Genomic DNA, 57,671 nt, shown 5'->3' on the forward strand with positions numbered 1-57,671 from the left:
CCCACCTCTTCCCATTCCGAACAGAGAAGTTAAGCCCACTTGCGCCGATGGTACTGCAATGCAATGCGGGAGAGTAGGTAGCCGCCCTTTTTCACGAAGAGCCTTGGTCACGACAGTGACTGAGGCTCTTTTCGTTGGTACATGTGTCATAGTTGGGCAAAGATGATGATAGTTGCCATCCGATAATCAAATTGAACGTAACTTTTTTTGAATAAAAAGGTAAACAGTCTCGACAAAATGGAAAAGGCGGCTTGTTTCGGATGGTTACTTTTTTCTAATGCCGATTTGGGATAAATGATAGTTCTCCGGCGTCCATTCCCGTGTAACCCACCCGTCCACACGCTGCAACCACAACAACGCTACACTCCGCCTTGGGGATAGCTACTGACTAAACGATGCGGGTGGTCAAAATAATTGGTTGGTTCTTGATTTATATCGAAAAAAAATGGTACATTTGCATCATGAATATACCTGAAACAGGCAATATAAAATGGAGCGAGACGGTGATAATCGTCGATGCCGATTTCCTGGACCATGTGGCTTTTGACCTCATAGTCAACTTTGAACGTATGATAGGCCGCCGCATCCCCCAGGCCGATATGGCGCAGTGGGCTGTGTGTGCCGCTCTCGACGGCGGACTGCGCCCCGGAACCCACGAGACCCAGGTGGTGCTGATACACGATGCCGGCTCGCGCAAGATGGCCAACTTTGCGCCGGCAGACTATGAGGCTGAGCTCGACGGCAAAGCCTTTGCCGACGAGCAGTTGGGCGAGTTTGTCTTCAGCCACATCCCCTCGGGCGAGATGGCTGCCAAGCGCGACATCATCCTCGACCTGCTGAGCACGCTGCTCGGCCACGAGGAGGTAAAGCGGCTGGTAATAGTGCCCGACGACCAGGATGCCGAGCTGATGGACATCGTGAGGTCTACGCTGCGCAACGCCGATGATGACAAGCGCATCACCGTGATGGCCATGCAGCCCATGATGGGCGGCAACTTCCGCCAGGAAATCTTGGGCTACTCGTTGATGAAAGCCTTAGGAATAGAATCTAATGAAATAAAATAAAGTGAAATGAGCAGAGTATTGATGATTGGCGCCGGAGGCGTCGCAACGGTAGCGGCATTCAAGATCAACCAGAATGCCGACGTGTTTACTGATTTCATGATTGCCAGCCGTCGCAAGGAAAAGTGTGACAAGATAGTCAAGGCCATAGGCAATCCCAATATCAAGACAGCACAGGTGGATGCTGATGATGTGGAGCAGCTGAAGGCTCTCTTCAACGACTTCAAGCCCGAACTGGTAATCAACCTGGCCCTTCCCTATCAGGACCTCACCATCATGGAGGCCTGTCTGGCTTGTGGCTGCAACTACCTGGACACCGCCAACTATGAGCCCAAGGACGAGGCTCACTTCGAGTACAGCTGGCAGTGGGCTTACAAGGAGAAGTTTGAGCAGGCTGGCCTCACCGCCATCCTCGGTTGTGGTTTCGACCCCGGTGTGAGCGGCATCTATACCGCCTATGCTGCCAAGCACTACTTTGACGAGATACACTATCTGGACATCGTAGACTGCAACGCCGGCAACCACCACAAGGCTTTTGCCACCAACTTCAACCCCGAAATCAACATTCGTGAGATTACCCAGAAGGGTCTCTACTATAAGGACGGTGAGTGGCTCGAGACCGAACCCCTGGCCGTACACCAGCCCATCACCTATCCCAATGTGGGCCCGCGTGAGAGCTATCTGATGCACCATGAAGAGCTGGAGAGCCTGGTCAAGAACTATCCCACCATCAAGCAGGCACGCTTCTGGATGACCTTCGGCCAGCAGTATCTCACCTATCTCGACTGCATCCAGAACCTCGGCATGTCGCGTATCGACGAAATCGAATACGAGGCTCCGCTCGCCGACGGCTCGGGCAAGAACGTGAAGGTGAAGATAGTGCCCCTGCAGTTCCTCAAGGCTGTGCTGCCCAATCCTCAGGACCTGGGCGAGAACTACGACGGCGAGACCTCTATCGGCTGCCGCATACGTGGTATCAAGGACGGCAAGGAGCGCACATACTATGTATACAACAACTGCAAACACCAGGAAGCCTACAAGGAGACTGGCATGCAGGGAGTAAGCTACACCACCGGCGTGCCCGCCATGATTGGTGCCATGATGTTCTTCAAGGGACTCTGGCGCAAGCCCGGCGTGTGGAACGTGGAAGACTTCGACCCAGACCCATTCATGGAGCAGCTCAACAAGCAGGGACTGCCATGGAACGAGGTGTTTGACGGTGACCTGGAACTCTAAAACCTGAATAATCATTATGGCAAAGAAAGAAACAAACGAGGAAATGCAGCTGGCACAGGAGGGCAAACTCAAGGCGCTCCAGGCTGCCATGGCCAAGATAGAGAAGGACTTTGGCAAAGGCTCTATCATGAAACTGGGCGACCAGAACATCGAGAACGTAGAGGTGATTCCCACCGGCTCCATCACGCTCGACATCGCACTGGGCGTGGGCGGCTACCCCAAGGGCCGCATCATCGAAATCTATGGTCCCGAGTCGTCGGGTAAGACCACACTCGCCATCCATGCCATCGCCGAAGCACAGAAGCAGGGCGGCATAGCTGCCTTCATCGACGCCGAACACGCCTTCGACCGCTTCTATGCAGCCAAGCTGGGTGTGGATGTCGACAATCTGTGGATTTCGCAGCCCGACAACGGCGAGCAGGCACTGCAGATAGCCGACCAGCTCATCAGTTCGGCTGCGGTAGACATCGTGGTAATCGACTCGGTGGCAGCTCTTACGCCCAAGTCGGAAATCGAGGGCAGCATGGGCGACAACAAGGTAGGTCTGCAGGCACGCCTCATGAGTCAGGCGCTGCGCAAGCTCACCGCCACCATCTCAAAGACCAACACCACCTGTATCTTCATCAACCAGTTGAGAGAGAAAATCGGCGTGATGTTTGGCAACCCCGAGACCACCACCGGCGGCAACGCGCTGAAGTTTTATGCCTCGGTGCGTCTGGACATCCGCAAGGGCTCGGCCATCAAGGATGGCGACACCGTGATAGGCAACGAGACCCGCGTGAAGATTGTCAAGAACAAGGTGGCACCTCCCTTCCGCAAGGCCGAGTTTGAAATCATGTTTGGCGAAGGCATCTCCAAGACCGGAGAAATCCTGGACCTCGGCGTAGAGTATGACATCATCCAGAAGAGTGGCAGTTGGTTCTCCTACAATGGTGCCAAGCTCGCCCAGGGCCGCGACGCCACCAAGGCGCTGCTGCGCGACAACCCCGAACTGTGTGATGAACTCGAAGCCCTCATCAAGCAGGCTATCGAAGAGAAGAAAGACTAAGACCGCATAGACCATAAGGAAGCTCTCCCCGAGCAGGGAGGGCTTTTTTTGTGCCATTGCGCGCGTGCGCGCACGTACCTTTATATTATATATACCCCTGGGCGGCGCATCTGTGGCAAGGGCGAGGCTGGCGACTGTCACACTTTTGGCAGAAATGACCATCGCGGGAATGACACAACTGACATATTTGGCAGATATTTGGTGCGCAAGTCGTCTCTTGGCACACCTTTTGTATTAAGATGGTTGTAAAAATAATAACGTAGAATAAAAATAAAAAATATACAATTATGGGAAAGATTATTGGAATCGACTTAGGTACAACAAACTCTTGTGTATCTGTATTCGAAGGCTCAGAGCCTGTAGTTATCACCAACAGCGAAGGCAAGCGCACAACTCCTTCGGTAGTAGGTTTCGTCAAGGACGGCGAGCGTAAGGTGGGCGACCCCGCCAAGCGTCAGGCCATCACCAACCCTACCAACACGGTATTCTCTATCAAGCGTTTCATGGGTGAGACCTATGCACAGAGCCAGAAAGAGGCTGAGCGTGTGCCTTTCAACGTAGTCAACGAGAACGGTTATCCTCGTGTAGATATCGAAGGCCGCAAGTATACTCCTCAGGAGATTTCGGCCATCATCCTGCAGAAGATGAAGAAGACTGCCGAAGACTATCTGGGCCAGGAGGTTACCGACGCCGTAATCACCGTTCCTGCATACTTCTCTGACTCTCAGCGTCAGGCTACCAAGGAGGCTGGCCAGATAGCTGGTCTTAACGTGCAGCGTATCGTCAACGAGCCTACCGCAGCCGCTCTGGCTTACGGTGTAGACAAGGCCAACAAGGATATGAAGATTGCCGTATTCGACCTCGGTGGCGGTACATTCGATATCTCCATTCTGGAGTTCGGTGGCGGCGTGTTCGAGGTACTCTCTACCAACGGTGATACCCACCTCGGTGGTGATGACTTCGACCAGGTTATCATCGACTGGCTTGCCAACGGCTTCAAGGCCGACGAAGGCATCGACCTGACCAAGGATCCTATGGCTATGCAGCGTCTGAAGGAAGCTGCCGAGAAGGCTAAGATAGAGTTGTCAAGCTCTACCTCAACCGAAATCAACCTGCCTTACATCAGCGCCGAGGGCGGTGTGCCCAAGCACTTGGTTAAGACCCTCACCCGCTCGCAGTTTGAGCAGTTGGCCCACAACCTGATTCAGGCTTGTCTCGTACCTTGCCAGAACGCTATGCGCGATGCCGGTCTGCAGGCATCTGATATCGACGAGGTCATCCTCGTAGGTGGTTCAAGCCGTATTCCTGCCGTTCAGACTCTGGTAAAGAACTACTTTGGCAAGGAGCCTTCTAAGGGCGTAAACCCCGATGAGGTAGTAGCCATCGGTGCTGCCATCCAGGGTGCCATCCTCAACAAGGAGAGCGGCGTGGGCGACATCGTATTGCTCGACGTAACTCCTCTGACACTGGGTATCGAGACTATGGGTGGCGTAATGACCAAGCTCATCGACGCCAACACCACCATCCCCTGCAAGAAGAGCGAGGTGTTCTCTACCGCCGTTGACAACCAGACCGCTGTGACCATCCACGTACTCCAGGGCGAGCGTCCTATGGCTTCTCAGAACAAGAGCATCGGCCAGTTCAACCTCGAGGGAATCGCTCCCGCACGTCGTGGTGTGCCTCAGATTGAGGTAACCTTCGATATCGACGCCAACGGTATCCTCAACGTAAGTGCCAAGGATAAGGCCACCGGCAAGGAGCAGGCCATCCGTATCGAGGCTTCGTCTGGTCTGAGCCAGGAGGAAATCGACCGCATGAAGGCTGAGGCCGAGCAGAACGCTGCTGCCGACAAGGCTGAACGCGAAAAGGTCGACAAGATGAACCAGGCCGACTCGATGATTTTCACCACCGAGAACTTCCTCAAGGACAACGGTGACAAAATTCCTGCCGACCAGAAACCTGGCATCGAACAGGCTCTGCAGCAGCTCAAAGACGCTCACAAGGCCGCTGATGTAGCCGCTATCGACAGCGCCATCAACAACCTCAACCAGGTAATGCAGGCTGCCAGCGCCCAGATGTATCAGGGTGGAGCTCAGCCCGGCGCAGGTGCTCAGCCCGGCGCAGACCAGCAGACCAACAGCAAGCCAGATGACAACATCCAGGATGCTGACTTCGAGGAGGTGAAGTAATATTGACAACTATCAATAACGATAAATAATGAAATGGGTGTAGCTCAATGAGTTACACCCATTTTTATTTTGGTTAATCTTTGTATAATTACCGATTTCTTCCGATTTTTATCTTATATTTGTACCATATTTGGAACGCGACCTAATTTCTGACAAGGTGCGACTTATCCATACTTATACATACATAATCCCACTTAAAACGGTACAACATGCCATCTGCTAAGTTTGAGATTAAACGGAAGTGCCAGTATTGCGGTAATACATTCATCGCAAAGACACTTGATTCGAAGTACTGCTCTCGACGATGCTCTCAAAGGGCCTATGACCAAAGAGAGGCCGCCAAGAAGAGGATGAGCCAGCTGAATGACATCGTGGAGAATATATCCGAGGCCAGAGATTATATCTCTGTCCACGAAGCGGTAGCCATGTTTGGCATCAGTAGAGATACCATTTATCGGTTGATAAGGAAGGGAAACGTTCCTGCCATCAATATTGGGCAGCGACTTACAAGAATCAGCAAAAGTAAGTTGAGCGAAATGTTTCCGCTTCGCGCAGAACCTATTGACAGAAGTAGAGCATTGCCTAAGTCCTATCACCTTGAGCCAGAAGACTGCTACACCATTGGCGAAATCTCCAAGACTTATGGTATAGACGACAGTACGGTCTATGCCCATATTCGAAAATATTCCATACCAACAAGGCAGATAGGCAACTTCGTCTATGCGCCCAAAGAAGATATTGATCACCTTTATAAAGATGTTGTGAAGTCATGAAGAAACCACTCCCCAACACCAAGTGTACTGTAAAGCTCCGTAAATCGGAGTATCGTGAAGAATGGTATCTCATCATTGAGAGCTACCCAGTGTTTGCCTATCCTGGCGCTAAGCCGTCACGGCACAAAGAGGCGCTGAACCGTACCGTTACTACCCCGGTATGGGATAAGAGTCGACCATCACGGCCTAAAGCCGACGGCTCTGTGTCGTACAAGCCCAAGCGGGACATCAACGGAGTCATTGTATGCCGCTCGGATATGGATAATGAAGCGTGCCGCTATGCCGACAAGGTGAGAGCCTTGAGGCAACGTGAATACGACAATGCCGCACTCTATACGGACAACGAGGCTGAGCAGGCAGCACAAAACGAGCGGTCGATGCAAAACTTTATCCCTTACTTTAAGCAGGTATCGGAGAAGAGGCATAGAAACAGTTCCGATTCGATAATCATCAACTGGGGACGTGTCTATGAGCTACTGAAGATTTATGCCAATGGCGATACGATACTCTTCAGGGATATTGACCTGAGCATGATAGAGAACTTCAAGTTCTTCGTACTGTATGCTCCCAAGGGAGGCAATAAGTCGGGGACTATATCACAAAACACGGCTTCCACCTATTTTGCCATCTTCAAGGCAGGACTGAAGCAGGCTTTTGTGGACGGATACCTCACCGTGGACCTTTCTGCTAAGGTGAAGGGTATTCCCGAAGAGGAAAGTCGGCGCGAACATCTTACCATTGGGGAGCTCAACACCCTTGCACAGACACCTTGCGACTGTCCGGTCATCAAGCGGGCAGCCCTTTTCTCTGCTCTAACCGGTCTTCGTCATGTCGATATAAAACTGATGACGTGGCAGGAAGTGATAGAGGACGGAGAACACTACCGGCTCGATTTTACGCAGCGTAAGACGCATGGCGTGGAATACATGCCAATATCCTCTCAGGCTTATCAGCTATGCGGAGAGCGGTTGGATGGCAAACGACTGGTGTTTGAGGGGTTGCCGGACCCTTCATGGATTTCTAAGCCACTGCAACGGTGGATTCAATCGGCCGGTATCACTAAGCATATCACCTTCCATTGTTTTCGCCATACCTATGCTACGCTACAGTTGGCCAGTGGTACCGACATCTATACTGTGAGCAAGATGCTTGGACATACTAACGTGAGAACGACGCAAGTTTATACCAAGGTGGTCGATAAAAAGAAGGAGGATGCTGCTAATGCAATCAAGATCGACCTGGACTTAACAAAATCATAAAATTTACCGCACATGGCAAATCTTATTGAAGAGATAACCAATCGTCTGCTATTGGTAAACAAAACTATACCTTCCAAGAAAGCACCCGAAGAGATCGTATTCGAGGATGCTTCGGTTCTCGCAGAGTTCTTTGCTGATTTCCAATATACGAACCACCTGATTGATGCTGCGGAGAAACAGGCGCAAGAGAATATACATGCCCTTATCGAATGTAACGGTAAACTGCTGGATGCCATTTTCTCTTTCAAGTCATTGGACCTTCAAATTTGGAAACAGGTGGATTATATTCGTATGGCGAAGAAACATGATGACATCAATCTGAAAGAATTGAGAGTGGTGGAAGAGGCAGCAACTAAGCTTTGGAAACAATATCAGTCAGAGAGCAACCGACTGGGTATGATGCCTTTCGACACACCGGAATTCATCCAGTTGGACAAGAAATGCGATCAGAGTAGAGAAGATTATTACAAGGCTCATGAGTTGGCAGAAAAACAATTTGACATATACAGGAAAGTGATGAACAAGTGTGCCCATGTGTACTACTTTGAAATGCAGTTCCTGGAAATTTTGATTGATAAGATAGCGCACATAGCACAGTCGATTATGGCAGATGCTAAGCGAATGGAAAAGGAGGTTGGCACATGAACAACGAGATTCTCCTCTTGAAGGAAACAGCGAAGTTGAAAGACATCGTTGACTTGGGCGTTTGCGTTGCCATTTATCAAACTTGTAATGGTCGCCAGTTTCGGGACATGCCGGGAAGTGTCTTTGTCAACTTCATGAATTTGCAGGTGTCTAAAGATGTAGTGTGTCCGCTGCCCCGTGAGAATCAAAGAATCTGCTACATGATCTATGCGGTATCCCTCACCATCACTCCCGCCAATTATGCCCGTCATTGGGTCTTGGGAGTGCTGGAAGTATGTGGTATTACTGTCGACTACTATGATAAGCACCACAAGGATTTCCTTAGTGTTACAGCCTCAGAAAAGAACAAAATATACGTTGAACAGATTAAGGAGGCCATAAAGAGGGCCTTATAAGGACAAAAGCCACAGAAAAAAGGCATTCTTCCACAATCCTTACATACATTAACAAATATCGGATGTATTAACTGCTCATTATCAAGTAGTTGTCGCATCCTATATTTTTGTATTCCCACAAAATGCCACACAGAGCCACACGAGGGCTTTGCTAATTTTGCATACAGAGATTTACTAATTAAAAGGATAAAATCATGTTGCAAAACCAGATTACATTTAACGACATACCCCAGCTGATGGTGGATGTGCTTGCGAAGCTCAAGGAGTTAGACGAGAAGATGGACAGACTGGCGCCTTCCGTGAAAGCTGATGAACCACAGTGGTTCAACGTGTCCGCTTTGATAGATTATCTGCCCAACCATCCGGCCGAGCAGACCATCTATGGCTGGACGAGTGCGAAGAAGATTCCTTTCCACAAGAGAGGAAAGAGTATTCTCTTCAACAAAGCCGAGATTGACGAGTGGTTGAACGACAGCACTCATCATAAGTCGGTGCAAGAGTTGGAGCGTGATGCCATGTCTTACATCAGTAGCAAGCGAAATGGAGTCGCAAAGAAAGGAGGTTGGAGATGAACTTAAGAAACTGCATCAATGGACTCTACGACTTGGACAGCAAGCGCTATGTAGAGTATGTAGTTAAGAAGGAAAACGCAGAGTCTTCTTACTCATTAGCATCAAGCCGTGTGAAGATGCTTGGTATCGAGTTGGGGAAAGTCCAGCAGAATGCTGATGGCATACCTTCCAATGTAGGGGTGTTGTCCATCAAGAGTGTCAACCAAGCCATGAGCGAGGCCAGTCTGCGGAGCAACCCAAAGGAGTTGTTCGGACCGTTTTGGTTTGAAGGAGAAATAGGATGTCTCTTTGCCGACTCCAATGCCGGTAAGAGTATTCTTGCTGTGCAGATTGCAGAAGAGATAGCGAAGAGCTATAAGGTCCTCTACTTTGATTTTGAACTTTCCGACAAGCAGTTTCAACTACGCTATACAGACAATCAGGGCAACTTACACCATTTCCCGCCAACGCTGTATCGAGTGTCGCTGGAGCCTGACAATCTCGCTAATCTCGATATACCCTTTGAGGATGCTGTGATCCGAGATATTGAAAAGGCAGCCGTTGCTTGTGAGGCCAACATCATCATTATCGACAACATTTCCATCCTGTGCATGCAGATGGAGAAAGGTGATGACGCTGCCAAACTGGTTCAAAATCTCAGAGCATTGAAGAACAAATATGGCTTCTCCATACTGATTATAGCACACACGCCAAAGCGTGACATGAGCCGTATCATCACGCAGAACGATTTGGCAGGTTCGAAGAAGTTGTTTAACTTCATCGACAGTTGTTTCGCACTTGGTACCAGTGCCCAGGGCAACAGCATCCGTTATCTTAAGCAGATAAAGGTGCGTAATTGTGGAATCAAATTTGGAGCAGACAACGTGAGAGTTTACAGTATAGAGAAGGATGGTGCGCTCCTGCATTTCGTCTACCATCACGACTCGCCTGAGCATGATCATCTCAAAGAGCAGAATCGGGAGGATTTGAAAATGGAGGTGAAAAAGCGTGTCGGAGAAGGACAGACCGTTCGGGATATCAGCCGCGAGCTGGGCATCTCAAAATCAGCTGTTGGACGTATCAGACAGGAGGTTTGTCACAGCACGAATAAAGCTGTCCCAACAAAAGACATGGGACAGCAGGGACAGTCGGGACAGCAAACGACGCAATCGAGACGGGAGTGTCTCGCTAATGGCAACCTTATGTTTGATTCCGTTACGGAAGGAGGTGACGATGTGCCATTCTGATCTGATCCACTATCTTCCCTTCGACTATGTGGTTAGCTCATGGAGCATGGAAAATGATTTCTTCCGTTTCCTTCGTGAGAAGTGCCACGTCTGTACGGCTGAACTCGAACGGTTATTGTGTCGTTATCTTATCGGTTCTACCCGTGATGGAGGTATCATCTATTGGCAACTGGACTTCAACGGCAATGTCCGGACGGGAAAGGTTATGTATTATGACGCAAATAGCGGTCATCGAATCAAGACAGGCATGGCAGTTGATTGGATACATTCCCGATTGAAGCGAAAAGGCTTGTTACCCGAGAATTTTGCGATTACACAGTGTCTTTTTGGTGAACACTTGCTTCATAGTGATGACATTGGAAAGGCTGTTGCTTTGGTGGAATCTGAAAAGACGGCCTTGCTCGGCTCCCTCGTCTTCCCCGACTATATCTGGGTGGCGGTCGGTGGAAAAGCAAACTTCAAGCCTGAGCGTATGGTAGCACTATGCAACCGCACGGTGATTATCTTCCCTGATGTGGATGCCTATGACGAATGGAAGGAAAAGTCAAGAAGATTCTTCTTACCTAAACGCGTAATCGTGTGTGATTTGCTCGAACGCCAGTCTTCAGCAACAGAGCGTGGAGCCAAGATAGATATCGGCGATTGGCTGATAGCAAGTCTCATAGAACGGGCAAATTTCTCCTGAAGGCAAGCTACGAATGTGGTTGTGTAGTCGTTTTTGTTTACAGATAGAGGTCTTTATTCCGCCCTGAGCTTGCTCCACAAGAGCCTTCTTGTAAGGGCGAAAATTCCGTTAATGTAAGTTAACGGTAATTAGGCTTACCGATTTTGCAAACCGGCGGTTGCTTTAGGGCTGAGTCTTGGAAGATGCTACGAGATAAGCAAGCTTATCAGTTGGAAGAATAGTTTACATCAAGAAAGGACAAGGTTCATTACAAGGCCTTGCCTTTTCTAGTTGATTAGCCTGTTCCGTCACAACATCACTGTCCCACATGTCCCAGTCGTCCCCTGTCTCTATATGGGACAGCTCTATCATATATAGCTGTTCGATATCTACTTCCTTCAATAACCAATAAGAATAAACTATCACAATCGAAGACGTTCATCGTATCGAAGATAGAAACGTACAACTTCATGATTTGTAATATGTAAAAAATATTTTTTGTCTGGCGGCTTTGCTTGTAAAGATGTTCTTTATGAGAATTTGCTTCTATGCAACAGCGATTTTTTGAAATCGCTAAGCCTAATTAGCGTTAATATACATTAACGCAAAAATCAGCCTTGCAAATGAAGGCATATGTGGAGCAAGCTCATGGAAAAGATGAGATGTTTTGTAAATAAAAGAGAGAAGGGTGCGTGTACTATTGTAACGTGAGTTCGATGAATTTAGCATAGCCGTCCTCATGGATGTGTATTCCTTCAAGTTGTACATATTCCATAATTTGCCGAATCTCTTTCACATAATCTGGAAAAAAATTGGTGATACCAAATAAAAGTATTACCTTTGCAAAAAATTTATTGCAATCATGTAAGAAACGGAACTATACACATATCAGTAGTTGATGGTCGGAAGTGGTTCGACACATTAAGTATAGTGTATTTATCTATATCGTTTTTCTAACATTTTGGTAATTGCAATAATTATGAGCATTAAAGTTCATGGTTTGTCTTATATACATCCCAATAAAGACATTCTTTTCCAAAACATCAGTTTTTCCGTTTCCGAGGGAGAAAAATGTGCCATTGTTGGCAACAATGGCATAGGCAAATCAACACTTCTGTCAATAATAGCAGGCAACACCTCAGCAGCAACAGGTAGTGTATTATGTAGTACAACTCCTTATATTATACCCCAGCATTTCGGTCAGTTCAATAGCAAGACTGTCGCCGAGGCATTAGGCGTATCAGATAAGTTAAACGCCCTGTCTTCAATTTTAGGAGGGAATGCCTCAATGGATGACTTCACTGTGCTTAATGATGAGTGGGATATTAAAGAGAGACTGCAAGAAGCATTTGCCCGATGGGAAATAGGGTATGTGACCCCCGATATGTTTATGGGTGATCTCAGTGGTGGAGAAAAAACAAAGGTGTTTTTAGCCGGAATGTATTTTTTTCATCCCTCAATTATATTGATGGATGAACCTACCAACCATCTCGATATAAGAGGTCGCGCTTTGTTGAATGAGTTTGTTCGCCATACAAACGATACAGTTTTAATTGTCAGCCATGACAGGGTTTTGTTAAACATATTGTCCTCTATATATGAGTTGTCGCCATCCGGGATACAGTTCTATCCAATGTGCTACAGTGATTACAAAAAAACTGTTGACGCAAGGATAGCTTCAATTGAAGCCCGTGTGCAGAATCAACAGAAGGAATTGGCAAAAGCCGAGAAAGAAGCCCAAAAGGTAATGGAACGACAACAAAAACATGCTTCAAGGGGAGAGAAGCAAAGTTCAAAGAAGTGTCTTGCCCGTATTGCTCAGGGAAACCTGCGAGATAAATCGGAATCATCAACAAGCAGATTAAAGAAGATATATCAAGAAAGACTACAGGCTATGAAACAGAATGTCAATAACCTGCAGACATCAATTTCTAAACATTCTTCGATGCAGGTTGTGATTGGTAATTCACAACTTCCCGAAAACAAACGATTGTTGGAACTGGTAAATGTGACATATCAATATCCCGGCAGGACCATTATGTGGATAAACTCACCATTGAATCTGTCGATATATAGCTGTGAGCGGATTTGGCTTCAGGGAGACAACGGTTGCGGCAAGAGTACATTGCTTAAGCTTATAACGGGAGAATTGCATCCTACGGATGGGAAGATTAAGATGAATATTCCTTTCAACGCGCTTTACCTTGATCAAGAGTATTCTTTCTTGAATGACAATATCACCGTATATGAACAACTTGAATCCTGCAATGGTAAAAAACCGGAACATGAGCTGAAAATGCTATTGAACCGTTTTCAATTTCCAGTGCATACGTGGGATAAGAAATGCTGTAATCTTAGTGGAGGCGAGAGAATGAAATTGGCTCTATGCTGCTTGCTGGTCTACGAAAAGGTTCCCGATATGATTATTCTGGATGAGCCAACGAATAACATAGATATATCAAGTATGGAGATTCTGGCTGATACTTTGAAGAATTACTCCGGAACACTTCTGATTGTCAGTCATGATGAGCAGTTTGTTCAGGATGTAGGAATAACGCGAATAATTAAACTGAAATGAGGATGTCAGCTGAACTGTGTCATAGACTAAGACAATAAAATTAACTATTGTTCAAGTCAGGCAAGCCCCTGTTTGGTAAGGATGGTGCCTTCCATCAAGTATTAGAAGATTTCCTAAACGACGCTCTGGAGGGTGAGATGCAGGGCCATCTTGAGGCAACGAAGCCCGAGAGTGGTAATCGGCGTAATGGTAAGATGCGCAAACAACTTCAGACCGAGTATGGCCCTGTAGAGATAGAGACACCTCGCGACCGCGACGGTCGTTTTGAACCCGAAACGGTAAAGAAGCGTCAGACCATTCTTGCCGAGGGACTTTCTGACAAGATTATCAGCCTTTACGCAAGTGGTCAAAGCCTGCAGCAGATCAGTGACTTCATAAAGGAGAACTATGGCAGCAGGATCTCAATGGAGACTATCAGCAACATCACCGATAAGGTATGGGATTAGATTAAGGCATGGCGCAACCGTCCCTTCGACGAGGTGTATCCAATCGTCTGGCTGGATGCCATTCATTATAACGCAACGACAAGGGTTCTGCTGAGTCGCGTGCTATCTATAATTTACTCATGAGGTTTCCGTAGAGTGAGCAACGGGAATGGACTAAATAACTATTGCATTATCTTGGAATCTATTATGAAAAGCCCCAAGTAAGAGTAAAATTTCCCAGTGTGTGGTGTTACCAAACGTTAACTACTTATTTGCCGTACACCTGTTAGAATCCACCTTATTGATGTTTATCTTTCTCTATTTATTCCTATCTTAGAAGCAATCCATATTTGTCCCAAGTAAAAGTAAGCGTCTGATAAGCAGTATGGTACATTTTCGAGGAGGTTAAGTAATGCCGAAAGGTAAACACATAATAGACTATAAGCAAAAGCGTGCAGCTCAATGAGTTGCACGCTTTTTGCATTTATGGGATTTTGTTACAACCATATCCACAGCAAGAAGAAACTTCTCTTTCCTTTGGTTAGACTGGATTGAACTATTAGACTCTATGGGAGACGCATGGAGAGGCACGTAGCGGGGGCTCTTTTGTTGTATCTGGTATGGGTCACGCATTACGCTCCTAACAACCCGATCCACAGCAGAGAGAGTCTGCTATCCCTTTGGGATGGCTGGGATAGGGCTTCTGGATAAGGCTTCTCATGTGGGCTTGGTGAGCGACTTATGCGCCTTTTCTGCCTTGATTACTGTGATTATTGTGTGTATTGTCGCGTTTTAATATAATTTAACCCACATGACCTTGCTTTTTAACACCTTTGTTGACCTTTTGTCATAAATATGCCGTATTTTTGCAGAAAATTAACGCTGTAATGGTTACTTTACGCTCCATCCACGCTCCATCCATTCCCCGCTCGCTGCTGCGAGTGGTGCGTTGCGTGTCGCTTGGCTGTGCTGAGTGCCATTTCTGTTTACACCTATTTTATATATAACCCATTCAACTACTGATATTCATTAACAATTAAAAACTATAAACATTATGACAAAACATTTACGATTAATCATGCTATCCCTATTCGCAATGATTTGCCTGGGGGGGGTATTCGCAGAGTGAAGTAATTATCTGGCAAGAGGATTGGACTGGTGCTAAAGCAGGCCAAAAGGTCAATAAAATTAATACTAATTATTCTGCCCAAAATGATGGAACTACAATTTATAATGAAAAACTTGCAGGAGGTGTAGCGCCTGAATTGCTCCTCAAAAAATCAGATACATTTGTAGTTACAATAGAGGATTTAAAAGGGTGTAGTGGCGAATTGACTCTTACTTATAAATCCAACAATAAGAATATTACCAGTATTAAGGCTAATGATAAACCTGTTACCTTTACCTTAAACGATAAGGATAGAACTGCAAAAATTACTATTAATGAAGGAACCACTTCTTTGAAGTTAGAGTTTTCTTGTAAGGAGAATACTCGTTTAGATAATTTCAAGTTAGTAGGCAATGCCGCTGGTGAAAGTCAGAAGAAGACATCCCTTTCTTTCCCAGGTGAAGGTGTCACCTTAATTAACGGCAAGTTGGCAAACGGCGACGATTTTAATGGATACACTGCAACTGAGAAGGATAAGGTGGCAGGTGACATCGTTTACGCCGCTTCAGGTGATGGCGTAGCCACAGTAGATAAAACTACTGGTGAAGTTACCGTCGATCCCAATGTATCTGGCACAACGAAAATTACCGCTACATTCACCCCTAACGAAGAAAAAACATACGCTGGGTCTACCGCTTCTTATACTATAACCAATACTAAGGTATACACATCAATTGCCGACCTCAAGAAAGATATTACGACAGTTAAAGAAAAATCTTTCGTTCTTAATCTAACCAATGCAATCGTTACTTATACTAATAGAAACAGTGCCTTTATTCAAGATGAATCTGCGGGTATTTTCATTTATATCAAGGGTGGTCACAAACTCGAAGCAGGAAATACTTTTACAGGTACAGTTAATGTCAAAGCGATGCTTTTCAACGACCTCGCCGAGATTACGAGTTGGACATCTACTGTAACACCTACTCAATCTGAGGTACCAGAACCTGTAGTAGTAACTCTTGCAGAACTCAAAGGTGACAACTATAGTAAATATGAAAGTGTACGTTGTAAGGTAGTGGGAGTTACCGTTACCAAAGGCATGAATGTCCAAGATGGAGAAATATCCCAAAATGGTACTATTATGCCTGTTCGTGGCGGAGTACAAGGCTTAACAATGAATGAAAGTGCGATCCTCGACATGATTGGTTATCCCAGCATTTACGATGGCATTAAGCAATTCCAGGTATGGAAGAATAGCGATATGACAGAGCATCAGACTGTCAAAGAAATCACCCTCTATGAGGATCGCGACAATACTGTAGAGGCGGCTGAGAATGTCAATGTTACCTTGAAGCGTACGCTGGTTGGTGATGGTGACTGGAACACACTGTGTGTGCCATTCTCTCTTACCGAGGCTCAGACCAAGGCTGCTTTCGGTGCCGACGTAGAGTTGCGCGAGCTTGAGAGCGTAGCGGGCAATACCCTTACATTCAAGACAGTCAACAGTGTGACAGCTAATGTTCCCTGTTTGATCAAGGTGACAGCGGCTGGCAATGAATATAAATTTGAAGGTGTTTCTACCACAGCTGTTAAAAATAACAGAGATTATACTCTCTCACTGGTTGAAGGAAATATACTGTTCCTCGGCATATATTCAGCTATGGATGTTGTAGAAGCAGATTTGGCAGGATCATCTACTAATGGCTATTACGCATTCCTCGGCGCTAACAATACGTTCTTCAAGGCCAAAGCAGGTTCTACGATGAAGGCATTCCGTGCATTCTTCTCCGTTCCTAATGATGTTAATACTAAACAGCTCAAGGCAGTCATCGACGGCACAACCACAGGTATCGAAGACCTGGTAATCGACGGCGTTAAGGCCAACGGTCGTGTGTACAACCTCAACGGACAGTATGTAGGCAACAGCCTCAACGGCCTACAGCCAGGCATCTATATCCAGAATGGCAAAAAGATAGTAGTAAAGTAATAAACATCTAAATATATATATGATCATGAAGCAAAAATATATCATGCCCAAAGCAGAGCTAATTGAAGTAAAAGCAAATGCCATCCTCGCAGGATCGAATACTTTCAACGGCAACTCCACAAATTTCAATAATTCCACTATAGTCGAAGGTGGCCAGGACGCAGCCCGCTCAATGCGTTTCGACGTGTGGGAAGACATCGACGAGACCAACGGTTATAAATAATCCATAGCCAAGGGCACGAGGGATATATAAGCCCCAGCCCACAGATAATGACCAAACCAGCCCCCATGCGACGAGCTAATCGCATGGGGGCTAACTGTTTTCAGCCAGAACCCATGGCGGAGCTGGTGGTAACTTAGGACTTTTGCCTGCAATAACCCAAAACGGTCATTAGGCAGTTTAGGTTTATCATTATTTCGTGGTGTGAAATGGCTGTTTCATGGTTTGCAACCATTGTTTCAAACCTTGAATTATGTAATTCATGCTTTGGCTTCAGAATGTTGTTGGACTCCTTGCTTTTGTCTTTTGTGACTATGAGCGCCATGTTGATGGGCTGGCGGTAGTGGATGCTGTCGCCGGGTGTCAGTAGGGTAGTTGAGGTAGTCTTGAGTGCTGCGCTGATGCGTGTCTGTGGTGAAATGTGACCTGTAGTAGTGGCTATTTGTGGTGTTTAGCATTATTTAACATGAGTACTGCATTCTTTCTCTGTGCTTTCTGCCCGATAGTCGTAGATTTGATGTAGCTTTGTAAGGCAAAACAGCGTTGCTGGCGGCGCCTGACTCGCTCTTCGGGATTCGGGACTATAGGCGGGCGGCTCAAGCTGTGGTGCAGGAAATGATATTCTACCATAATACTGAATCTAAAAACTATTAATGAGATGAACAATTATCTACGATGGCTTGTGGCTGTCCTGTTTGCTACGGTCTGCAACTTAGGATATGCGCAGAGCAATGAACCTGAAGTGACGTTGGATTTCACTTTGGCATCCAACCCTTGGCAACTGAAAGAGGGTAGCTATGAGATGAATAAGAAGGCATATACCTACGACGGATATACCATTGAAATCGAAGGTTCACACTATCTGAATAAATCTGAAAGCACTTACTTCCTGCAGTGTCAGGACGAGGCGTATGTAACATTGCCCAAGTTCAATTTCACCGTGTCACGGATAGTTCTGGAGATATATACTCCAGCCAATGCATTGAAGAACAGCGTGTATGTCGGTAACAAGGTTGTGGTCGCCGCTGCTGCAGGCGCGGCCACATGTGACTTTGCTATCCCTGAAGGTAATCAGAGTGCTGGCACTATCTATAAAATTCATAATACTGGCGGCGCAGTCTCAAGAATCAAACAGATAAAAATCTATGGACAGCCTGGCTCTGCCAAGACTCCGACATCAATCTCCTTCGACGGACTGATGGGCGAAGGCATCACGCTGACGGATGGAAAAACGTCGAGCGGCGAAGTTTTTACTGGCTATCAGGCTGTGGAGAAAAACAGCGTGCCTGGCAAGGTGAGCTATGAAACAAGCGGTGACAGAGTGGCTGAGGTCGATGCCTCTACGGGCGCCGTCGTGGTGCATGCCAACGTGTACGGAACGATGACAATCACGGCAACATTCCAGCCCGAGGATAAGGAAAAATATGCCAGTTCGACCGCCCAATATACCATCACCAATAAGCGCGTCGGCACCTATGCCTTCCACGAGTCGTTTGATCAGTGTGACGGCAAGGAGGGATGGTATGGCTTTGCTGCCAAAGGAGAGTGGGATGCCAGTAAGATGGATAATGTGTGGAAGCATACAGGCACTGTCTATCTGGGCAGCGGCTGTATCAGGATAGGTCCAGACCATGGCAGCGTGACCACGCCTGTCATAAGGGTCGATGGCAGCGCCGTGCTGACATTCAAGGCTGCCATGTGGAAAACCCAGAATGAGCAAACCGATGTGGTGGTCACTATCTCTGACGGCTCGCTGACCTATGGTGACAAAGCGCCAGCAAAGAAGGTGTCTGTGACTCCCATCAAGGCGCAATGGACTGACTATGAAATGGTGATAACAGGCACGGGAGAGTTCACGCTGACCTTCGCCAATGTCACCAACTCCAAGAACAAAGAAAACAACCGCTTCTTCCTCGACGAAGTGACAGTCACAGAGAGCGCAGCCCGTGAAATCACCCTCAATGAAGAGAAGGCCAATGTCATTGAGACAGAAGGCAAGGCCAATGTAACCCTCCGTCGCACGCTCTATGACGATGGGTGGAACACGCTCTGTCTGCCTTTCTCTCTCTCCGAGGCCCAGGCTAAGCTGGCTTTTGGCGACGGTGTGGAGCTACGCGAACTCGAGAAGGTTGAGGGCACTACCCTCATCTTCAAGGCGGTCAAGGGCCTGACAGCCGGCGTTCCCTGTCTCATCAGACCGTCGCGCGTGGCAGAAGACAATACCTATACCTTCTCTGGCGTGCAGACAACGGTCGTCACCGCCGACTCAAGGGCGAAGGATGCTGTGGGTGGAGCCATATCTTTCACGGGCATTTACTCTCCCGTCGACGTCACCGGTTGGGCCGATTCTCATAATGAGTATGTGGCTTTTCTCGGTGCTGGCAACAAGTTTTTCCGAGCCTTGTCAGGTAAGCCTATGAAGGCTTTTCGCGCCTTCTTCATAGTCCCTGAGACTACTTCGGTCGCAGCTGTAAAGGCAGTAATCGATGGCACTACCACCGCCATCGGCGAGCTGAACGTCGACGGTGACAAGACCGGCGGCCGTGTGTACAATCTCAATGGCCAGTGCGTGGGTACCAGCCTCGATGGTCTGCAGCCCGGCATCTATATCCGTCATGGCAGGAAAGTGATAATAACCAAGTAATAACCTCATGATACGTATGAAGATGAACAGACTCAGATACACGGCGCCCGTTGCCGAGAGAATATCCATCAGCCACAATGCCCTGTTGACAGGCTCGCTCAGCGACGATGGCACCAATGGCGACCTGTCTGGCAGCAAGGACAATGACTACCTCGACCAGGCCCGCACTCCCAGCAACTTCAACATCAGGGAAGAAATAGACGTGACCAACGGATATCGGTGAGTAGTATCTCTATCGACAATTAGACCTAAATACGAGTCTTGTGATTTCATGGCAACTCGTTGATGTTGGAAGTCAGCAAGAGAGTATGCCAGAAGATGGGTTCCATCCTCGTATAAGACTATGGGTTAGAGAAAGCGATAACCACCTTTCAGAAGAGACTGGTTGGCGGCTCATGAACAAGGCAAGAAGAGCTGCCCCAATCTTCTTCTGTGAAGAATAATATCTTATATTAGAAAAGGTATAGGTTATGAAAATGCTTGCGGACTTTGCCTTGACCATTATCGGCATCCCTTTAGCGATGCAGACGTACCAACCTGGGCGGCTCTGCCTTTTGCGGCTTGGCAAAGACGTTGACTTGCATATTAACCCCAATCGGTCTAATGACCAATTGGGGTTTAATTCGCAATAGCGCGCTATTCCTGCTATGAGTAACGCCTACGGCTAAGCGCAACACTTACAGTATTGCTATGATAGGTTCGGTGTAACCATCCGAAACAAGCCGCCTTTTCCATTTCGTCGAGACAGATTACCTTTGTCCTCAAAAAAAGCTATGTTCAATTTGAATGAGGACAACCGTATTGTTACGGCGCAGCATCATACTGATATGCGCATGGGCGTGAATGGTATGTGTGGGCAGGTCCGGCAAGTGGGTCTGTAACCGGCTAATGGTGACGTGTATATATTTGTGGGCAAGTCTCACACGACAATGAAGTTGCTCCATTGGGAACGTGGAGGAGATGTGATGTACTACAAATGTTTGGAGCAAGGCCGTTTCCACCCTCGCATATTACTTCGTCAGGGCATAGGCTTCAGGTCTATGCGCTGGGATGAGCATGTACTTCTGATGGAAGAAATGTTTGAATCGTACTTTTTGCCGTTCAAAAGAAATAAATTCCACCTTTTGCACTACCCTTTCGTCATTATATTCATAAAAATCATCAAATTATTGTTGATTGTGACGGTTATTTGAAATAAAAGCAGTACCTTTACAACTGATAACATTTTATCTATAAATAATCAACACAGAATACAATGAATAATATATTATCACTTTTAGATAATTTCACGCTTGATAATGCTGATGACATCGCCAAGTCATTGGCTAATGATTTCCGTAAACGTCGCATAGAGAAGAATCTTACTCGTGAGCAGGTTGCTGAGAAGTCGGGCGTTGCTGTAGCAAATATCGTGAGATTCGAGCAGAAAGGACTCATTTCGCTGAAGAACCTCATTGGCATTGCTATGGCTATGGAATACACGTCTGAGGTAAAGAATATATTTTCTGAGCCAAAGTACTCAACAATGGAGGAACTGACTCAGATACGCAAGAACACTGGTAAAACGAGAGCACATAAGCAATGAACAATATAGATAGACTAACTGTAAAATACCACGGTGAGATTGTAGGAGTAATCTCGCTGACCCCTGGCGACAAGTGTCTGGCTTTTGAGTATGATCCTCGCTGGCTTGCAGAGGGATTCAGCATTTCGCCATTGGAACTTCCGCTGAAGACTGGATTGTTTCTTGCAAAGCCAACAAGTCTGTATGGTGACTTCGGCATCTTTGAGGACAGTCTTCCCGATGGCTACGGTCGCTATCTCCTTCACAAGGCTTTGATGCGTGAAGGCATTGATGACAGGAAACTGACTGCCATTGAGCGACTGAGCATCGTAGGCAATAGCGGCATGGGAGCTTTGACATACGAGCCTGAGGCCATCATATCAACAGGAGAAGAGATTACCGACTTCGACTTACTCCAAGAGAAGGCTCTGGAAGTTCTCAAAGAACAGCAGGACACAGACGCTGGACTTCTGCTCTACAACAGCGGTAACAGTGGTGGTTGCCGTCCAAAGGCAGTGTTCTCAGACGCAGAAGGACATTGGCTTGTAAAATTCCGTCACACATACGATCCTAAAGACATGGGACTGCAGGAATACCATTACAATGAGATAGCACGCAAGTGTGGCATCGATGTTCCAGACTTCAAGCTTACCAATGGCAAGTACTTTACAACTAAGCGATTTGACCTTACCGACGATGGCGAGCGCATCCATACAGCTACTGCAGGTGGTTTGCTATGCCTTTCACTGTCTGAGCCTGTACTTGACTACAGCAACTTGCTTGCTTTGACTGGCTACATCACACAGAATCCAAAGTATGTGGAGGAAATATACCGTCGCATGGTATTCAACTACCTTACCGACAACAAGGATGACCACTGCAAGAACTTCAGTTACCAGGTTCGTAAGGATTCAAATGGCAAGTTCATCTGGCATCTTGCTCCTGCATACGACCTTACCCTATGCACAGAAGGCTACAATGGTCAGCACGCTACATCTGTCAACTCTACCGGCTACCCTACTCTTCAGGACTTCATAGCCGTTGGCACAAAGATTAAAATGAGCGAGAAGCGTTGCAGGGAAATCTTTGATGAGGTTTATCAGAAATGCGGTGACCTTCTGCTCAATGACATTACAAAGAAATAACAGGAATGGTATAAACAATTTTTGCCATCCAAAAGAAAGAGAGAACTATCACAATGATGGTTCTCTTTTTTTGCATAGCATTGAAGCAATGGCAAAGCACCTATAGGAGTTGTTGTCACTATGCAACTTCAGTAAATCGCAACCATCCGAAACAAGCCGCCTTTTCCATTTCATTGCTGTCCGCTAAAACTCTAAAGAGCACAACTTCCCCGCCCAAAGTCCTGAAATGGGACTCTGGGCTTGTTTTATAAAAAGTAAGCCCCTCTCTAATCACCTGAACCATTTTTGCCCAGTCTTTTTCTGGTTCCTCAAGAAAAGTATAACAGTTCACATAATACATGAGCATGATTCTTACCATTGATGCCAATCCAGAAAAGCTCCAAGAGCGTTTGATGCGTTTTTTTATGACCATCAGAAGGAGATTGGCTATTAGGGTGACCCAAATCTGTATCTTGATGGCGTTGGCGCTCTCCCCATAGAAGTATTTCAGCGGGAAATTTTGTTTCAACTGCTTGAACAGCAACTCTATTTCCCATCTTTGGCGGTATATGTCGATGATGTCTTCCACCTCCATGGTCATGTCGTTGGTGAGCAACGATATGACCTTCGCCTTTTTCTTCGCAGGATCGACATAGGTGACAATACGGGCCTTGTGTTTGATATTCTCTCCGCCCTTTATATGTTTCCTGAACTCCACGACCTGGACTCTACACTCCATGAGGCCACACGGCAACATGTACATTGTATCAGAAAGAGTATCATATACAAGATTCTTCTTCATCTTTGTCACGTATGTGACGCCACGATTGGTCAGTTCCTCAAACCTGGCATAGTCTATGTAGGCCCTGTCCATGGCAATGATATCTCCATCGTTATAATTCGCGGGCTTCAGCATAAAGCTGTCATTGGTTGCGGCTGACGTGAACTTGATGTCAGACGGCACGAACTCGTTAGCGTGGATATTGGTGTGCACTTTTATGCTACCCTTCTTTTTCCCGGTCTTGGGATGCCTGCCTACGCCTTTGAAAATGAGGTTGGAAAAAAGGCTTATTGTCGTGGAGTCGATAATCTGCAGGCGGTTGAACCATGCGGGCATCCGAAGTTTTTGACACAAAGATAATATAACGCATCTGCCTGCGGGCGCGCCAGCCCAGAGGTTGTATGAAATGGCAGGGGAAATGTATGAAGTGTGATATCCGTTGTGATTGGAGCCAGGGTGGGCCCCATCCCAACCTTCCCCAACGAAGAATGCGACAAAACCACCCCATCTTCAGTTCCATGGATTTGGTTTTGTCGCATCATCTGTCTTCCCGGACGGTTGTCAGGCCGCGCGATGCTTCCTTTTCCACCACAGGTAATAGCCGCTGATGACGCCGGCTGGTGCTGCGCCTTGCCCCTTACTTCTCATAGAGCTCTATGGGCAGACCGTCGGGGTCGCTGAAGAAGAGGAAGGGCTTGTGGGTGTACTCGTCGGTACGGACGGGCTCGTGGGCGATGTGGCGGGCGTCCAGCTCTGCTGCCGCCGCGGCTATGTCGTCGACCTCGAAGGCGAGGTGGCGCAGCCCCGTAGCTTCGGGATAGGAGAGACGCGCGGGTGGAGTGGGGAAGGAGAAGAGCTCTACGACATAGGTGTCGCCGAGGTAGCAGTCGGCCTTCCACGAGTCGCGCTCGCTGCGATAGTGTTCGCTACGGATTTCGAGCCCGAGCACTTCGGTGTAGAAGCGCTTGGACCGACAGTAGTCGCTACAGATTACGGCTACATGGTGTATGTGGTTGAGTTTCATCTCTTATGAGTTTGTATGTTTGCTGACCATGTTGCCCCCGGCCTGTTGTTCCTCTGGGCTGTATCGGTACACCCTGACCATCTGGCTGTCGCCACCGAGCAGTTGGCTGCATCGGTTGAGGCGGCCCGTGTCTACAAATCCGCACTTCTCCATGACCCTCCCCGACGCCGGATTGCCCGTGAAGTGGTCGGCGTAGATGTTGTCGAAGTGCATCACGTTGACGCAGTAGTCGACCATGAGCCGCAGCGCCTCGGTGCAGATGCCCCTGTTCCAGTAGGGGCGCCCCAGCCAGTAGCCCACCTCGCAGTCGTGGGTGCCGATGTCGATGTTGCTCATCGCGTGGGTGTAGTAGCCTATGCAGCCGATGGATTCGCCCGTCTCGCGGAGCACTATCGCCCAGGTCGAGTCGTTGGTGAAGACAGAGCGGATAATCTCCAGGCTCTCTTCGACCGACCGGTGGGCGGGCCAACCGGCTCGCGGCCCCACTTCGGGGTCTGAAGCGTACTTGTAGAGCGCCTCGGCGTCGGTCTCCCGCCATCGGCGGAGTAGTATTGTCGCTGTTTCCATATTGTCGTTGATGTGTGGTGTGGGTGAGGGGGCTCTGGCGCCGCCCTTGGTCATTGTGGCTGTAAAGTTACATAGGAAGATTAACACCGCCAAACTATTTGCCTATTTTCTCATCATCCCCAGCCCTTGCCTCACTGTCATGGTGACCGTGGGAGGCGTGGATAGCGGCTCGTAACGTATGACGCGGAGACTCGTAACGTAAGGCGCGGATGCACGTGTCGAACGATACGGATGCTCGTTTCGGACGATACGCGTCAGCCAAGTGGCCCTCGGTGTCGGTAGTGGTCATGAGAAAAGTTGCCGGGGTCATGAGAAAAGTTGCCAAGGTCATGAGAAAAGTCGCGGAGGTCATGAAATCAGTATTTTAGGTCATGAAAGGAGTGGGCGGGGGCACGAAATATGTGTATGGTGGCATGAAATAAGATATAAAGCCATCAAAAAAGGGCAAAAGCAATCTTGCGGTGGTTGCTTTTGCCCTTTCGGGTTGTTTGCCGATGGCAGGCCTGGTGGGCGCGGGCGCCTTACAGACGGTAGCCCACGCTGAAGGTGAACGAGCGGTTCTTGGAACCGAGGTCCTTGTGCACCTTGGAGAGTCCCAGGTTGTAGCGCGCGTCAAGCACCACGTTCATATACTCGTAGGAGATGCCCACGGGTATGCTGAAGTCGGTCTTGCTGTAGCCGTCCTTGGACTTGTCTTCATTTTTGGTGACCACCTGGCTGTAGGTGCGCACTCCCGTGGTGCGGTTCTGCGTGAAGTCGCATGTGGTGTAGCCGCTCTTGGCCGAGGTGAGCATGCCCACCTGTACGCCAGCCTTGAGCGCCAGTCCCTGAGCCACATATACATGCGCCATGACGGGCACGGCGATGTAGGTAGTCGTGGTAGAGTAGTCGGTGTAGGCAGTGTACTTGATTTCCTCATCGGTCTCTGCCGGCTCTGCGCGCAGCTCGTCGAAGTCGTGATACTTGCTGCCCAGCGAGGTGTAGACTACGCCCGCCGAGAGCGCCACCTGGTCGGTGAGCTGGTAGAAGGCGTCGGCGCCCACGGCAAATCCGGGCTTGGACTTAGACTTGATGGTTCCACCGCGCTCGAGCATCAGGTCGTTGTCGGTGAGGTTGGCGATGGTCACTCCCACGCGTGGCACGAAGGAGAACGAGCCCTGCTTCTGCTGAGCCAGGGCTGCTGTGGCTATGAGTGCGAGCACGAGGCTCGTCATGATTTTTTTCATTTCTTATTGCTTGTTAATGGGTTGTGTAATGTCTTGTCAGTTGGCTACCTCTGAGATGAACTTGATGCGCACCAGGCGTATGTTTTCGTCGGTGTAGTCGCCTCCCAGTTCCTCGACGGCTGTGTCGAGGTCGTCGGTGTCGGCCTCCATGAAGTAGTCGAAGATGTCGTCGATGGCGTCGTCGTCCATCACATCGCGCAGGAAGTAGTCGATGTTGAGTTTGGTGCCGCTGTAGACGATGCTCTCTATCTCGTCGAGCAGCTCGTCGAAGTCGAGTCCCATGGCCGACGCCAGGTCGTCGAGTGCTATCTGGCGGTCTATGCTCTGGATAATCTTGACCTTGACCATGCTGTTCTTGGCTACCGTCTTTACGCGTATGTCCTCGGGTCTCTCGATGCCGTATTCTTCGCAGTGGCGGCGTATAAGGTCACAGAATTCGGCGCCATACTTCTTGGCTTTTCCCGCACCCACGCCCTGTATGTTCTGCAGTTCCTGCAGGGTGACGGGATACATGGTCGCCATCTGCTCAAGCGACTGGTCGAAGAAGATGACGTAGGGTGCGAGCCCCAGGCGCTTGGCCACCTTCTTGCGCAGGCTGACGAGCATCTCGTAGAGCTCGGGGTCGAGCGCTGCCATGGCTCCCTGGGCGTCGTCGTCTTCGTATTCGTCCTTGAACTCGGTGTCCATGACCACCATGAAGGAGTGGGGCGACTTGATGAAGCGCCGTCCTGACGGTGTGACCTTGAGCAGTCCGTAGTTTTCCACATCCTTCTTCATGTAGCCGGCTATCATGGCCTGTCGGATGACGGGGTTCCAGAGCTTCTCGTTGAAGTCCTCGCCCGAGCCGAACTCTTCGAGCTCGTTGTGGTGATGGGATACGATGTCGTCGGTGCCTCGGCCCTTGATGAAGTCGATGACATACTCCTGGCGGAAGTTCTCCTTGAGCGCCAGCACCGCCTCGAGGGCTATCACCAGCTGCTGCTGTGCCTCTATCCGCTCTTTGGGGTGCAGACAGTTGTCGCAGTTGCCGCAGTTGTCCTTGTCATATTCCTCGCCGAAGTAGTGGAGCAGTATGCGTCGGCGGCAAACCGACGACTCGGCATAGGCTGCCGTCTCCTGGAGCAGCTGCCGGCCTATGTCCTGCTCGTTGAGGGGTTTGCCCTCCATGAATTTCTCGAGCTTGTGCAGGTCTTTGTAGGAGTAGAAGGCTATGCAGATGCCTTCGCCTCCATCCCGGCCTGCGCGTCCGGTCTCCTGGTAGTATCCCTCCAGGCTCTTGGGTATGTCGTAGTGGAAGACGAATCTCACGTCGGGCTTGTCGATGCCCATGCCGAAGGCTATGGTGGCCACGATGACATCGATGCGCTCCATGAGGAAGTCGTCCTGGGTCTGCGAGCGCGTGGCGCTGTCGAGGCCGGCATGATAGGGTGCCGCCTTGATGTCGTTGGCCTTGAGCTCGGCCGCCAGTTCTTCTACCGTCTTGCGCGAGAGACAGTAGATGATACCGCTCTTGCCCGGGTGCTTCTTGATAAAGAGCACAATCTGCTTGTTGATCTCCTTGGTCTTGGGCCGCACCTCGTAGTAGAGGTTGGGCCTGTTGAAGGAGCTCTTGTACTCGATGGCGTCCTGTATCTCCAGATTTTTCTTGATATCGCTTCTCACCTTGTCGGTGGCAGTAGCCGTGAGGGCTATCACCGGCGCGTTGCCAATCTTGTTGATGGTAGGTCTGAGGTTGCGGTACTCGGGTCGGAAGTCGTGTCCCCACTCCGAGATGCAGTGGGCTTCATCGATGGCATAGAACGAAATCTTGAACGACTTGAAAAACTCCAGGTTCTCGGGCTTGTTGAGCGACTCGGGAGCCACATAGAGCAGCTTGGTCTGGCCGTTGCGCATGTCATTCATCACCTGTGTGGTCTGCGCCTTGGTGAGCGACGAGTTGAGGTAATGGGCCAGTCCGTTGTGCTCGCTGATGCCATTGACGGCGTCTACCTGGTTTTTCATCAGGGCGATGAGTGGCGACACGACGATGGCAGTGCCCTCCATGAGGAGCGACGGCAGCTGGTAACACAGGCTCTTGCCTCCGCCGGTGGGCATGAGCACAAAGACGTTGTGCCCCGCCATGAGCGAGCGGATAATGGCTTCCTGGTCGCCTTTGAACGAGTCAAAGCCGAAATAGTGCTTTAGTTTTTCCGAAAGATTTATGTTGTCTGTCATATTGATATAAAGCAGTTTTCTTTCTCCAAGGAACTGGGGTGGGGGAGATAGAATTACTGATAATTATATATCTGATGACGGTGGGGCTGCCCGGGGCGGTCCCACCGGGCAGATTACTGGGCTTCCTGCTTCTGGAAATTGGATTTCTCCATCTGTTCCTTGGCGTAGGCGAGGGTGACTTCGAATGTCTTGGTACGCTTGGAGGGCAGCTCGAACATGGCGTCCATCATGATGGCTTCGACGATGGAGCGCAGTCCGCGTGCGCCCAGCTTGTACTCTACCGCCTTGTCGACGATGTAGTTGAGCGCCGCCTGGTCGAAGGTGAGCTCAATGCCGTCGATGGCCATCAGCTTGATGTACTGCTTGACTATCGAGTTCTTGGGCTCTACGAGGATGCGCTCCAGGGCGGGCTTGTCGAGGGGATTGAGGTGGGTGAGCACGGGCAGGCGTCCGATAATCTCGGGGATGAGTCCGAACGACTTGAGGTCCTGCGGCGTGACGTACTGTATGAGGTTGTTCTTGTCAATGCGTGCCACGTTCTGCACCGAGTTGTATCCCACCACGTGGGTGTTCATGCGCTGGGCTATCTTGGTCTCGATGCCGTCGAAGGCTCCACCGCAGATGAACAGGATGTTGCGCGTATCGACATGGATGTAGTCCTGGTCGGGATGCTTGCGGCCTCCCTTGGGCGGCACGTTGACCATAGTGCCTTCGAGGAGCTTGAGCAGACCCTGCTGCACGCCCTCGCCGCTCACGTCGCGGGTGATGCTGGGGTTGTCACTCTTGCGGGCTATCTTGTCTATCTCGTCGATGAAGACGATGCCGCACTCGGCTTTTGCCACATCGTAGTCGGCCACCTGGAGGAGTCGGGAGAGGATGCTCTCGACATCTTCGCCCACGTATCCGGCTTCGGTAAATACGGTGGCATCGACGATGGTGAAGGGCACGTTGAGCAGATGGGCTATGGTGCGCGCCAACAGCGTCTTGCCGGTACCTGTGCTGCCCACCATCATGATGTTGCTCTTCTCGATTTCCACTCCGTCGTCGTCGATGTGCTGCTGCAGGCGCTTATAGTGGTTGTAGACAGCCACGGAGAGGAATCGCTTGGCGTCGTCTTGACCTATGACATACTGGTCGAGGTACTCCTTGATTTTGCGGGGCTTGGGTATCTCCTTGAGGGTGAAGGCGTCGGTGGGTTTCTTGTTGGCGGCTGCGCTGCCATAGGCTCCGGTCGACTCGGCTATCTCGTAGGCTTGCTTGGCGCAGTCGTCGCAGATGAAGCCGTGAAGCCCCGAGATGATGAGGTTGACCTGGCTCTCGTCGCGGCCGCAGAAACTACATACTTTCTTCTTAGCCATTCTTCTTGCGTGTTAATATAGTGTCTATCATGCCATAGTCCTTGGCCTCCTGGGCAGTCATCCAGTAGTTGCGGTCACTGTCCTGCCATACCTTGTCGTAGGGCGTGTGTGAGTGCTCACTGATAATGGTGTAGAGTTCCTTCTTGAACTTCTGAATCTCCTTGGCCTCAATCTCGATGTCGGACGCCTGTCCCTGTACTCCGCCGAGGGGCTGGTGAATCATCACTCGGCTGTGGGTGAGTGCCTGTCGCTTGCCTTCGGTTCCGGCTGTGAGCAGCACGGCAGCCATCGAGGCAGCCATGCCGGTGCAGATGGTGGCTACGTCGCTCGAGATAAACTGCATGGTATCATAGATGCCCAGTCCGGCTGTGACGCTGCCGCCGGGGCTGTTGATGTAGATGGAGATATCCTTCTCTGGGTCGGTAGAGTCGAGGTAGAGCAGCTGGGCCTGCAGGGTATTGGCGGTATAGTCGTCAATCTCGGTACCGAGGAAGATGATGCGTTCCATCATGAGTCGTGAGAATACGTCCATCTGGGTGACATTGAGCTGGCGCTCTTCCAGAATATAGGGATTGATGTACTGTGCCTGCGACTTGATGACATCATCGAGTGCCATGCCGTTAATGCCTAAATGCTGGGTGGCATACTTGCGAAAATCTCTATTCATGATAATAATAATATATGTAATGAATGAAAACAAAGAGAGGTTGCCTACTCTTTTATGCATTGTTCTAAGAACAAAGATACATAAAAAAGTTGACAACCTCCTTATCTTTAAGAAGTTTTTTTTTAATTTCTTTTTATGCGTCGAGTTTGTTGAATTCGTCGAGGGTCACTTCCTTGACGTTGAGCTTGACAACGCCCTTGAGTTTCTCGGTGAGCTTGCGGTCGATGGCGCGCTCTACAAACGACTGGATGTGCTCCTGCTTCTTGAGCATCTCGGTGGCGTAGTTGTCCAGGTACTCGTCGGGCACATTGTTCATGCCGTACTGTGCAAACTGGGCGCGGGCAGCCTCCTTGGCAGTCTCCTTGACGTCGTTGTCGTCAATCTTGATTTCCTGGGCGGCAACCAGCTTCTCTCTGATGAGGTGCCATGTCAGCTCGTTGATGCTGGCTTCGTAGTTCTTCTCTACAAACTCCTCACCCTTGTCCTTGTTGTTGGCGAGCATGATGCGCTTGAGCAGGGCGTCGGGGAACTCGAGCTTGCCGACCTTCTTCTCGCAGTGCTTGCGCACGTCCATGAGGAAGCGGAAGTCGGTGTTGACCTCAAACTGAGCCTTGAGGTTCTCGGCAATCTTGGCGCGGAATGCAGCCTCGTCGGCCACGTTGCCCTCGCCGTATACGCGGTCGAAGAGCTCCTGATTAACCTCGTGCTTGGTAAAGTGGTTGATTTCCTTGACCTGATAGCTGAAGTCGCCGGTGTGCTCGGCTACCTCCTTGCGGTCTATCTTGAGGAGTGAGGAAACCTCGGCGTCGTTCTCGGGATAAGCCTTGCGGGGAGAGAAGGTCACTACATCGCCGGGTTTAACGCCGTCGAAGAGGTTCTTCTGGTCCTCGACCTTGATGTAAGAAGGCATAATTATGGCGTCCTCGACTACGATGCCGCCTTCCTTGGTGTTGCCGGCCTCGTCGAGCTCGCGCAGTTCGCCCTTGAGGGTGTCGTTCTCCTCGTAGTGGTCGCCGGGAGCGTAGCTGCCAGCCTGTGAAGCGAACATATCTACCTGACGGTCGATGAGCTCGTCGTCAACCTTGAGCTGGTAGTAGTCTACCTTGTCGCGGCCTGTGAGTTCGCACTTGAACTCGGGGGCGATGGCGATGTCGAACTTGAAGGTGTAGGGACCGTCCTTCTCGAGGTCCTGGGGCTCCTGTGACTCTGATGCCATGGGCTCGCCCAACATCTGGATGTTATTGTCCTTGATGTACTTCTGCAGCTGCTCGCCTACCAACTTGTTGATGGCGTCCATCTTGACGCTCATACCAAACTGGCGCTTGATGAGGCTTAATGGGGCCTTACCTGGGCGGAAGCCGGGGATATTGGCCTTCTTGCGATAGTCTTCGATTGTCTTATTGACATCCTTCTTGATGTCTGCCTCTTCAACCACGAGGGTGAGCAGACCGCTTACTTTGTCAGGGTTTTCAAATGAAATATTCATCTCTGATACTATTTATAAATTTTTGATTTTCCGAATGAGTCGCAAAATTACTCATTTTTAGCGACATTACCTAATAATCTTGTGGAAAAGTGCATCCGCGGGCGGCTGGCGGCCGTCTGCAGATGGGTTTAGTCGCGGTGCATGGCTGCCGCGGCCGCTGCTGCCTGCTCGTCTTCCTCGGTGGGGGTGAAGCGGGTCAGCTGGAAGTTGTCGGTGAGGTAGTTCTTGCGCACCACGGGGTTTGACGCCAGCTCTTCGGGCTTTCCGCTGAAGAGAATCTTACCCTCGAAGAGCAGGTAGCCACGGTCGATGATGGCCAGGGTATCGCGCACGTTGTGGTCGGTGATGAGTATGCCGATGTTGCGGTACTTCAGTCGCCACACGATGTGCTGGATGTCGGCCACAGCCACGGGGTCTACGCCGGCAAACGGCTCGTCGAGCATCACAAACTTGGGGTTGATGGCGAGGCAACGGGCAATCTCGGTGCGGCGGCGCTCGCCACCCGAGAGTTGGGTTCCCATGTTCTTGCGCACCTTGGTGAGGCGGAACTCCTTGATGAGGCTTTCGAGCTCTCTAAGCTGCTCTTCATGGCTGAGCTGCGTCATCTCGAGCACGGCCATGATATTGTCTTCCACGCTCATCTGGCGGAACACGCTGGCCTCCTGGGGCAGATAGCCTATGCCTGCCCGGGCATGCTTGTAGACGGGGTAGTTGGTGATGTCGATGTCGTTGAGGCTTACGCGGCCCTCGTTGGGCACTACCAGACCGGTGGTCATATAGAACGAGGTGGTCTTGCCTGCACCGTTGGGTCCGAGCAATCCCACGATTTCTCCTTGCTTCACATGGAAGTCGACCTTGTTGACCACCGTGCGCTTGCCATATCTTTTTACAAGACCCTCTGTGCGGAGGGTCATCACCATGTTGTCTGTATCGGCCATAAATAGCTATTGTTTATCGTGCAAAATTACAAAAAAATAAGACAATTACACTGAGAATACTAAAAAACTATTATATACATGGTAGTTTTTTGACCTTTTTTGGTTACTTTTGCAACGTAAAACGGACATTAAGCCTATGTTGATAATCAAATTGTTAAAGAAATATCTCACCACTTTCGGCAAATACCTCATCCTGATGGGGCGCTCGTTCAGCGTGCCCGAGCGGATGCGCATGTTTGCCAAGCGGTATATCAAGGAGATGTCGCAGTTGGGCGTAGACTCAATACCCATCGTGCTGCTTATCTCCTTCTTCATCGGCGCCGTAATCTGCATACAGATGAAGGTGAATATCCAGAGCCCCTGGATGCCGCGCTGGGTGTCGGGCTATACCACTCGCGAGATTATGCTGCTCGAGTTTTCGAGCTCCATCATGTGTCTCATCCTCTCGGGTAAGGTGGGCTCCAACATTGCCTCTGAGTTGGGCACCATGCGCGTGACCCAGCAGATAGACGCCCTGGAGATTATGGGCGTCAACTCGGCCTCGTTTCTCATCCTGCCCAAGATAGCAGGCCTGATGACGATGATGCCCACCCTGGTAGTCTGCTCCTCGGCGATGGGCATCGTGGGTGCTTATGGCACAGCCTATATCGGGCATCTCCTGCCGCCCGATGACCTGACCTTAGGACTGCAACACGCCTTCAATCCATGGTTTGTATGGATGAGTATCATCAAGAGTACCTTCTTTGCCTATATCATTGCCAGCGTGTCGTCGTTCTTCGGCTACACCGTCGAGGGCGGCTCTGTCGAGGTGGGCAAGGCCAGCACCGACGCCGTGGTGTGCAGTTCGGTACTCATCCTCTTTTCCGACGTTTTCCTTACCCAAATCCTGAGTTGATATGATAGAAGTCAAGAATCTTACCAAGTCCTTTGGCGACAAGACCGTACTGCGTGGCATCAATGCCCGTTTTGAGACCGGCAAGACCAACCTCATCATCGGCCAGAGCGGTTCGGGCAAGACGGTGCTGATGAAGAACCTCGTAGGACTGCTGCACCCAACCTCGGGAGAGGTGCTCTACGACGGGCGCGACTTCGTGGGCATGACCAAGCGCGAGCAGGTGATGATGCGCCGTGAGATGGGCATGATTTTCCAGGGCGCCGCACTCTTTGACTCGATGTCTGTGAGAGACAATGTGCAGTTCCCACTCGATATGTTTTCCTCGCTCAACTATGCCGACCGCGTGCGCCGTGCCGAGGAATGCCTTGACCGTGTCAACCTGGTGGAGGCAGCCAACAAGTATCCCGACGAAATCTCGGGAGGTATGCAGAAGCGTGTGGCGATTGCCCGAGCCATCGTGCTCAATCCCAAATACCTCTTCTGCGACGAGCCCAACTCCGGCCTGGACCCCCAGACGTCGCTCGTGATAGACCATCTGCTCTCCGACATCACCCACGAGTATGGCATCACCACTATCATCAACACCCACGATATGAACTCAGTGATGGGTATCGGCGAGAATATCATCTTTATATATAAAGGTACGAAGGAGTGGCAGGGAGTGAGCGCCGACATCATGGGCTCGACCAATGAGCGGCTTACCGACTTCATCTTTGCCAGCGACCTGCTCAAGAAGATGAAGCGCACCGAGATGCAAGGCTGAGCCAGCTGACTCGGACTCGATAGAAAGCGAAAAGGGCAAATCTGCGGATTTGCCCTTTTCGCGTATATGCAGTGCAGTGACCAGCGTGTCAGCGCTCGGCCATCACCCGGAGCTCCTTGATGAAGCGGCGGTAGAAGAGTATGCCGGCAATGGTAAGACCTATGGGGAAGGCGGTCCAGATGCCGTATATGCCCCAGCCTGCCACGAAGCCCAGTACGTAGCCCACAGGCAGATTGATGCAGAAGTAGGCGATGAAGGCGTAGTACATCATCGGCTTCACGCAGGCTATGCCGCGCAAGGCGTTGGCGTAGATATACTGCATGCCGTCGCCAAACTGGTAGATGACGAGTATCCATATCAGATGCGCCACCGTGAGGCACGCCTCGTCGTTGTCGGTGAAGATGAAGCCGATGTCGTGGCGGAAGAGGATGATGGGCAGACTCACCACGGCAGAGAAGACCAGCAGCATGCGGAAGCCGTCGGCCGCGCAGCATCGCATGGCGTCATACTCCTTCTGCCCCATGAAGTAGCTGATGCGGATGGATATGGCTGAGGCCATGCCCGATAGCACCAGGTAGAACAACTGGGAGATGGTAATCATAATCTGGTGAGACGCCAGTGGAATGGTGCCCAACCAGCCCACCATCACACAGCTCAGCGTGAAGGCAGCCGACTCGGTGCCCAACTGCAGTGCCACGGGCCAGCCCAGACGGTTCATCTCTACAAAGTCGGCACGCGTCACGGTGCTCTGCTTCAGGCTCTGGCGGTAGCTGATATAGACTCTGCCGGTGAAGAATATCACCACGAGGGCTATCGACATTACCACGCGCGACCCCATGGTGGAGATACCGGCTCCGAGCAAGCCCAGCTCGGGGAAGGGACCTACGCCGTAGATGAGCAGCCAGTTGAAGAGAATGTTGACCACGTTGCCGCCAATCATTACCCACATCGGCACCTGTGTGCGGGTGATGCCGTCGAAGAACTGCTTCAGGGTATTGAACATGCCCACGAAGGGGATGCTCACCAGATTGACCAGGAAGTAGGGGCGGATGATAGGCAGCAGCTCCTCGGGCTGGCCGATGTTGTGCAGGTTCAGGTAGAGCAGCGTCATCATTGCCATGAGCAGCAGCCCCACCACCATGTTGGCCACTATCGAGTTCTTCACCTTCTGCCCGATTTCGTCGGTGCGGCCCATGCCGAAGAGTCGGCCCACGATGGGGGTAAGTCCGTAAGAGAAACCGAGATAGAAGAGCAGTCCCAGGGTGAAGATGTTGTTGACCAGACCGGCTGCACCCAGCTCGATGGTGCTGTGGTGGCCTATCATCAGCGTGTCGGCAAAGCCGAGGATGATGGTGCCCAACTGTCCGATGACGATGGGCACTCCTATTTCCAAGAGGGGCTTATAATGGTGTCGTTGTGTCTGTTGCATTCTTGATTTTCGTTTTACTTGTTTTCGTTTACGGTCTTGTCACGTTGAGGGTGCCGGTCAGCCTGATGTCCTTTGACGAGGCGCCCACCATCAGGGTGAAGTCGCCCGGCTCGACCACGAAGCGCATGTCCTTGTCCCAGAGCGCCAGGTCGGCAGGCCCGAGCCTGAATGTCACCATCTGGCTTTCGCCCGGCTTGAGGCTGATACGCTCGAAGCCACGCAACACCTGGGTATAGGTTGTCACCGTGCTGACCTCATCGCGCACATAGAGCTGCACCACCTCGTCGCCTTCGCGCGAGCCCACATTCTTGACCTTCGCCGTCACGGTCACGCTGTCGGTGGGCAGCATCGTGGAGCGCGAGATGACAAGGTCTGAGTATTCAAAGCGCGTGTAGCTCAGCCCGTGGCCAAAGGGGAAGAGGCAGCCCCAAAGCGAAGACTTGTTCTCGACGTCTGAGCCGGGCTTGAAGGGGAAGGCGTAGGGTATCTGGCCCACGGTGCGGGGCGTGGTACAGGTGAGGCGGCCTCCGGGATTATAGGCGCCGAAGATGACCTCAGCCACAGCCTGTCCGCCATACTCTCCGGGGAAGCAGACATTGATGATGGCTGGCACGTGACGGGCGGCATAGTTGACGGTGGTAGCCCGGCCCGCCATCAGCACCAGCACCACAGGGCGGCCCGTAGCCACAATCTCTCTGAGCAGCTGTTCCTGACGGCCGGGCAGATTGAGCGTAGTGCGCGAGTTGCCTTCGCCCACGGTCTTGTCGTCATCGCCCAGCACCACGATTACCGCCTCGGCGTCGCGTGCCACGCTGACGGCAGAGTCCATCATGAGCCTCTCGTCGCGGGTCATCTCAAAGTCACACACCTCGCTCTCGGGATAGTGGGGGTCGCGTATCTCGCAGCCCTTGGCATAGACCACCTCGGCCTGGGGCAGCAGCTGTCTTACGCCGTCGACCACCGACACCACGTCGGCACCCGCAGGACCGTAGCGGCTTATGGGGCGGGCGTCGGCATTGGGACCTATCACCGCCACACGCTTCATCTGCGCGCTGAGGGGCAGGGTGGCGCTGTCGTTCTTGAGCAGCACCATCGACTGGCGGGCCGCGTCGAGCGCCAGCTGGCGGTGGGGCTCGCTGTGCACGATGCGGTCTACGCGGGCGGCGTCGCCACGGTAGGGCTGGTCGAAGAGCCCCAACCAGAACTTCACCCTCAGCACCTCGCCCACGCGCTCGTCGAGCGTTTCGCGGCTTATCTTGCCGCTCGTCACAGCCTGGCGCAGAGGCGTGATAAACTCCGAGGGTTGGGTAAACTGTGTGCGCACGTTGAGACCGGCGTTGACAGCCAGTGCGCAGGCGTCTTCATAGGAAGCAGCCACATGGTGCTTGGTGTAGAGAAACTCGAGGGCTTCGCTGTCAGACACCACGTAGCCCTTGAAGCCCCATTCGTGGCGCAGTATGTCGGTGAGAAACCGGCGGCTGCCAGTGATGGGCTCGCCGTTGTAGTCGTTGTACGAACTCATCACGCCCAGCGCGCCGGCCTCAGCTATGGCCTTGCGGAAGGGTTCGAGGTAGAGGGTGCGCATCTCGCGCTCGCCCACATGGGGGTCGGTGCGGGTGTTGCCGTCGCGGCCTCCCACCGGGATGGAGTACACGGCAAAGTGCTTGGGGGTAGCCACCAGCCCGTGGGCTTGCAGTCCGATGACCATCTGCTTGCCCAGCTCGCCCACGAGATAAGGGTCTTCGCCATACGACTCCACGCAGCGGCCCCAGCGGGGGTCTTGGGCTATGTCGAGTATAGGCGAGTAGATGTTGGTGTAGCCCAGCGCCACGGCTTCCTTGGCTTCTGCGTCGGCTATCTGCCTTATCAGCTGTCGGTTCCATGTGCTTCCCTGACCTGTCTGGTTGGGGAAGTAGGTGGCGCGATAGTGGCAGAGACCGCGTATGCCCTCGTTGGTGAAGTCGACGGGGATGCCCAGTCGGGTCTGTTCGACAAACCAGCGCTGCACGGCGTGGAGGGCGTCGATATGTCGCTTGAAGGGGAAGGCGTATTGGGCTCCGAAGCGGCCCACGCCGTTGTGCTGCTCGTCGATGTTGCCGATGCCGTCTTTCCACACCTCGTTCTTCCATCCCTCGGTGGGCAGGGCGTCGGCGAGCACGCGGCCCGAGCCATAGAGCGTAGCCAGCTGGCAGGTCTTTTCCTCTATGGTCATCTGCTGCAGCAGGTCGGCCACGCGGGCATCAATCGGTGCGCGGCTGTCTTCATAGACATCCATGCGCCCGTTCTTGTTGAAGTCTATCCAACCTTTGTGGTAGATGCGCTGGGCTTCTGCGTGCTGTCCAGACAGAAGCGCCAGCATCAGCGCCAGCGCTACAAGGACAGTGCGCCGGCTCTTGTACATAGTTTGTTTTGTCATATATAGTCAGTCCATTGTCGGGCTGATGTGCAGCAACCCTCCCGGGCGCGTTCAGCCGCTATATATATAAAAGGTATCGCGCGCGAGGCGATGCCGTCAGCCCCGATGGCGCTTGCGGGCACAGTCGGGGCAGATGCCTTTGACCATGTAGTCGATGGTAGAGACCCAGAAGCCGTCGGGCACATCTATCTTGGGTATGGCCACATGGTCCAGACAGAATGTCTTGCGACACTCCTCGCAGTAGAAATGGGCGTGGCGGTCGTCGTCGACGTCATGATGGTGGCTGCGGCAAAGCTCGTATTTCACCTCGCCGTTGCCACCCTCGATGGCGTGTACCAGCTGGCGCTTGTAGAATTCGGCCAGGGCGCGGTAGATGCCCGACTTGTCGATGGTGACGATGCTGGCTTCGAGTTCGCTCATCGACATGGGTCTGCCAGCCCGGTCCAGCGCCTCGGCTATCACGATGCGGTTGGCCGTGGCTCTGATGCCGTGCTTGGCGAGCATCTGTGCATAGTCGTCCGGTTTCATCTGCGAGGTAGGATGGTTAGCGTTCAAACTCCAGAGTGCCGAAGAAGTCGGGACGGTGGAAGTTGGGCGAAGGCAGGTCTATGCGGTTCCACGACAGGAAGTGGGGAGTCTGCAGCTTGTCGCCACACTTGTAGAAGTTGGCTTTCATGCGGGCTCCGTCGAGAGTGGCTATCTGTGAGTGGAAGGCTGTGCCTGTTGGTATGATGAGCGCCATGTGCCATGTGGTGGGCTCGATGCGCTCGGCAAATGGTGCGCGTCCCAGCGACGACCAGCGGCTTATGGCGTTGAGCACCTCGGCGGGAGCGGCCTCGCGGGCCTCGCGGGTCTCGCCGCAACCCACCAGCACCGTGCCGGCACAGTTGGTCTCTACATTATAATACACGTTGCCGCCCTCGGGCTGGAAGAAGAATTCGCAGCAGCTGTCTTCCCACACGCGGCCGTTGTCGTGGGGAGCCACGGCGGCCACCGACTGCTCGCTTACGCGGTATTCTATCAGCACGGCATCGCCCTTGTGGGCTATACGAAACTCTACCTTGGGGGCATAGGGATAATCGGCAGCCCAGTCTACGCAGTCGATGGGCTGGAACTCCACTCCCTGGGCGTCGAGCAGTGCCGGAACATCCTCGGCACGAGCCACGCTGGTGGCTATCTTCTTTACACTGAGATGTTTCATATCTTTCTTCGGGTTATTTACACTGGTTGATGAAGTCGCGCATGTATTGCTGCTGAGCATATACTTCGCGGAAGAGCTGCAACTGGTTGCGAGTGCGCACCAGATTATGCTCAGGATACTTAATTTTGTAATATGTGTCGCCATTGATGTAGTCGGTGAGGAATCTTACGCATTGCATGTAGGGGAAGAGGGCGACGGCGTAGGGCAGATTGTCGCGCTCTGCCGGGGTGAGGAATGTGGCCGACTCGAGATAGCCTCGGGTGAAGGCTTCGAAGATGTCGCGGCGGAAGGCTACGCGCTCGATGGCAGGGTCGTCCTCGGCCACGGCGTTGGCACCGGTGCGCAGGAAGTCGCCATAGTCAGAGAAGACAAAGCTGGGCATCACCGTGTCGAGGTCGATGACGCAGAGCACGCGGCCGTCTTCGTCGAACATCATGTTGTTGACCTTGGTGTCGCAGTGGCAGATGCGCTTGGGCAGCACACCGTCTCTCCCCATCTGCTCGGCCTTGCACATCTCCTCGGCATGGGTCTCCAGCTCGTCCACCATGTCCTTGACCTCTGCCAGACGGCCTACGGGGTCTTGGGCCACGGCATCGCGCAGCTGGCGCATACGCAGTTCCATATTGTGGAAGTCGGGGATGGTCTCGCCTAAGGGCTCGTCGAGGTCCACCAACATGGCTTCAAAGTGGCCGAAAGCCTTGCCGGCATAGTAAGAGTATTCGGGGTTGACGGCCTCGAAGGTCTTGGCACGGGGGATGAACACCATCACGCGCCAGTAGCGGTCGGCATCGTCGTGCCAGTAGGTCTTGCCCTCGGCGGTGGGCACAAAGCGGAGCACGCGGCGGTCTATGTCGTCGGCACCTTCGGCCTCGAGCTTGCGGCGTATGTGGGCGGTCACAGCCTCGATGTTGTGCTGCAGCAACTCTACATCCTGGAAGATGGCGTTGTTGATGCGCTGCAGCACGTAGTCGGGCGCATCGCCTTCGGTCGTCACCTTGTAGGTGTCGTTTATCAGTCCGTTACCCAGGGGAGCCACCGCGATGACGGGCGCCTCGACCTCAAATTGAGCTACAATAGCTTTCAGTTCTTTTTCGTCCATGTCTTCATGATTTGTAATTGCTACAAAATTACGACATTATTTCTCCAATGCCAAATATTTCAACCACTATCTCTTCTGCCGTCCTCGTAAAAATCGTCACAGCCCCGTCTCCGGCCCCGCCGGTGGCGACGAAGGGCATGGCAGTGGCAATGACGGGTAGGGCTGTGCGGCGAGGAATGGCCGTAGCGAGGCGGGATGGCGCCGCCACCGTCTTCAAGCCGGTTGCAAGTCGCGAAACGGTGAAATCAGGGCTTGCCGTCATCATTGCAGGCCGCGCATCGGCTAATTCGCAGTCCGCAATGCAGATAAATGTCGTCTCGGGCGTGTTTGCAACCCGGTTGCATGCGAAACCTTGTACCTTTGTCGCCGTAAACATTAAAAGCAATACTGTATGTCAGATCATCATCACCATCATCATAGTGGTTCTTGTCGCAAGGTGGCTCTTATCCTTGCGGCATCGTTGCTGCTTGCCGTTGCAGCATGGATAGAGCATGCGCTGGCGCTGCCCACCTGGCAGCTGCTGCTGGTCTATCTGGTTCCCTATCTGCTCGTGGGCGCGTCGACGCTGCGCGAGGCAGCCGAGGGCATAGTGCATGGCCGCGTGTTCAATGAAGACTTTCTGATGGCAGTCGCTACCATCGGTGCCCTCGCCATCGGGTTCATGCCCGGCGCCGACACCGAGTTTGCCGAGGCGGTCTTTGTGATGCTCTTCTTCCAGGTGGGCGAGCTCTTTGAGGGCTACGCCGAGGGCCGCAGCCGCGACAGCATTGCCCATCTCGTAGAGGTGCGCCCCGATACCGCCCATGTGGAGCGCGGAGGGGCGGTGGAGACCGTTGCGCCCGATGAGGTGGCTGTGGGCGAGACCATCGTGGTAAGCCCCGGCGAGCGCGTGCCTCTCGACGGCGTCATCCTCTCTGGTCAGGCTTCGCTCAACACGGTGGCTCTCACCGGCGAGAGCATGCCGCGCGATGTCGGCGAGGGCGACGAGATAGTCTCTGGCTGCATCAATCTCTCGGGTGTGCTCCGGGTTCGTACCATCCGCTCGTTTGGCGAAAGCACCGTGTCGCGTATCATCCATCTTGTCGAGAGCGCCAATGAACAGAAGTCGCGCAGCGAGTCGTTTATCTCCCGCTTTGCCCGTGTCTATACCCCCATCGTGGTCATCTCTGCCGTCATGCTGGCTGTGGTTCCGCCCCTCTTCCTTGGCGGCATGGCAGTCTTCGCCCAGTGGCTCCACCGGGCCCTCATATTCCTCGTCGTGTCGTGTCCCTGTGCGCTGGTCATCAGCGTGCCTCTCACCTTCTTCGGCGGACTTGGCGGGGCGTCGCGTCGCGGCATACTCATCAAGGGCAGCAACTACATGGACACCCTGGCGCGGCTCCACACCGTGGTCTTCGACAAGACAGGCACCCTCACCCACGGCGAGTTCTCGGTGGTGGCTGTCCATCCCGAGAAATGCGATGAGCGCGAACTGCTGCATCTCGCCGCCCATGTCGAACACTATTCCACCCACCCCATAGCGGCGGCGCTGCGCGAGGCTTTCCCCAGTGAGGCCACCGATGGATGTCGCGTTGAGGCGGTCGAGGAACTGAGCGGTCGGGGCATCCGTGCACGGGTAGACGGTCGCATCGTGTGCGTGGGCAATGCCAAGATGATGGGCGACCTGGGCGTGGAGTGGCACGACTGCCATCTCGTGGGTACCATCATCCATGTGGCTATCGACGGGCGCTATGCCGGCCACATAGTCATCAACGACCGCGTCAAGGCCGACAGCCCTCAGGCTGTGGCAGACCTCAAGACTCTGGGAGTGGGTCATACCGTGATGCTCACGGGCGACCGCGAGGCTGTGGCTGCCGATGTGGCGCGCCAGACGGGCATCGACGAGTATCATGCCCAACTGCTGCCTATCGACAAGGTGTCTCACGTGGAGCGTCTGCTGGCTGCGGCTCCACGGGGTGCCACTCTGGCGTTTGTGGGTGACGGCATCAACGACGCCCCCGTGCTGAAGCGTGCCGACGTGGGCATAGCCATGGGAGCCTTGGGCAGCGATGCCGCGATAGAGGCAGCCGACGTGGTGCTCATGGACGACTCGCCCGCCAAGATAGCCACTGCCGTGCGCATCTCGCGGCGCACCATCGCCATAGCCCATCAGAATGTGTGGTTTGCCATAGGCGTCAAGGTGGCAATCCTTGCTCTCGCCACCGTAGGGTTGGGCACCATGTGGATGGCGGTCTTCGCCGATGTGGGCGTCACCGTGCTGGCTGTGCTCAACGCCATGCGCGCCCTCGTGGTTGGCCGCGCCCGGTAGCTGCAGGGCTCCCTGGCTGTGCGCAATGTGTTATAGGGAACAGCGCAGGAAACCTGCCTGAACATAATGGGCCCAAGTCAACGCGCAGCAACGGTCTGCGGCGTCGTGCGGGCCATGGCGGTTGGACGGTGAGTCTCTTCGCCTGACATGAGAAATCCCCATAGTCGCCCTGGGTGGGTGGCTATGGGGATTGACGTTATTGCTGTCAGCCTGGACGGCAGTGATTACTTGCTGAACTTCTCTACCTGCTGACGTATCAGCTCCTGGTCGTCGAAGTAGTTGATCTGCATGGCTGCGCGCACTTCGTCCATGGTCTTTGCGGCGGTTTCGCGTGCGGCCTCCGAGCCCTTCTTGAGGATGTTGAATATCTCGGGGATATCCTGCTCCCACTCGTGGCGTCGGGTGCGGATGGGGTCGAGCATCTTGTTGATTACGCTGTTGAGGAACTTCTTGCAGGTGCCGTCGCCGATACCTCCCTGCACATACTGCTGCTTCAGGGCTTCGAGGTTCTCAAACTCGGGCCAGAACTCGGCAAAGTCTTCGTCGGTGCTGAAGGCTTCGAGGTATGTGAATACGGCGTTGCCCTCGAGGTGGCCGGGCTCTTCCATGCTCATACGTGGCTCGCCGTTAGACATCTTCTTGACCTTTTTCCATACAGTTGCCGCATCGTCGCTCAGATAGATACAGTTGCCGAGGCTCTTGCTCATCTTTTCCTTGCCGTCGGTACCGGGCAGGCGTCTGCATACGGCCTGCTCGGGCAGCAGGATATTGGGCTCGACGAGCACCTCGCCGTAGGTCTGGTTGAAGCGGCGCACCAGCTCGCGTGTCACCTCGAGCATGGGCTCCTGGTCTTCGCCTGCGGGCACGGTGGTAGCCTTGAAGGCGGTGATGTCGGCGGCCTGAGAGACAGGGTAGCAGAAGAAGCCGAGGGGGAGATTGGCCTCAAAGTTGCGCATCTTGATTTCGGTCTTAACCGTAGGGTTGCGCTGCACGCGCGACACGCTGATGAGGTTGGAGAGATAGGTGGTGAGCTCGGCGAGCTCGGGTATCTGGCTCTGGATGAAGAGCGTGCACTTCTGTGGGTCGAGTCCACATGAGAGATAGTCGAGCGCCACCTCTATGATATTCTGTCTTATCTTCTCGGGGTTGTCGGCATTGTCGGTGAGCGCCTGCACGTCGGCCATGAACACGAACATGCGTTCATAGTCGCCTGCGTTTTGCAGCAACACCCTTCTGCGGAGTGAGCCGATGTAGTGTCCCAAGTGTAATTTGCCGGTGGGACGGTCGCCGGTAAGAATGATTTTTCCCATTGTCGTTATGTGATATTCTTAGAGTTACTAATCCATGATGCCTATAAATCGCAGCACGTCGTTGAGGTTGGCTACGACCATGAGGAGTACGAGTATGCCTATGCCGATGTATTCAGCCCATATCATGAAGTTTTCCGAGGGCTTGCGGCGGGTTATCATCTCGTAGAGCAGGAACAGCACGTGTCCTCCGTCGAGTGCGGGGATGGGCAGGAGGTTCATGAAGGCGAGGATGATACTCAGGAAGGCGGTCATCATCCAGAACATGTGCCAGTCCCAAGTCGGGGGGAAGAGGCTGCCGATGGCGCCAAATCCACCGAGGCTCTTGACGCCATCGGTCGAGAATACGTACTTCATGTCGTTGACATAGCCCTTGAGAATGTTGATGCCGTAGCGTGTACCTGCGGGGAAACTCTCAAAGAAGCCATACTCTACCTTGACGGGCTCGTAGTAGGAGAGGAGCGAGGTGAGGCCTACGCCCATCTTCATCTCGGGGGTGAGCACCAGCTGGGTCTCCACGGTGTCCTTGGCGTTGGCGTAGGTGATGTTTACGGTGCGCAGAGCGAGGCTGTCGCTGCCGGTCTTGGCGTCTTCGAGCTTCTTGTTCAGCCCGGCCATGATGTCCTGAAACTCGTTCCATGTCTCAATCCTGGTGCCGTTGAGGGCGATGATGCGGTCGCCTTTGGCTATTCCTGCCTTCTGCGCGGGAGAGCCTTCCTCGGTGAGTGCCACCTCTGAAGGGATGTATGGGGCGACAAACCGTGGCGACTGCTTGATCATATCGAGCAGATTGAGATTGCCGGGGAGGTGAAGGCTGATGTGCTTGCCGTCGCGGATGATGTCTACGCGGGTGGCTTCAGAGAGTTCGCGCACCAGGTCGATGTTGAAGTCCTTGAACGTGCCGAGGTCGGTGCCCAGCAGGATGTCGTGGTCGGCAAATCCCAGCGCCTTGGCCTCCTTGTTGAACTTCATCCCCATGGTCATGTCCTTGGTCGGGACAAACTGTTCACCCCAGGCGAAGAGCACCATGGAGTAGATGAAGAGCGCGAGGAGGAAGTTGACCAGCACGCCGCCAATCATGACCAGCAGTCGCTGCCAAGCGGGCTTGGAGCGGAACTCCCAGGGCTGGGCAGGCTTTGCCATCTGCTCTTTGTCGAAGCTCTCGTCTATCATACCGGCTATCTTGCAGTAGCCGCCCAATGGCAGCCAGCCTACGCCATACTCGGTGTCGCTGGTCTTGGGCTTGAAGCTGAAGAGCTTGCCCGACCACTTGCCGATACTCATATCGAAGAAGATGAAGAATTTCTCTACTCTTATGCCGAAGAGCTTGGAAAAGAACATGTGTCCTCCTTCATGCAGGAAGACAAGCAGCGAGATTGCCAGAACGAACTGGAGCAGTCTGATTAAAAATATTTCCATTATGATGATTATAACAATTTGTTTAACTGAGTAACTGGGCAGCCACACGGCGGGCCTCGGCGTCGGTCTGGATGTAGACGTCGTAGTCGGGCGAGGCGTCGAAGGAAACCAGGTTCATGGTGCGCTCGATGACGTCGGCCATCTGGAGGAAGCCGCAACGGTCGTGGCGGAACGCCTCGTTCACCACCTCGTTGGCGGCATTGACGATGCAAGGCATGTTGCCACCCTTGCGGATGGAGTCAAACGCCAGGGCAAGACACTTGAACTTGCGCATATCGGGCTCGTAGAACTCGAGGCTCTTGCCATAGAGGTTGAGCCTGTCGCCACGCAGGGGGAGACGGTCGGGGTAGGAGAAGGCATACTGGATGGGCATGCGCATATCTGGCACGCCCAGCTGGGCCTTGACCGAGCCGTCGACAAACTCGACGGCGCTATGCACGATGCTCTGCGGATGCACGAGCACCTGGATGCGGTCGGCTTCGACGCCGAAGAGCCACTTGGCTTCGATGACCTCGAAGCCCTTGTTCATCAGCGAAGCCGAGTCGATGGTAATCTTGGCGCCCATGGTCCAAGTGGGGTGCTTGAGGGCGTCGGCGGCAGTGACCGAGCAGAGCTGCTGGTCGGTGAAGGTGCGGAAGGGACCGCCTGAGCAGGTGAGCAGTATGCGCTCTACCTCGTTGTTGCCCTCGCCGACGATAGACTGGAAGATGGCGCTATGCTCCGAGTCGACAGGGAGAATGGGGGTGTGGTACTGTTGGGCCAGATTGCATATCAGCTCGCCCGCCACGACCAGAGTCTCCTTGTTGGCGAGGCATATCTTCTTGCCGCTCTTGATGGCGTGGATGGTGGGGGTGAGCCCGGCAAATCCTACCATCGCGGTGAGCACCATGTCTATGGGCTCGGCTTCTACTATCTGGTTGAGGGCGTCGCGGCCGGCATAGACCTTGATGTCGGGCTGGTCGTCGAGCAGCGCGCAGAGTTCACCGTATTTGTCCTCGTTGGCTATGACCACGGCAGCCGGGTGGAACTTCCGGGCCTGCTGAGCCAACTCCATCACGCGGTTGTTGGCCGTGAGGCAGTAGACTTCGTAGAGGTCGGGATGCTGTTCGATGACATCCAGTGCCTGGGTACCTATCGAGCCCGTACTGCCAAGTATGCAGATTTGTTTCTTCATTATTATATTATATATCCATGATGCCTTCGGGCAGCCGGGTCCAGATGGCCCGAGCCTCGGCATCTACCTTTTCTATCAGTTCTTCGTGGGCGGGAACGAGCAGAGAGTCGCCCGCCGGGGTGGTGATGTCAAACAGGGTGTTGATGGTGCTGTCGTCTACGTGGTCGATGGTGCCCACCTCTCTGCCGGTGGTGCTGTCGATGAGCTTGAAGCCCACTATCTCGCTCCAGCCGAAGCCGGCCTCGTCGCTGTCCGAGAGCTCACGGGGGAAGTAGACCTTGGCGCCGGTCAGGCTGCGGGCCTGCTCCTGGGTATCGATGTCGCAAAACTTCATCAGCACGGTCTCGTCGCTCTTGAAGCGGTATTCCTCCATGAAGAAGGGGACGAGGATACCGTCGAGTTCGAGCAGCAGATATTCGGCGTCGACGCGGTCAAACACGTCGTCGCTTATCTGGAAGGTTATCTCGCCCTTCACGCCGTGGGGTCTGCCCAGGCGTCCTATCTGGAATACGTCTTCGGGGGTTATCATCAGCTTTCGATGCGTTGGATGTGGGCGCCCAGACGGTTCAGACGGTTCTCTATGTCTTCATATCCACGGTCTATCTGGGCGATGTTGTCTATGCGGCTGGTGCCGTTGGCACTCATGGCGGCTATGAGCAGTGCTATTCCGGCACGGATGTCGGGACTGGTCATGCGGCCGGCTCTGAGCCTGCGGGCGTGGTCGTTGCCGTTGACCACGGCGCGGTGGGGGTCACAGAGGATAATCTGCGCGCCCATATCGATGAGCTTGTCTACGAAGAAGAGGCGGCTCTCAAACATCTTCTGGTGTATCAGCACATTGCCTTTGGCCATCGTAGCCACCACGATGAGCACCGACAGGAGGTCGGGGGTGAGCCCGGGCCAAGGGGCATCGGCGAGGGTCATGATAGAGCCGTCGATAAACGAGTCTATCTCGTAGTGGGGCTGCTCGGGGATGAACAGGTCATCACCGTCTTCCTCTATCTTGATGCCCAACCGTCTGAAGGCGTCGGGTATCATGCCCAGGTTGGGCAGCGACACGTTCTTGATGCGTACACCCTTGCCCACCATGGCTGCCATGCCGATAAACGAGCCTACCTCTATCATGTCGGGCAGTATGGTGTGGCTTGTGCCGTGCAGCGCGTCCACTCCCTCGATGGTGAGTAGGTTCGACGCCACGCCGCTGATGCGGGCGCCCATGCTGTTGAGCATCCGGCAGAGCTGCTGGATGTAGGGCTCGCATGCCGCGTTATATATAGTGGTGGTGCCCTCGGCCAGCACTGCCGCCATGATGATGTTGGCAGTACCCGTTACCGATGCCTCGTCGAGCAGCATATATCTGCCGTGCAGCCTGTCGGCCTTGATGGTGAACACGTTGCGATGGCTGTCATGGGCAAAGTCGGCCCCCAGTTGCTTGAAGCCGATGAAGTGGGTGTCCAGACGCCTGCGGCCTATCTTGTCGCCGCCAGGCTGAGCCACCGTGGCTTGACCGTATTTGCCCAAGAGCGGGCCGATGGTCATCACCGAACCTCGCAGCGACGCACTCTTGCGCACGAACTCGTCGCTGGCCAGATAGTTCAGGTCTATGTGGGCTGCCGTGAAGGTATAGTCGTTCTTGGCGTTGCGCACCACATCGACACCCATGTCCTGCAGCAGCTTGATGAGATTGCATACATCCAGTATCTCGGGGATATTGGTTATCCTTACCGGCTCGGTGGTGAGCAGACAGGCGCAGATTACCTCCAGAGCCTCGTTCTTGGCGCCCTGCGGGGTTATCTCTCCGTGCAATCCATGTCCGCCCTCGATGATAAATGACTCCATAGACGTTGGGGGTTGGGGTTATTTCTTCTTGTTATTGCGTTTCTTCTCGGTAAACTCTCTGACGTCAATCTTCTCAAACTTGAAGGTGCTCAGGTCGAGTTGTATCTTGCCGTCGGTAAACTTGGCGAGGTCCGACGCCACCTTCTCGTCGTCCGACGAACCATGGCTCCACTGATAGAGGCAACGCTTCATCTGGTTGGCGGTGAGCTTGACGAGATTGTCGCGTTCCTTGCCGGGCTCCATAGTCTTGAGTTTGGCGAAGAGCTCGAATATCATGTTGCCGTAGTGTCTTACCGGGATGCGCTGCATGGGATAGTCCATGGGCTGCGGCTTGGCGTCCACGGCGTGGGCCTGCTTGATGTCGTAGGGCCAGTCTATGTCGAGCTCGAAATGGCTCATGATGGCCAGATGGTCCCACAGCTTCTGCTTGTAGTCGGCGCTCTCGCGGTTGGCGGGATACATGCGGTCCATGATGGCGATGATGGTTTGGGCACACTGCTGGCGCTCTGCCTTGCTGGGCAGTGTAATGGCGTGCTCCACCATCTTCTGCACCTCGCGGCCATATTCGGGCAGTATCAGCTTCTCCCGCTGGGTGTTGTAGTCAAGTCCTTCTATTTGCATAGTCCTTACTGTAATGTCTTGGGTTGGGTATATGTCGTGTCTCAGAGCAGCTTCTTGGGCATCTTGGCCACAAAGTCCTTGAGATAGAATGGCACGAAGTAGGCCACGTCTTCGGTCTTGCCCTGGGCGATGCGGCGCTCAGCCAGAGGGAACATGTTCTTGGCCAGGGGCTCGATGCCGTCGATGTAGCGGGCATTGGGGTGGGCGATGACGTCCATACACTTGGCGGCGCCGTTGCCAAAGAAGTAGACAGGGCGCTCGTCGAGATACTCGCTGTAGGTGTCGGCGTCTACCACGTCGGCCTGGATGGGACGCACCTCATGCAGGGCGCGGTCGAAAATCTGTGCATACACCTCCATGCGGCGGGCGTCTATCATGGGGCAGAGCAGCGCGTTCTCCTCCTTTACCATCTCCTGCAACAGCACGGGCACACACATCAGTTCGAGAGTGGGTATAGCCACCAGGCTTACACCACGTCCGTAGCACACACCTTTGGCCATAGACGTGCCGATGCGCAGACCGGTATACGAACCGGGGCCGCAGCTCACAGCCACGGCGTCGAGGGGTATGGCATGGCTCTCGGCAAAGGAGAGCGCTTCATCGACAAATTTACCCAACCGCTCGTTGTGGTTGGGGCCGGTATGGTCTTCCTGATTAAAGATACATGCACCGTTTTCGCTCACCGATACAGAGCAGACATTGGTGCTTGTTTCAATGTTTAATATACACGACATGAATTTTAATTTACTAAATAACTGCAAATTTACGGTTTTTTTCCTACATTTTTGTTACTTTTGCAGAAATTTAACGTGTAACTACTATGATACAGTCAATGACGGGCTACGGAAAGGCAGTCCTTACTTATGGAGAAAAGAAAATCAACGTCGAGGTGAAGTCGTTGAACAGCAAGACGATGGACCTCTCTACCCGTATAGCGCCACTCTATCGCGAGAAGGAGATGGAGATACGACAGATGCTTACCCGCAAACTGGTCAGGGGCAAGGTCGACTTCTCTATCTGGATCGAGAAGGACGAGGTGGCCGACGCTGCTACCATCAACGCCGCCCTCGTAGACAATTATTACCACCAGATACGAGACATTGCCGCCAAGACGGGTATTCCTGAGCCTCAGGACTGGTTTTACACGTTGCTCCGCATGCCCGATGTTACCTCTCGTGTCGAGGCTGTTGTCCTCGAGCCCGAGGAGTGGGCAGTGGCATGCCAGGCTATAGACGCCGCCGTTGGTGCGCTCATCGACTTCCGCCATCAGGAGGGTGCAGCCCTCGAGCGCAAGTTCAATGAGAAGATAGACAACATCGAGCGGCTGCTCGCCAGCATCGAGCCCTTCGAGAAGGCACGTGTCCAGAAGATACGCGAGCAGATCGTCAAGGGCCTCGAGCAGCTCCCCGAAGCCAGCTACGACAAGAACCGGCTCGAGCAAGAGCTCATCTACTATATCGAGAAACTGGATATAAGCGAAGAGAAGCAGCGCCTCACCAACCACCTCAAGTACTTCCGCGAGACTATGGCCGAAAACCAGGCCAACGGAAAGAAGCTGGGATTTATCGCACAGGAGATGGGACGCGAAATCAATACCACCGGCTCCAAGAGCAACCAGGCTGAGATGCAGAACATCGTGGTCAAGATGAAAGATGAGCTCGAGCAGATTAAGGAACAGGTACTCAACGCACTCTAATCATGACAAAGACAGGCAAACTCATCATATTCTGCGCACCATCGGGCTCGGGCAAGAGCACCCTGGTGCAGTGGCTCATGGCCGCACACCCCGAGCTCCATCTCGCGTTCTCCATCAGCTGCACATCGCGCCCGCCGCGAGGCACCGAGCAGAACGGCGTCGAGTATTTCTTTATCTCGCCCGACGAGTTCCGTCAGCGCGTGGCTGCCGACGAGTTCCTCGAGTACGAGGAGGTCTATGAGGGCCGCTTCTACGGCACCCTCAAGAGCCAGGTAGACACCCAGACACAGCGCGGAGAAAACGTGCTCTTCGACGTCGATGTCAAGGGCGGATGCAACATCAAGGACTTCTATGGCGACCGTGCCCTGAGCATCTTTGTCCAGCCACCCTCGATCGACGAGCTGCGCCGCCGCCTCGTGGCACGTGCCACCGACACCCCCGAGGCCATCGAGCAGCGCGTGGGCAAGGCTGCCTACGAGCTTACCTTTGCGCCGCGCTTCGACCATGTCGTGGTCAACGACGACCTGGAGCGTGCCAAGGAGGAGGTCTACCGGCTCGTGAGCGGTTTTGTTAACCGATAGCCCCGCCCCCCATCCCTTCACCCTCATTCCCATGACCCTCTCCACCAGACAGATAGGCATCTTCGGCGGTTCGTTCAACCCCATCCACTGCGGACACATCGCCCTGGCGCGCCACCTGCTCACGGCGCTCGGGCTCGACGAGATATGGTTTGTCGTGTCGCCCCTCAACCCCTTCAAGACCCAGGCCACCGACCTCCTGGCCGACGATGTGCGCTACGCCATCACCGCACGCGCCCTGGCCAGCCAACCCGGCCTCAGCGCCAGCGATGTAGAGATGACCCTGCCGCGCCCGTCGTATATGTGGAACACGCTCTGCCACTTGTCAGAGCTGCATCCCCGTGCCCGCTTCACCCTGCTCATCGGCGCCGACAACTGGCTGGCGTTCGACCGCTGGGCCCACAGCCAAGATATCATCACCCACTACCGCATAGCCGTCTATCCGCGGCCGGGCTATGAGGTCGATGCCGCCGCCATGCCGCCCTCGGTCACCTACGTCCATTCCGACCTGTACCCCGTGAGCAGCACCGAGATACGCCGCCGCATAGCCGCCGGCGAGTCGATAGAGGGCATGGTGCCCCAAGACATCCAGGCGCTGGTAGAGCATTACTACCGCTGACCCGCCACCATCGCCGCGCCAGCTACTATTGTTGTATCCGCCATGCAGACCTGTCATAGCGCAAATGGCAAGCACTGCGGCGAGTTGTCTGTCTGCGCGTATGATGCCTGCCACTTTGAATATGATGCTCCAAAGTTCCTTCGCTTTTATACCTATTACTATTATTGTTCTTGGCATAATCTCCTCCGGGACTGTAATGCTATTAAGTTGTTGCCGGCATCAATATTGTAAGTGCGTATTACCTTTTGGATGACGAAACCGTACCCAGACACAGCCAAATGAGTAATAACGACGCCTTTTAACATTAATTACGAGAGAACAATAATGTATGTGCAAAAAAAACTCGTAAATTGTGACCGAATTAATATCTAAATACACAAATATGGAAACAATCGTTAAAAATCCAGCAGACATGTGCGCCATGTTTTTGGTCCACGGGTCGGTCTTCTGGGTCAGTTCGGGCTGAAAAGGCAAGCGTCGTACAGCAATCAGAAGCCTCAATAACCTCTTCCCGACCATTTGTGCCTTGTCAATGTGTATGTATAGGCAAAGTTCTATGTAAGGTAGAGCATCCAAAACTTAACCCCACGAAATAGCATGAATACTCAAAAGACCGTTAATCACCCCCCCCCCTATTCATTATGTAAAATGAGAGCGTTTTTCCTGTTATTATTCGCAGTTCTGTCTTGTCATACAGCCTATGGACAGACCATCGTCAACCTGACCGTCAGTAACGACAAGGAAAAACATGTTTCCAATATTCCCGTCAAAATTATAGCCTGCGACAGCCTGTTCACCCATACTACCGATATGGACGGCCAGGTGTCTTTTACCATCCTTTCGCCAGAGTGCCGACGGGTGAAGGTGCAGATTAAAAGTAAGTTTTACGAAAATCTGGATACCACCATATATGTGGATGAGGCTTCTGCCAATCATCACATCACCATACACAGCAAAGTCCAAAAGATTAAGCAGGTAGAGGTTGTAGCCTATCGGCGCATCGCCAAAAACAATGCCGAGAAGAGCGTCTACCAGATAGATACTCATGGTCTGCTCAAAACCACCAATGCCGAAAAGGCTCTCTCTTTCCTCCCCGGCCTTGTTGCCGATAACGGTAGCTATACGCTGACAGGGCAAAGCCGCAAGTGTCGCATCAAGATAGATGGCAGAGAGGCATCAAGCGAAGAACTCAAAGCCATCAATGCCAAGGATATCCTGCGTGTGGAGGTACGCGAGATGACCAAAGACGATGACAATGGTACCGCCGGAGAAATCAATGTCATAAAGCGGAGAGTGCAGCAGCCCAAAGTCTATACTCATCTCTCTGCATGGACGGGTGTCCTGCGTTCGCAGATTGGTACTTACGACAATTTCGCATACCAGAGTAAGAGGTGGGACATTATTGCTTCTCTTAATCTGGTGCGACATACACTCCAGTCCGAAAATAATGTTACCCGCTACTTCAACAGTCAGCCTATGCAGCCTCAGCAGTTGTCGCTCTCTCGGACTATCAAGACTGTACAGAATGCTGAGCATATCAAAATCAACTTCTTCGCCACCGACAAACTGACCTTGACCGCCTCTGCCTATCATAGCGGCTACCCATCGGATGCCACAGACTCAGGCAAAGATTTCAGCGGACACAGTTATCTGCGTACCAGCAACGAAAAGATAGACCATAGCGGAGGCTACGCCAACATGGGTTACAAGTGGAACGAGCGCAACACGCTTACGCTCAAAGGCAACTATTATTACTATCGATATGCTATAGACTATCCGGGCAGTGACATCGAGCGTTATCGTTCGGCCATGCGCGAATATACAGGAGAGTTGCTTTGGGAGACGCGGAGGCGTATTTGGGGCCACGACCATGACATCAATGCCGGTTTCAAGAATGTATATCGCGAGAACAGCACCTCCTCGGCAGCTGGTGTGCATACGGGTTATTCTATCCAGCAGCTCTATCTTACGGATTATTATGCTTTCACGCGCGATTTCTCGGCATACGTCATCCTCAAGGGCGAACACGACAATCTGGGGCATCGCCACAATATAGTCTTCCTCCCTTCGCTGCGTCTCAATTATAATCTCAAAAAGAGAGGTTCGCTCTCTGCCAATTATCAGCGTCGTATCACCCGCCCGAGTGTAGACTATCTCAATGCCGATACGCTCTTCATCAACGACTACACCCGCCATGTGGGAAATCCTGGTTTGCGCTCGCAGCATAATGATGCGTTTGGACTGTCCTGGCGTAAGCAGATACGCAAGGCATACCTCACGCTGAGCGCCAACTATGAGCGCGAAGCCGATATCATCAGCCAGATATACATTACCCCCGACAACTATGATGTCACGACTTATGCCAACATAGGGCGCAGTGACTATGCAGCCCTCTCTGCCAACATCACGCAGCGTTTCTTCCAGAACCGCATGAATGTATCGCTGTCCATTACTGGTTTTCATCGCTCCTATCAGCTTGATGATGCCTACAGTCAAAATACACTTATCCAAACGGTCAAAGGATGGGGATGGAATGGCAATCTTAATATGAGTTATCTCAGCACCAAGGGATGGATGTACATGTTGTCGGCCAACTATCGGCCCAAAAGCTATAGCCTGAACGGTACATTCCATCGCAATCCAAACCTGTTTCTTACCATCAGCAAGAATTTGTTTAATGACAGACTTGAACTCGGGCTGGACTTCGTCAACTCATTTGTATATTGCTGGAATACACGCAGCAATACCTACTTTAGAGATATGCACCAACAGTCTACCCAGCGACAGTATGCCAATAACATAACCATATCCGTGGCGTGGAATATAGGTAAGCAGTTCAGAAGCCGAAGAGTGGCAAGTGGCATCAGCAATGATGATATTGTTACCAAAAAAGGTGAGTAAGCTGATTAAGGGCAGTTAGACAGGAGTGGGTTCTCCACCTTTTGCCCCTGTGAGCACAGTGGTTACCGCCATCAGTCTCTCTTGGGTCAGTTCCAGCGTAGCAGCCGCACCTATCGTGGCAGCTACGCTGGTTGCTTTTGTTTGTATGCCGCTGCTTCTCGTTGAGGCTCAGCTATCCTCAATCTTGCTCTTCATCATGTTTATCTTGGTTTCGTGCCATGATACAATCGTTTCGTGCTTTGCCGTCACGATTTCACGCCACGATTTTATCGTTTCCCGCTTTGCAATAATTCTTATGTGACCCTCTGCGCCTTTGGCCAGCCGCGCGGATGTCGGTGAAACCATCTCCAGCAGCGTAGAGAGTACCTTGGGCAGCGTGGAGAGTACCTTGGGCAGCGTGGAGGGCTCCTCTGGTGGCGTGAAGAGTACCTTGGGCGGCGTGGAGGGTTCCTCTGGCAGCGTGGAGAGTACCTTGGGCATCGTGGAGAGCTCCTCTGGCGGCGTGGAGAGTACCTTGGGCATCGTGGAGGGCTCCTCTGGCGGCGTGGAGAGTATCTTGGTCGACCTGCTGTCGGTTCCCACCACTACGGCGACAGACGCCAGAGCCCCCGCCTTGTCGCTCCATCGGGTGGAGTGGCAGAGCGGGGGCTCTTGGGATATGGATGCGACGATGGGGGCTTATCGCTTCAGGTTCTCGGGCAGTGCGGGCATCGCACCGTGCTGGGTGCAGACATAGGCGCTCACCTCTACGGCGTGCTTATGTGCCTGGGCGATGGTCATGCCCTTGAGGATGCAGGCGCAGAAGGTGCCGGTAAACGAGTCTCCGGCGCCCACGGTGTCGGCAACATCCACATGAGGAGTCTCGTGGAACGACTTGCAGCCGGGAGCGAAGACATAGCTGCCGTTGACACCACAGGTGAGCACGAGCATGTCCAGATTGTACTTGCCGAGGATGAGCCAGCACTTGTTCTCAATGTCCAGACCGGGATAGCCGAAGAGGCGGCCCAGCGTGATGAGCTCTTCATCGTTTATCTTCAGTATATTGCAACGCTTCAGACTCTCGCAGATAATCTCCTTGGTATAGAAATTCTGGCGGAGATTGATGTCAAAGATCTTGAGACAGTCGCTGGGCGTGTGGTCGAGAAACTGGTAGATGGTATCACGGCTCGCAGCGCTGCGCTGGGCCAGTGAGCCCCAGCATACGGCACAGGTGTTGGCAGCCACGTTGCTGACGGCGTCGGTGAAGGGTATGTTGTCCCACGCCACGCCCGTCTTGATGTCATAAGTAGGTACACCCTGGTCGTCCAGTTCCACCTGTACGGTGCCTGTAGGATAGTTTACGCGGGGCAGGAGATAGTCCAGGTGTTTCTCTTCGAGCTGGCGGATAGCCTCGTCGCCATAGGCGTCGTTGCCCAAGGCACTCACGGCTATCGAGCGCAGACCGTGCTGGCCGGCATGATAAGCGAAGTTGGCAGGGGCGCCACCCAGTTGGGAGCCGGAGGGGAACACATCAAACAGCACCTCACCCAGGCCCACACAGTATTTGTTCTTGAAATCGGTATTCATAGTCTTGTCTTTGTTGAGTTGTTACATCTTGATTTTACCAATATATGTGAAGAGGTAGGCCACGCCTACAGCCATTACCAGCACAGCGCCTATCTGGCCGAAGGCATCGCTGGCAAATCCCATGAGCAATGGGAAGACAGTGCCACCAAAGAGGCCCATAATCATCAGGCCGCTTACCTCGTTCTTCTTCTCGGGCAGCGCGAGCAGAGCCTGAGAGAAGATGATGGAGAAGACGTTGGAGTTGCCGTAGCCTACGAGTGCGATGGCGATGTAGAGCATCTCTCTGCTCTCGCTGACAAACATGCCTACCATGCTCAGCGCCATCATCACGATGCTGATGATGAAGAATGTGCGTGACTTCATCACGCGGAGGAAGAATGAGCCGGTGAGGCATCCGATGGTACGGAAGATGAAGTAGATGGATGTGGCTTCTGCAGCCTCGTTGAGAGTCCAGCCCAGGCGCTCCATCAGCAGCTTGGGGGCTGTGGTGTTGGTGCCCACGTCGATGCCCACATGGCACATGATGCCCACAAAGGAGAGCAGCACGATGGGGCGGGTCAGCAGACTGATACATTCGCCCATGCCAGAGGCCTTGCCCTGGGGCTTCTCTTCATCGATAGGAGTGCCGGCGAGGAAGATGGAGGCGCAGATGCCTATCACCATGTAGATGGGGAACAACACACGCCAGCCCATGCCCAAGGAGGGAACAGCCCCGATGGCGCCCCACATGGCGATGTATGGTGCCATGAACGAGGCGATGGCTTTGACAAACTGGCCGAAGGTGAGGGTCGACGCCAGGTTCTTGCCCGAGGTCACAGCCGATACCAGCGGGTTGAGCGAGGTCTGCATCAGCGCGTT

General features: G+C 52.7%; 49 protein-coding genes, 1 rRNA gene and 2 pseudogenes (1 of these 52 running past the window's edge). 28 read left to right on the forward strand and 24 right to left on the reverse strand.

The window, feature by feature from the left end:
• From rrf to CIK95_RS03835, 21 genes and pseudogenes are all read left to right on the forward strand, one after another.
• A 5S ribosomal RNA gene (gene rrf / locus CIK95_RS03735) occupies positions 1-90 on the forward strand; the annotation flags it as partial.
• A gap of 371 nt (positions 91-461) precedes the next feature.
• Positions 462-1,064: a DUF6621 family protein gene (locus tag CIK95_RS03740; protein WP_094466306.1), complete on the forward strand. Its 603-nt coding sequence runs from the start codon at positions 462-464 to the stop codon at positions 1,062-1,064.
• A gap of 6 nt (positions 1,065-1,070) precedes the next feature.
• The gene (locus CIK95_RS03745) at positions 1,071-2,297 is read left to right on the forward strand and encodes a saccharopine dehydrogenase family protein (protein ID WP_094386278.1); all 1,227 of its coding nucleotides are present in this window, start codon (positions 1,071-1,073) and stop codon (positions 2,295-2,297) included.
• A gap of 16 nt (positions 2,298-2,313) precedes the next feature.
• Complete coding sequence (gene recA, locus CIK95_RS03750) at positions 2,314-3,345, forward strand: recombinase RecA (RefSeq protein ID WP_022311312.1); 1,032 nt, start codon at positions 2,314-2,316, stop codon at positions 3,343-3,345.
• Positions 3,346-3,632: 287 nt separating this feature from the next.
• Positions 3,633-5,534, forward strand: coding sequence for a molecular chaperone DnaK (dnaK, locus tag CIK95_RS03755; protein WP_022311311.1), 1,902 nt, complete (start codon positions 3,633-3,635; stop codon positions 5,532-5,534).
• 209 nt (positions 5,535-5,743) lie between these two features.
• Entirely contained in the window at positions 5,744-6,307 is a 564-nt protein-coding gene (locus tag CIK95_RS03760; protein ID WP_094386282.1) for a helix-turn-helix domain-containing protein, read from the forward strand.
• On the forward strand, positions 6,304-7,566 hold the full coding sequence (locus tag CIK95_RS03765; RefSeq protein ID WP_094386285.1) for a site-specific integrase: 1,263 nt from the start codon (positions 6,304-6,306) through the stop codon (positions 7,564-7,566). Before CIK95_RS03760 ends, CIK95_RS03765 begins: the two co-directional genes overlap by 4 nt.
• Before the next feature lie 12 nt (positions 7,567-7,578).
• Positions 7,579-8,211, forward strand: coding sequence for a hypothetical protein (locus CIK95_RS03770; protein WP_094386287.1), 633 nt, complete (start codon positions 7,579-7,581; stop codon positions 8,209-8,211).
• Positions 8,208-8,606 carry a hypothetical protein gene (locus CIK95_RS03775; RefSeq protein ID WP_094386289.1) on the forward strand — a complete coding sequence of 133 codons (399 nt, stop codon included), beginning with the start codon at positions 8,208-8,210 and terminating at the stop codon, positions 8,604-8,606. The genes CIK95_RS03770 and CIK95_RS03775 overlap by 4 nt, the downstream gene beginning before the upstream one ends.
• 194 nt (positions 8,607-8,800) lie before the next feature.
• Positions 8,801-9,178 (forward strand): helix-turn-helix domain-containing protein, encoded by a 378-nt coding sequence (locus tag CIK95_RS03780; protein ID WP_094386291.1) that lies wholly within the window; start codon positions 8,801-8,803, stop codon positions 9,176-9,178.
• Positions 9,175-10,404, forward strand: coding sequence for an AAA family ATPase (locus tag CIK95_RS03785; protein WP_094386293.1), 1,230 nt, complete (start codon positions 9,175-9,177; stop codon positions 10,402-10,404). Before CIK95_RS03780 ends, CIK95_RS03785 begins: the two co-directional genes overlap by 4 nt.
• A 46-nt stretch (positions 10,405-10,450) precedes the next feature.
• Entirely contained in the window at positions 10,451-11,089 is a 639-nt protein-coding gene (locus CIK95_RS03790) for a DUF6371 domain-containing protein (RefSeq protein WP_144007714.1), read from the forward strand.
• Positions 11,090-12,047: 958 nt separating this feature from the next.
• Positions 12,048-13,646 carry an ABC-F family ATP-binding cassette domain-containing protein gene (locus CIK95_RS03795; protein ID WP_094386297.1) on the forward strand — a complete coding sequence of 533 codons (1,599 nt, stop codon included), beginning with the start codon at positions 12,048-12,050 and terminating at the stop codon, positions 13,644-13,646.
• 47 nt (positions 13,647-13,693) lie between these two features.
• A complete protein-coding gene (locus CIK95_RS03800) occupies positions 13,694-14,092 on the forward strand; it encodes a transposase (protein WP_254046412.1) in 399 nt (132 codons plus the stop codon).
• A 1,244-nt stretch (positions 14,093-15,336) separates the two neighbouring features.
• A complete protein-coding gene (locus CIK95_RS03805) occupies positions 15,337-17,169 on the forward strand; it encodes a hypothetical protein (RefSeq protein WP_094466308.1) in 1,833 nt (610 codons plus the stop codon).
• 25 nt (positions 17,170-17,194) lie between these two features.
• Complete coding sequence (locus CIK95_RS03810; protein WP_144007715.1) at positions 17,195-17,392, forward strand: hypothetical protein; 198 nt, start codon at positions 17,195-17,197, stop codon at positions 17,390-17,392.
• Between the two features lie 655 nt (positions 17,393-18,047).
• Complete coding sequence (locus tag CIK95_RS03815) at positions 18,048-20,033, forward strand: hypothetical protein (RefSeq protein WP_144007716.1); 1,986 nt, start codon at positions 18,048-18,050, stop codon at positions 20,031-20,033.
• 22 nt (positions 20,034-20,055) lie between these two features.
• Positions 20,056-20,256, forward strand: a complete 201-nt coding sequence (locus tag CIK95_RS03820; RefSeq protein WP_144007717.1) for a hypothetical protein — start codon at positions 20,056-20,058, stop codon at positions 20,254-20,256.
• A 670-nt stretch (positions 20,257-20,926) separates the two neighbouring features.
• Positions 20,927-21,226, forward strand: a pseudogene (tnpB, locus tag CIK95_RS13615) (IS66 family insertion sequence element accessory protein TnpB); the annotation flags it as partial.
• A gap of 62 nt (positions 21,227-21,288) precedes the next feature.
• Positions 21,289-21,618, forward strand: a complete 330-nt coding sequence (locus tag CIK95_RS03830; protein WP_094389339.1) for a helix-turn-helix domain-containing protein — start codon at positions 21,289-21,291, stop codon at positions 21,616-21,618.
• Positions 21,615-22,742 (forward strand): type II toxin-antitoxin system HipA family toxin, encoded by a 1,128-nt coding sequence (locus CIK95_RS03835; RefSeq protein WP_094466312.1) that lies wholly within the window; start codon positions 21,615-21,617, stop codon positions 22,740-22,742. The genes CIK95_RS03830 and CIK95_RS03835 overlap by 4 nt, the downstream gene beginning before the upstream one ends.
• 277 nt (positions 22,743-23,019) lie before the next feature.
• Here the strand turns inward: CIK95_RS03835 and CIK95_RS03840 are convergent.
• The 9 genes and pseudogenes from CIK95_RS03840 to lptB all read right to left on the reverse strand — a co-directional run.
• Positions 23,020-23,832, reverse strand: a pseudogene (locus tag CIK95_RS03840) (IS4 family transposase); the annotation flags it as partial.
• Between the two features lie 307 nt (positions 23,833-24,139).
• On the reverse strand, positions 24,140-24,526 hold the full coding sequence (locus tag CIK95_RS03845) for a VOC family protein (RefSeq protein WP_094466313.1): 387 nt from the start codon (positions 24,524-24,526) through the stop codon (positions 24,140-24,142).
• A gap of 3 nt (positions 24,527-24,529) precedes the next feature.
• A complete protein-coding gene (locus tag CIK95_RS03850) occupies positions 24,530-25,093 on the reverse strand; it encodes a GNAT family N-acetyltransferase (RefSeq protein ID WP_094466333.1) in 564 nt (187 codons plus the stop codon).
• Positions 25,094-25,614: 521 nt separating this feature from the next.
• Entirely contained in the window at positions 25,615-26,319 is a 705-nt protein-coding gene (locus tag CIK95_RS03860; RefSeq protein ID WP_094388339.1) for a porin family protein, read from the reverse strand.
• A 36-nt stretch (positions 26,320-26,355) separates the two neighbouring features.
• Entirely contained in the window at positions 26,356-28,533 is a 2,178-nt protein-coding gene (gene recQ, locus CIK95_RS03865) for a DNA helicase RecQ (protein WP_094466315.1), read from the reverse strand.
• 113 nt (positions 28,534-28,646) lie between these two features.
• Positions 28,647-29,891, reverse strand: coding sequence for an ATP-dependent Clp protease ATP-binding subunit ClpX (gene clpX / locus CIK95_RS03870; protein ID WP_022310061.1), 1,245 nt, complete (start codon positions 29,889-29,891; stop codon positions 28,647-28,649).
• On the reverse strand, positions 29,884-30,558 hold the full coding sequence (gene clpP / locus CIK95_RS03875; RefSeq protein ID WP_094385791.1) for an ATP-dependent Clp endopeptidase proteolytic subunit ClpP: 675 nt from the start codon (positions 30,556-30,558) through the stop codon (positions 29,884-29,886). Before clpP ends, clpX begins: the two co-directional genes overlap by 8 nt.
• Positions 30,559-30,691: 133 nt before the next feature.
• Positions 30,692-32,044: a trigger factor gene (gene tig / locus CIK95_RS03880; protein ID WP_094423043.1), complete on the reverse strand. Its 1,353-nt coding sequence runs from the start codon at positions 32,042-32,044 to the stop codon at positions 30,692-30,694.
• 128 nt (positions 32,045-32,172) lie between these two features.
• Complete coding sequence (gene lptB / locus CIK95_RS03885; RefSeq protein WP_022310058.1) at positions 32,173-32,982, reverse strand: LPS export ABC transporter ATP-binding protein; 810 nt, start codon at positions 32,980-32,982, stop codon at positions 32,173-32,175.
• Between the two features lie 136 nt (positions 32,983-33,118).
• On the opposite strand from lptB, the gene CIK95_RS03890 reads away from it, so the two are divergent.
• Positions 33,119-33,877, forward strand: coding sequence for an ABC transporter permease (locus tag CIK95_RS03890; RefSeq protein WP_022310057.1), 759 nt, complete (start codon positions 33,119-33,121; stop codon positions 33,875-33,877).
• A 1-nt stretch (position 33,878) separates the two neighbouring features.
• Complete coding sequence (locus CIK95_RS03895; RefSeq protein WP_094385787.1) at positions 33,879-34,640, forward strand: ABC transporter ATP-binding protein; 762 nt, start codon at positions 33,879-33,881, stop codon at positions 34,638-34,640.
• A gap of 88 nt (positions 34,641-34,728) precedes the next feature.
• Here the strand turns inward: CIK95_RS03895 and CIK95_RS03900 are convergent, their stop codons facing one another.
• The 5 genes from CIK95_RS03900 to CIK95_RS03920 all read right to left on the reverse strand — a co-directional run bounded on the left by CIK95_RS03900 (position 34,729) and on the right by CIK95_RS03920 (position 40,785).
• On the reverse strand, positions 34,729-36,069 hold the full coding sequence (locus tag CIK95_RS03900) for an MATE family efflux transporter (RefSeq protein ID WP_094466316.1): 1,341 nt from the start codon (positions 36,067-36,069) through the stop codon (positions 34,729-34,731).
• Positions 36,070-36,097: 28 nt separating this feature from the next.
• Positions 36,098-38,485, reverse strand: a complete 2,388-nt coding sequence (locus CIK95_RS03905) for a glycoside hydrolase family 3 N-terminal domain-containing protein (protein ID WP_371591368.1) — start codon at positions 38,483-38,485, stop codon at positions 36,098-36,100.
• A 96-nt stretch (positions 38,486-38,581) separates the two neighbouring features.
• On the reverse strand, positions 38,582-39,040 hold the full coding sequence (locus CIK95_RS03910) for a Fur family transcriptional regulator (protein ID WP_371591369.1): 459 nt from the start codon (positions 39,038-39,040) through the stop codon (positions 38,582-38,584).
• Positions 39,030-39,686, reverse strand: a complete 657-nt coding sequence (locus CIK95_RS03915) for a carbohydrate-binding family 9-like protein (RefSeq protein ID WP_094388336.1) — start codon at positions 39,684-39,686, stop codon at positions 39,030-39,032. Before CIK95_RS03915 ends, CIK95_RS03910 begins: the two co-directional genes overlap by 11 nt.
• 13 nt (positions 39,687-39,699) lie before the next feature.
• Positions 39,700-40,785: a phosphotransferase enzyme family protein gene (locus CIK95_RS03920; RefSeq protein ID WP_022310051.1), complete on the reverse strand. Its 1,086-nt coding sequence runs from the start codon at positions 40,783-40,785 to the stop codon at positions 39,700-39,702.
• Positions 40,786-41,176: 391 nt separating this feature from the next.
• Between CIK95_RS03920 and CIK95_RS03930 the strand changes: the two genes are divergently transcribed.
• Entirely contained in the window at positions 41,177-43,093 is a 1,917-nt protein-coding gene (locus tag CIK95_RS03930; protein WP_094466319.1) for a heavy metal translocating P-type ATPase, read from the forward strand.
• A gap of 224 nt (positions 43,094-43,317) precedes the next feature.
• Here CIK95_RS03930 and trpS read toward each other — a convergent pair whose 3' ends face one another.
• The 7 genes from trpS to tsaB are packed head-to-tail and all read right to left on the reverse strand — an operon-like array spanning position 43,318 to position 50,187.
• Positions 43,318-44,403 (reverse strand): tryptophan--tRNA ligase, encoded by a 1,086-nt coding sequence (gene trpS, locus CIK95_RS03935; RefSeq protein WP_022310049.1) that lies wholly within the window; start codon positions 44,401-44,403, stop codon positions 43,318-43,320.
• A gap of 27 nt (positions 44,404-44,430) precedes the next feature.
• Positions 44,431-45,819 (reverse strand): RIP metalloprotease RseP, encoded by a 1,389-nt coding sequence (rseP, locus tag CIK95_RS03940; protein WP_094466320.1) that lies wholly within the window; start codon positions 45,817-45,819, stop codon positions 44,431-44,433.
• 22 nt (positions 45,820-45,841) lie between these two features.
• Positions 45,842-46,993: a 1-deoxy-D-xylulose-5-phosphate reductoisomerase gene (locus CIK95_RS03945; protein WP_094466321.1), complete on the reverse strand. Its 1,152-nt coding sequence runs from the start codon at positions 46,991-46,993 to the stop codon at positions 45,842-45,844.
• Between the two features lie 7 nt (positions 46,994-47,000).
• Positions 47,001-47,522: a ribosome maturation factor RimM gene (rimM, locus tag CIK95_RS03950; RefSeq protein WP_094385769.1), complete on the reverse strand. Its 522-nt coding sequence runs from the start codon at positions 47,520-47,522 to the stop codon at positions 47,001-47,003.
• Positions 47,522-48,832, reverse strand: coding sequence for a UDP-N-acetylglucosamine 1-carboxyvinyltransferase (gene murA, locus CIK95_RS03955; RefSeq protein WP_094388329.1), 1,311 nt, complete (start codon positions 48,830-48,832; stop codon positions 47,522-47,524). The genes rimM and murA overlap by 1 nt, the downstream gene beginning before the upstream one ends.
• Positions 48,833-48,850: 18 nt before the next feature.
• The gene (locus tag CIK95_RS03960; RefSeq protein ID WP_022310044.1) at positions 48,851-49,453 is read right to left on the reverse strand and encodes a DUF4290 domain-containing protein; all 603 of its coding nucleotides are present in this window, start codon (positions 49,451-49,453) and stop codon (positions 48,851-48,853) included.
• Positions 49,454-49,494: 41 nt separating this feature from the next.
• The gene (tsaB, locus tag CIK95_RS03965) at positions 49,495-50,187 is read right to left on the reverse strand and encodes a tRNA (adenosine(37)-N6)-threonylcarbamoyltransferase complex dimerization subunit type 1 TsaB (protein WP_022310043.1); all 693 of its coding nucleotides are present in this window, start codon (positions 50,185-50,187) and stop codon (positions 49,495-49,497) included.
• Positions 50,188-50,273: 86 nt separating this feature from the next.
• On the opposite strand from tsaB, the gene CIK95_RS03970 reads away from it, so the two are divergent.
• From CIK95_RS03970 to CIK95_RS03985, 4 genes are all read left to right on the forward strand, one after another.
• The gene (locus CIK95_RS03970; protein ID WP_094388327.1) at positions 50,274-51,149 is read left to right on the forward strand and encodes a YicC/YloC family endoribonuclease; all 876 of its coding nucleotides are present in this window, start codon (positions 50,274-50,276) and stop codon (positions 51,147-51,149) included.
• A gap of 2 nt (positions 51,150-51,151) precedes the next feature.
• On the forward strand, positions 51,152-51,730 hold the full coding sequence (gmk, locus tag CIK95_RS03975; RefSeq protein WP_094466322.1) for a guanylate kinase: 579 nt from the start codon (positions 51,152-51,154) through the stop codon (positions 51,728-51,730).
• A gap of 31 nt (positions 51,731-51,761) precedes the next feature.
• Complete coding sequence (gene nadD, locus CIK95_RS03980; protein WP_094466323.1) at positions 51,762-52,346, forward strand: nicotinate (nicotinamide) nucleotide adenylyltransferase; 585 nt, start codon at positions 51,762-51,764, stop codon at positions 52,344-52,346.
• Positions 52,347-52,994: 648 nt separating this feature from the next.
• Entirely contained in the window at positions 52,995-55,247 is a 2,253-nt protein-coding gene (locus CIK95_RS03985; RefSeq protein WP_158215077.1) for an outer membrane beta-barrel family protein, read from the forward strand.
• 168 nt (positions 55,248-55,415) lie between these two features.
• Here CIK95_RS03985 and CIK95_RS13095 read toward each other — a convergent pair whose 3' ends face one another.
• From CIK95_RS13095 to CIK95_RS04000, 3 genes are all read right to left on the reverse strand, one after another.
• Positions 55,416-55,727 carry a hypothetical protein gene (locus tag CIK95_RS13095; RefSeq protein ID WP_158215078.1) on the reverse strand — a complete coding sequence of 104 codons (312 nt, stop codon included), beginning with the start codon at positions 55,725-55,727 and terminating at the stop codon, positions 55,416-55,418.
• Positions 55,728-55,925: 198 nt separating this feature from the next.
• Positions 55,926-56,813, reverse strand: a complete 888-nt coding sequence (locus CIK95_RS03995) for a carbohydrate kinase (protein WP_094466326.1) — start codon at positions 56,811-56,813, stop codon at positions 55,926-55,928.
• A 21-nt stretch (positions 56,814-56,834) separates the two neighbouring features.
• Positions 56,835-57,671, reverse strand: partial view of an MFS transporter gene (locus tag CIK95_RS04000; RefSeq protein ID WP_094388322.1) — the 3' portion only. The gene runs 321 nt beyond the window's last position; 837 of the gene's 1,158 nt are visible here — the last part of the coding sequence; its start codon lies off the right edge, out of view; the stop codon is at positions 56,835-56,837.

The organism is Prevotella sp. P5-108 (assembly GCF_002251385.1).
GTDB lineage: Bacteria > Bacteroidota > Bacteroidia > Bacteroidales > Bacteroidaceae > Prevotella.

Bases quoted from the DNA above. Each gene is read 5' to 3' on its own strand.
- CIK95_RS03760 (WP_094386282.1), top strand. From the start codon at position 5,744: ATGCCATCTGCTAAGTTTGAGATTAAACGGAAGTGCCAGTATTGCGGT.
- CIK95_RS03810 (WP_144007715.1), top strand. From the start codon at position 17,195: ATGAAGCAAAAATATATCATGCCCAAAGCAGAGCTAATTGAAGTAAAA.
- clpX (WP_022310061.1), bottom strand. From the start codon at position 29,891: ATGGCTAAGAAGAAAGTATGTAGTTTCTGCGGCCGCGACGAGAGCCAG.
- CIK95_RS03785 (WP_094386293.1), top strand. From the start codon at position 9,175: ATGAACTTAAGAAACTGCATCAATGGACTCTACGACTTGGACAGCAAG.
- CIK95_RS03985 (WP_158215077.1), top strand. From the start codon at position 52,995: ATGAGAGCGTTTTTCCTGTTATTATTCGCAGTTCTGTCTTGTCATACA.
- clpP (WP_094385791.1), bottom strand. From the start codon at position 30,558: ATGAATAGAGATTTTCGCAAGTATGCCACCCAGCATTTAGGCATTAAC.
- CIK95_RS03945 (WP_094466321.1), bottom strand. From the start codon at position 46,993: ATGAAGAAACAAATCTGCATACTTGGCAGTACGGGCTCGATAGGTACC.
- CIK95_RS03960 (WP_022310044.1), bottom strand. From the start codon at position 49,453: ATGCAAATAGAAGGACTTGACTACAACACCCAGCGGGAGAAGCTGATA.
- dnaK (WP_022311311.1), top strand. From the start codon at position 3,633: ATGGGAAAGATTATTGGAATCGACTTAGGTACAACAAACTCTTGTGTA.
- CIK95_RS03780 (WP_094386291.1), top strand. From the start codon at position 8,801: ATGTTGCAAAACCAGATTACATTTAACGACATACCCCAGCTGATGGTG.
- nadD (WP_094466323.1), top strand. From the start codon at position 51,762: ATGACCCTCTCCACCAGACAGATAGGCATCTTCGGCGGTTCGTTCAAC.
- CIK95_RS03920 (WP_022310051.1), bottom strand. From the start codon at position 40,785: ATGGACGAAAAAGAACTGAAAGCTATTGTAGCTCAATTTGAGGTCGAG.
- CIK95_RS03860 (WP_094388339.1), bottom strand. From the start codon at position 26,319: ATGAAAAAAATCATGACGAGCCTCGTGCTCGCACTCATAGCCACAGCA.
- CIK95_RS03820 (WP_144007717.1), top strand. From the start codon at position 20,056: ATGAACAGACTCAGATACACGGCGCCCGTTGCCGAGAGAATATCCATC.
- rimM (WP_094385769.1), bottom strand. From the start codon at position 47,522: ATGATAACCCCCGAAGACGTATTCCAGATAGGACGCCTGGGCAGACCC.
- CIK95_RS03900 (WP_094466316.1), bottom strand. From the start codon at position 36,069: ATGCAACAGACACAACGACACCATTATAAGCCCCTCTTGGAAATAGGA.
- CIK95_RS03915 (WP_094388336.1), bottom strand. From the start codon at position 39,686: ATGAAACATCTCAGTGTAAAGAAGATAGCCACCAGCGTGGCTCGTGCC.
- CIK95_RS03995 (WP_094466326.1), bottom strand. From the start codon at position 56,813: ATGAATACCGATTTCAAGAACAAATACTGTGTGGGCCTGGGTGAGGTG.
- CIK95_RS03890 (WP_022310057.1), top strand. From the start codon at position 33,119: ATGTTGATAATCAAATTGTTAAAGAAATATCTCACCACTTTCGGCAAA.
- tig (WP_094423043.1), bottom strand. From the start codon at position 32,044: ATGAATATTTCATTTGAAAACCCTGACAAAGTAAGCGGTCTGCTCACC.
- CIK95_RS03795 (WP_094386297.1), top strand. From the start codon at position 12,048: ATGAGCATTAAAGTTCATGGTTTGTCTTATATACATCCCAATAAAGAC.
- CIK95_RS03740 (WP_094466306.1), top strand. From the start codon at position 462: ATGAATATACCTGAAACAGGCAATATAAAATGGAGCGAGACGGTGATA.
- CIK95_RS03765 (WP_094386285.1), top strand. From the start codon at position 6,304: ATGAAGAAACCACTCCCCAACACCAAGTGTACTGTAAAGCTCCGTAAA.
- trpS (WP_022310049.1), bottom strand. From the start codon at position 44,403: ATGGGAAAAATCATTCTTACCGGCGACCGTCCCACCGGCAAATTACAC.
- CIK95_RS03905 (WP_371591368.1), bottom strand. From the start codon at position 38,485: ATGACAAAACAAACTATGTACAAGAGCCGGCGCACTGTCCTTGTAGCG.
- CIK95_RS03835 (WP_094466312.1), top strand. From the start codon at position 21,615: ATGAACAATATAGATAGACTAACTGTAAAATACCACGGTGAGATTGTA.
- tsaB (WP_022310043.1), bottom strand. From the start codon at position 50,187: ATGTCGTGTATATTAAACATTGAAACAAGCACCAATGTCTGCTCTGTA.
- recQ (WP_094466315.1), bottom strand. From the start codon at position 28,533: ATGACAGACAACATAAATCTTTCGGAAAAACTAAAGCACTATTTCGGC.
- CIK95_RS03845 (WP_094466313.1), bottom strand. From the start codon at position 24,526: ATGAAACTCAACCACATACACCATGTAGCCGTAATCTGTAGCGACTAC.
- CIK95_RS03830 (WP_094389339.1), top strand. From the start codon at position 21,289: ATGAATAATATATTATCACTTTTAGATAATTTCACGCTTGATAATGCT.
- CIK95_RS03815 (WP_144007716.1), top strand. From the start codon at position 18,048: ATGAACAATTATCTACGATGGCTTGTGGCTGTCCTGTTTGCTACGGTC.
- CIK95_RS03790 (WP_144007714.1), top strand. From the start codon at position 10,451: ATGGAAAATGATTTCTTCCGTTTCCTTCGTGAGAAGTGCCACGTCTGT.
- gmk (WP_094466322.1), top strand. From the start codon at position 51,152: ATGACAAAGACAGGCAAACTCATCATATTCTGCGCACCATCGGGCTCG.
- lptB (WP_022310058.1), bottom strand. From the start codon at position 32,982: ATGGCCGATACAGACAACATGGTGATGACCCTCCGCACAGAGGGTCTT.
- CIK95_RS03745 (WP_094386278.1), top strand. From the start codon at position 1,071: ATGAGCAGAGTATTGATGATTGGCGCCGGAGGCGTCGCAACGGTAGCG.
- CIK95_RS03970 (WP_094388327.1), top strand. From the start codon at position 50,274: ATGATACAGTCAATGACGGGCTACGGAAAGGCAGTCCTTACTTATGGA.
- CIK95_RS03850 (WP_094466333.1), bottom strand. From the start codon at position 25,093: ATGGAAACAGCGACAATACTACTCCGCCGATGGCGGGAGACCGACGCC.
- rseP (WP_094466320.1), bottom strand. From the start codon at position 45,819: ATGGAAATATTTTTAATCAGACTGCTCCAGTTCGTTCTGGCAATCTCG.
- CIK95_RS03930 (WP_094466319.1), top strand. From the start codon at position 41,177: ATGTCAGATCATCATCACCATCATCATAGTGGTTCTTGTCGCAAGGTG.
- recA (WP_022311312.1), top strand. From the start codon at position 2,314: ATGGCAAAGAAAGAAACAAACGAGGAAATGCAGCTGGCACAGGAGGGC.
- CIK95_RS13095 (WP_158215078.1), bottom strand. From the start codon at position 55,727: ATGCCCAAGGTACTCTCCACGCTGCCAGAGGAACCCTCCACGCCGCCC.
- CIK95_RS03775 (WP_094386289.1), top strand. From the start codon at position 8,208: ATGAACAACGAGATTCTCCTCTTGAAGGAAACAGCGAAGTTGAAAGAC.
- murA (WP_094388329.1), bottom strand. From the start codon at position 48,832: ATGGAGTCATTTATCATCGAGGGCGGACATGGATTGCACGGAGAGATA.
- CIK95_RS03895 (WP_094385787.1), top strand. From the start codon at position 33,879: ATGATAGAAGTCAAGAATCTTACCAAGTCCTTTGGCGACAAGACCGTA.
- CIK95_RS03770 (WP_094386287.1), top strand. From the start codon at position 7,579: ATGGCAAATCTTATTGAAGAGATAACCAATCGTCTGCTATTGGTAAAC.